Here is a 55,763-nt window from a genome sequence, read left to right as displayed (position 1 = left end):
ATATACTTCGCCAATTCAGGTCTAGACCTTTGTAACTCCCTAAATATTCTAAAGGAAATTCTATCTAATAAAGCCCGACCCTCACTCGTTAATACTCTACCCTTTCCTTCAACTCTAGTTACAAGCCCAGCAATCTCTAATTGTTGTAGAGCTTTACGTATAATGGAGCCTCCACTCTTCCTAAAGTGCTCTCTAATTACCCCTCTCCTCTCTCTCCCACCATAGGCAGTCCTCAATCTTGATAATCCAACTGGACCATGAATATAGAGTTTGCGTAGAAGAGAAGCACATCTAATATACCACCAATCTGGATCTTCAGGGGGTCGCTCCTTGTGGGGGCCTGTCTTAACGAAGAAAGCCCAGGGTGGAGGTTTAATTTGGGGATAATGTTCCTTCAAGTACCTTGCAATTTCAATTATTAATCTTTGAGGAGGAACACTATATGGTGTTGGCATTTTATATCCCAACCAAGAGTTTTAGTAATCTATTTCAGCGTTGAAAGTGAAGCTATCTCTTATAAAGTCTTCGCCTCCTATAAAGGATTACTGTCAATCCACGTACATCAAGTATCTTAGCGCCAAGTTTCTCAGCTAGAAGCTTAACAAAAACAGATCTATCACAATTCTCAACTGAGAGAGCACTCCTTAAAATTCTAATCTTAATGACTTCATTTTCTTCAAGTTGCCTATCAATTTCATTTAAAATATTTTCTGATAAACCACTTTTCCCAATATGAACATGAGGTTTACCATGCAGTACACGCTTAATTAACTCTTTCCTCCTAGACATTTAAGACAACTCCAATTTATTAGATAAAGGTAAATATAAGTAATATTCTTATCTCAGCTCTATTTAATTGGAATACGCTTCTGACTTTTACATTTAAGACATGTAATAACTATATGTGAAAAGCGGTTTTGACGTATTCTTACACGACAGTTGACTCCAGGCCAAAGAAAACTACCACACTTCCGACAAAAACGTCTACGCCATCTCTTTGGAATACGAACTTTACATCTCATTCCAATTCTCCTAGCTAAATCAACATATCTCTGAGCTAAATCAGGGTGAGAGAGAAACATTTTCTCAGCTAAGCTGAAGAGAATGTTAATTCTTTGAACTGCAAGATCCTTAATGTAACTCAAGACTGTGACCCAAAAATATCTTTTATAAAGCTAGATAAGAATTTTAAGGGGATGAAGTGATATTATGCTCACAATAATATTAGCTGAAGCAGCACTAGAAATAATACCTAAACAAATAATCAACCATCCATTAATAAGGAAACATGCGAAAAAGAGGGGTAAAAGGCCAAGTGAAATGCTACTAGATACATCCTACCATTATATAGCAATGAAAAAGCTAGATGAGAAATGGAAGAGAGGAAGACCGGACATCATCCATATAACACTATTACAAATACTTGGAAGTCCAGCAAATCTACAAGGCCACCTCAAAGTCTACATTCACACTAGAAACAATAAGGTAATATATGTTAATCCAGAAACACGACTGCCAAGAAACTATCTGAGATTCACAGGCCTAATAGAACAGTTATTCAAAACAGGGAAAGTTCCTCCAAAAGCTGAGAAAACTCTCCTAGAAATAAGGGAAATGACACTGGAAGAATTAATAGAGGAATTAAAGCCTACAAGGATAATTATTTTAACTTCAAAGGGAAAACCATCAACACCACAGAAAATTGCCGAAGAAATAGTAGTAGAAGAAAGACCAGTAATAATAATTGGAGGATTCCCACATGGAAACTTCAACAAAGAAACATTAAAGCTGTCAAATGAAAAATTAGCCATATATCCAAAACCATTAGAAACATGGACAGTGACATCATCAATAATTCATGCATATGAGGAAAAATTAGGATTATATGAAAAAGCATGGAAGGAAAAGAAGAATAACTTCAGTTTTTCCAGCCCACTACATCGGTTTTAACCTTAAGAGACCCTCTTGTCATCATCAGCAATATAGATTAAGTAAAGGTGAAATAAAAAGTTATCATATAACCTAATTATTCATCACTTAATGCAAACTCCACCGCCACCTCCACATGAATAGTTGTCGTATCAAATAAAGGTACATCTACATCTTCCTCCCTAATTAAGAATGGAAGCTCAGTACATCTTAGTATTGGAGGAATAATACCTGGGATGTAAGAGTAATTGCAAATTTCAATAAGTAAACCCTCTATTTTAACTAGTAGTGTTTCCCTACTCATGGTACTTTTAGTTAGTTTTCATTATTTTTAAACCTGTTAGCGAGGTTGCCTCTCAGTACGGGGTCACTCGCTTAACCCGTACCTCAAGGGGCTCAGTTGAAGCGGTAGGGACAAACGGTATGCTGAGGTTGTATGTATATTTAGTTCTAGCTTCACATTATTAGGGGTTCAGTAGATGTACGTATTGATGAACGTACATCCACCTTGGGGAGCATCAACCTCAGCTCCCTCTGGGTTCATGGGGAGCATATCATCGGTCTTGCCCCCTTTCAGGGTAACCCCGCTCCTTCTCAGGATTGGGAGGACTTCATCCTCCCAAACCTTCATCGAAGGAGGGAAACCCCACATCGTTGGGATATTTTATACCCCATTTTTTAAGCCAGTATTTAACAGTGGTTCTATGGACGCCTAGCTTTCCAGCTATAGTACAAAGCGACAAGTCTTGCTTTACATATTTAAGAAAGGTATCTTTATTTACAACACCTATTAAATATGGCTTCCTTACTATTTGCATTTTGGATAATATTTCAAGTAATCTCTTCTTCCTAGTTTCATTCTTCATGAATTTTAAGATTTTTGCTCCCAACCTTATTACATCTCTCTTTCTATAGATGGAAAGGACGTACTCCCTGCCATTCCTGTGAACAATAGGATGATAGCTGTACATAAGTAGTTTATATTGTAGCTTCTCTAACCAAACTTTATCTTTGTTACACAATCGTATTTCTCCTTCCCCTGTTCTAATGCGCCTTCTAAATCTTATGTTTCCATCTCCATCTATTGCTCCAGCAATATATGAATATAGCTCTTCCTCATTTTCAGGTATGTTCTCCTTTGAAAGTAATAAAAATTCAAAAGAAGGATGTAGTATTGCATATTTGTATCTCATTAGAAGTTTTGTCTTTTTATCTATTGTTTCCGTGGAGTTTACTTTAGTATATCTACTAAATGTTTCCTCAAATATACTTAAAATCTCTTGTCTGGTGCTTCCAACAATTACTTCTATCTGTCTTCCGAGCCTTCTTACAAAAATGTCTGTAGCACAAAGCCCCATCATATAAGCTCTTTCTATCCTATTTCTTGGTGCTTCCTGTTTCATAACCTTACTTTTACCCATGTTATACCACCTCTCTTAAGCGACTCATTCACGTACTTCCATGAATTTCTGGAAGGTTTCATATCACACATCCTTAGGTAGAGGTTTATAGATGCGTTAAGCTGTCTGTTAATGGTTAAACCACAATTACACTCCAAAACCTGCCCCTTTCGGTGCTTCATTTTTCCACCACATCTGGGGCAGGTTTTAGTTGAGTTACGAGGATTTAACAACTTAACATTAGCCTTGTAACTCATCAGAGCTACAATTTCTTTCCAATTCTGTTTAGAAATGACTCTGTTGTGAGTTTTTCTCTTAGTGAACATCCCTTGTTTTTCTAAGTCTTCAAAACCGTGTTCGTAATCCCTAAACTCTTCCGCAATCTTAGAGGTTAGTTTGTGCAGAAAATCTCTAACTCTGTTTCTGTATCTTTTGGAATACTTCTCCATTAGCTTTCTTGCAGTCTTTGGTTTTCTCTTTTCCAACTTCTGGATTTTTCTCCTTATGTTCTCGTAAGTTATGTGCAGAGTGTAGAGAGGTTTTAAATCTACTCTAATCCAACCCTCATCGCAAATTCCGTCCATGCTAAGCAGATTTAAATCCCAAGCAATCTTCTTTGAAGGATTTGACGGAGTATGAGGTTTTCTAAAAGTGATTATTAGCTCGTTTTCCTTCAGGATTAACTCTCCCAAATCGCAACCTTCTACCTTCTTCTTGAACCATACCTTCGTCAAATCGAACTCTAAATAGATTTCTCTCGGCTTAACTGTGACTCTAATCTTACCGTTTCTGTAAATGTATAGAGTCTCTTTAACCCTAACAAATTTCCTCTTAACTGTCGGTTTGCTTCTACTTCTCTTCCCTTTGAGGTAATTCCTTCTCCACGAGTTTAGGATTGAGTAAGCTGTTTTTATCGCCGAATCCACGTAATGTGAAGCGTAATCCCAATTTTGGAGTAAATAATTCCTTAAATTACGTTTAAACTCTTTAGACTTTGGAATTATCGGAATTAATCTTCTACCTTTCCTTCTCCATTCAATATTATCCCAAATGTAATCTATCGCTCCCTGTAAGAGATATCTATAGCTACTTAGAAAATCGCTCACATCGTAGTCGTGCTCAACCTTGTAGCTAACAATCCTGTATGAGTTTCTTAGCACCTTCCACCACCTTCCTATACTTGTGTGATCTCATTCCATAAAGCTTACCAGCAAAGTGAGATATTATCGTGATTAAATCTTCGATTAACTCCTCTTGTGGAGATTTTTCCTCCTTGTTTATCACAACTATTTCAGTCCCGTAACTCTTGAAGAAATCTTCAAGAATCTTGAGTCCAAACCTCGTTAATCTGTCTGGATACGCTATTATAACCTTGGAAACTTCTTTGTTCATAACCATCTTAAGTAACTTCTGAAAGTTTCTCCTGTTTTCTCTTAACCCAGAACCTACATCCTTGAGAATCTCTACATCCCATCCTCTCTCCTTAGCATAGTTTTTTATTAACTCAATCTGTCTCTCCAAGTCATCTTTCTGAGTGTGTGACGAAACCCTAGCGTAACCTATGATTCTCCTCTCTTCATGTATTCCTAGAATCCTCTTTATCTCACTCTCTGGAACTCTTCTCTTCCCTCCTACAGTCCTAACACACCTTATCTTACCTTCCCTATCCCATCTTTGAATCGTCTTTACATGAACTCCAAGCAGTTTTGAAGCCTCCTTCATCGTGTATAAACGTTCCATTATACTCACTAATACTCATAAATGCTCACCAAATATTTAACAGTTACACAAGGCAAATTTTTCCAGATTTCGAAAAATAATTTTAATGTAGCTTGAAGATATTGTTAATTAACTTTCTGAATGAATGGGTTGTGAGGGGGATTAAGGTGTCCCTCTTAAATATAATGAAAAAAGTTTTGGGGGGAAAGAGGACACTGCCTCCTAGACTATTATGTGTTTTAGCCTTAGCAATTATCTTCATCTTCTATTTATCCCCGAATTCATGGGTTGTACAGTCAATTGAAGCACACTTAGAAAAAAGAGTAAATGTTGAAGAGGTAAGTGCTCCTTACAGCATAAAGTTCCATTCAATTGAGTTCTATGGAGACTATAGCTATGACTTTCCATTGAGGGCTACATTGGCAGGCGATCCATTCAGCATAGATTTTCTTGAGGATTTCGACCAGGCAAAAATAATTTATACAATGAATCGTGCTATGGGATTAAAAAACATTCTCTACAGACCATTCTCAAGCTTAAGTGAAGATGTGGAATTTCTAAATTACTGGAATCTAACCAAGAAGGAAATTTCTCCAATGGATTTAAACGGGAAGTATTGGGTGGATCTACCATATACAATAGGGTATGAGGGAAGAGATGCTTGGCGTGCTTTCTTTATAAAGTTTATGAAGCTTCTCTTCGATACAGGTGTTGACGGTGTGGAATTTGATGGAGGAGTAGGCTGTTATAGTTGGGGTAGTTTTGATCCAGAAACTATACAAAAGTTCAATCAATATCTTGCTTCAAAATATACTTCAGAGGAGTTGGCAGATAAGTTTGGTATATTAGATATAAGTAGCTTTAACTTTACTCAGTTTCTCCGAGATCACGGCTATCATAAATATGAACAGTATACTGAAACTGGCCAAGTCATAGCCAATCCTGGAGATGCACCAGCAAAGGATCCAGATCCACATATAAGAGCTCTCTGGGAGGAGTGGGATAACTTTAAGAAGCTCATGCTCTTAGAGCTATATAGGATTTTATGGGAAAATGTTCAGCAGTGGGAACAAGAGGCTGGAAGGGAATTTTATATCTCCACGAGAATTGGGTTATGGCCCTTAGATCTTCCAGTTCTACCATTCGTCGATGGTGTCAATTGGGAGTATGTGTGGTTTAGTGCCCCTGCCTTTGGAGATAGACCTGACATTATCGGCTACCCCAATAGAACAGCAAGTACAGACTTTAGAGTACTCCAAAGTCTGGGGAAGAGATTTAATCCATGGATCACACCTGCAAGCTCTCTGGAGGCAACAGGATTCACAGCATGGTTCTCCTGTGGATGGAATATGACCAATGACCCAGAAGAGCAATACATAGCATTATCAGAAATAATAGTGTGCGGCGGCCTCCCAAGTGTGAAATTAAGTGATGAAGGACAAGCAATCAATATTACACATTGGAAGCAATTCATACAACTTGTTCAAGAGAATCCTCAGCTCTTCGGGCAATCCCAATTTGGTGAGATTGCTCTGATCTACTCTGCTGCAACAGCATTAAACTGGTATTATAAATTAAACTTTACAACACCTGTTCCTTTTGGACAAAGTAGGCCTCTCACTTATGATGGTTATGAGGGAACATACTACCTACTAGCAGATTCACATAGAGTCTTCGACATAATAGTATTTGGCGATAATGTATGGGTTAATATTACCCAACCCCTCTCCAAGCTCTTAAAATATAAAGCTGTAGTATTGCCAATGGCACTTTGCTTAACAGATGACCAAGTTAAATTACTTGAACAGTACTTGGAAAATGGAGGAACAATAATAGCACTTGGTGATGTAGGCATATATGATGAGTATGTAGAAAAAGTAGATCGAAGGTTTTCCAGCTACTTTGACGGAAAAGTTCATCAAGTCGGCTCAGGTTTAATAATTTCAATAAAGGATATTTCACCAATAGACTATTTGGCCTATAGAACAAAGTATGATCCAAGGGCAAATCCAATTTTAGAAAAGTTTAGAGAGATCATAGACACCTATGTGTCCAGGGATGTTAACACAAGTTTATCTTCAAGGGCTCATATATACAGATTCTTCAATTACAGAGAAAACGCCATGATCTTCCATATAATAAACTTCGCTTACGATTACAAACAAGATAAGGTTATTAGAGCTTACAATGTCAAATTCAACTTCACTCTTCCACCACAATTGGAGGGAAGAAAAGTTTCAATATGGCTCTATAGTGAAGATTTGCCCTATGGAGTGGAAATTCCATACAAACAAGTCGACAATATAATTTCAATAACAATACCTAAAGTTTCAATACTAACTAGTATAGAAGTAAGACCACACTTTAAAGTTCCTGAACCACTAGTGATCAATAATCCAACCACGTTGAGGGGAAACACATATACTTTCGATAGAAGCATAATAGTCAATTCCTCTCTCTTCATAATAAACTCAAATATTGAAATGAAGGGTGATGTAAAACCCATTAAGATAGAAGTCCTACCAGGAGGCTCACTAACAATTATAAATTCAACAATACGTAGAGTTTCAGGCTCATATTATATAGTAGCTAGGGAAGACTCATCAATTTTTATTAATGGATCAGATATTTCTGGCGCTGGTTTATTTGCCTCTCTAGAGAAAGGTGGAATTTGTATACAAACTGAAGGTGCAGTCATTCTCAACAGTAAAATACATGGCAATTATGATTATGGTCTACTACTATTTAAAGCCAATAATTCATTAATTGTCAACAATGAATTCTATGGAAACTCGTTAGGCGTATCAATTGTTGATTCATCCTACATTCAATTCTACAACAATATTGTGAAGAATAATTATGCAGGAATACTAATACGTTCCTCTCACGTGGAATTAGGTATAGCTGAAATAGTTAGAATGTATGAAAGTGGAATCCTACCACCACGAGGCCCTGTAAAACAAGTAATCTCCAGTTGCCACATTATTGACAATCAAATTGCAAACATAATAGTTTCAGGAACAAACTTTGTAACAATTAGAGATTCTGAATGCAGCGGAACCTCCACAATAAACATACTAGTTTACCGCTCCATAGCAAAAATATATAACTGCTCCATCCACTCAAGCTGGATAGGCATTTTATTATATGAAAGCCCAATAGTAACAATCACAAACAGTAAAATATACAGTAACTCTCACATTGGAGTAAAAATATACAAGTGCTGCTCAATGGGCATACTATACTGGCTACACTTAGAGCCAATTGCAGCATACTCAGATGAAGGAGATATAAGAATAATAGGAAACTACATTGAAGACAATGAATATGGCATACACATAGACTTTGAGGGAGGACCTCACGGATACTTCAACCGCCACATAAGAATATCAGACAACCAAATCTCACACAACCAAGTCGGCATATTCGTAAATAGAGCAGTTGGAGAAATAATACGAAACAACTTCATTGAAAATAAGAAGCAAGTTGACGGTGGTAAATTTGAGCCACTCCCAGAATTCTCACTAGACTATCCTAAACCCATTGGAAACTACTGGGACACATATAGTGGCCCCGGACCATATGAAGTTTTACCCGGCTACTATGACAATTATCCACTAAAAAACCCTATCAAAATTCCAGTAATAACCGACCATGAAGGACCAATAGTGAGAATAGAGAAAGCTAGAATAAGAATATTCAATGAAACCCATGTAACAATAAACTTCAATCTCCACGTTTCAGATGAACAGAGCTATCTCGGCGACAAGGAATTTCGAACACACTTTGGCTTCGTAAGTCTACTAAGCCCCAACATGAAGGAACGGGAATTCGGATGGATTGGCTTCACTGCACATGTATTAGGCCCAGAAGAACTCACAACTAAATACACCATATACAACTACACATTTGTCCAAGGATGGACAGCTGAAATGAAGCCAGTACCATTTCCAGAAGAATGGGTGGAAGATTCAATTCTAACAGCCTATGCAACTGACATCTGGGGCAACTGGAATAAAAATGATACAATACCTCCATACATCAAAATTGTACCTAGAAAACCAGAAACAGTAAGTTTAAACGAGCCAGTAATCCTTATAATCCTCGCAACTGACTGGAATAAAATATCAAAAGTTCGAGTAATCTACAAGATTGACAATTCAGAATGGTATAAAGCAAAAATAACATTTGATAAATCAACACATCTATATTATGCCTTTATACCTCCACTCAATAGAGAAGGTACAGTAACATATAGAATTTATGTGGAAGACATTTGTGGAAATAGTGCTAAAATTACAAGTGAAATTCAAGTTCTCCCTCTTCAGGAAACTGTTAGCACCATACACTTTTACATTAAAGATATGGAAGGAAACGTAATTCCCGAGGCCACTTTAATCTTTAATGGAGTAAAATATCAACATGGAGAAAAAATAAATGTTCAAGCAAGAACATATTCAATATCCATTGGAGAAATACCTAGTGGATACAAATTCATAAGCTGGAGTACATCAGGAAACATAAGCATAAAGGATCCAAGCTCTAGCTCAACAACAGTCACAGTTAGTGGTAGTGGAAGCATTACAATGAACTTAAAGAAAGTTATCATAATATCAAGCCTAATTGTTGAGCCAAGGGAAGTGAAAGCTGGAGAAAAAGTCACTATAACCGTTGAAGTTACAAACACCCTTGAAGACAGTTTCACTTACACTGTGAAATTACTATTGAATAAAAAACTTGAGGCAACTAAAAATGTCGAGCTTGCACCAAACGAGACGAAAACTATCACCTTTACCATTGTGAAGACTGAGCCTGGAATATATAATGTTGAAGTCAATGGACTTAGAAGCGAGTTTACAGTAAAAGGAAAACCTACACCACCCGTTATTGAAACATTCCTACCATATATCATTGCGGTATCTATCATTGCCATAGCAATACTGGCCTTCGCCTTTATTAAGAAAAAGTAAAGAAACATTATCCTCCTTTTTTCGAAATTTCTCATCAGCTAGAAAAGTACTTAGAGTTTAAAATTGGTGGACCGGGCGGGATTTGAACCCGCGACCCCCTGCGTGCAAGGCAGATGCTCTTCCAGGCTGAGCTACCGGCCCATACTCAATAACTCAGCCATTTAAAATAAAAATTTCTCTGCCATTATAATTTCTCTTCATGACGCTTATACACATTCTTAGATGGGTATTAATAAAGTCTATATACAATGTATAAGAGAGTTAGGATACAGGAAAAATTACAACAATATACAACTGATAAATAGCTATAGTTCATTATAATTAACTCAATGGCAGGTTTAATCCATGCAGCTAATCTTTAGAGAATATGAAAGTGGAGATGAGAAGGGAATAGTGGAATTACTAGTCAACGTCTTTAGGGAATATAAAGATATGCAATTTACAGTTAAAGACTGGTTAGTCCTCGAGAAGAAGGATGAAGGTTTCTCTAGAAAAAACGCCTTTGTAGCAGAGTATAATGAGAGAATAGTTGGCCATGTTCAAATAGTATATAGGCAACTCAGAGTTGGTAAAGCCTACATTACAACAGGCGGAATAGCCAATGTTGCAACACGCAAAGAATTTAGAGGAAGAGGAATAGCTACAAAGCTATTAAAACTCGCAATTGAAAGACTGAAGAAGAGAGATATACCATTATCCTCCCTCTTTACAAATTACAGGGGAGTAGCCCATAGGGTATATAGGAAGCTTGGTTTCACAGACACACAACTCCTAGCAAGATTCTATGGAAAAAGAATGGAGGCTGAAGAGACCATTAAGAAACTGGAAAGTGATGAGAAGATTGAAGTGGTTGAAGCTGAAGAGAAGGATGCTGAAAAAATACTTAAAATCTACATGAAATATACTGGGAAAATTTCAGCAAGCCATAAGAGAAGTAGAAGATATGTGATAGAGAAAATACTCAGAGGATACTATGAAACATTCACTTATGAACCAGCCTTCAAAATATACAGGGTATTGAGGAATAACGAGACAATAGGATACTTTACACTAGGAATAACTAATGAATACGTGAGAGTTAAGCCTAGAAGCCCACATATAGCAAACTTAATCGAAGTAGTAGCAACAAATAGAAACACCATAAAAACCGTTCTAAGAGAAGCCATAAAAAGAGCTCTAGAAAGGGGGGCAAAGGAATTAGTCCTTCCTATACAGCCGACAAAAAACATAATGAAAACCTTGAAGTCATTTAAAAAATTAATGGAGGGCGGAATATTCATGGACAAAATAATAAATCTAAAAACACTACTAGAACAATTAAAACCCGAACTGGAAGAAAATCTAAAGAGTAAAACGAAAATAAAAAAGAAAATAGGGATAGTAACGGAAAACCAACAAGCAACCCTAACAATAGAAGAAAGTCAAGTAAAAATAGAGGAGGATCAGCCTGAAACAGTTATAAAAACTACAAATGAAGAATTAATAAAGCTTATATACGGTGTCACCACACCTACAAAGTTTATCTTAAACTCAAAAATTAAAACACTAAAACCAAAACAGTTGAAAAGCACATTAGAAGCCATGTTTAAGGCAAAAACTCTACATGTATTTCAAGCAGACACGTGGTAGGTGGTGATTTAATTTGACTTCCCTCATGATTAAGAATGGTTTCATAGTAACCATGGATAAACATAATACATTCATACCTGATGGTGCAGTGTACATTGAGGGGTCAAAGATAATTGATATTGGAAAAACTAGAGAAATAGAAGAAGCATACGAGGCTGATGAAGTTATCAATGCATCAAATGGTGTTGTAATGCCTGGACTAATAAATTCACATGTCCACTTCAAAACAGTTCTTAGAAGAGGCTTTGGAGACAACTTATCCCTAGAGGAATGGCTAAGTCCATCAAGTCCAGGACCTCCCATCCACCTTGCAACAAGAGAAGAATTGGCAATAGCAATCAAACTTGTGTGTTTAGAGATGATAAAGGCTGGAATTACCTGCTATGCATCAGGTGCAGGATTTTTGGAAGAAAGATATGCAAGTGGACTTAGAGGATTACATGCACATTTAATCATAGATGAGATTGGAGATTATAGAGGTATTCTCCAGCAAATAGAGGAGAAATATTCAGATCGCTTTAAATTTGCACTTGGACCATGGTGGATTCCAAAAGTCCCTAAGGAAGTATTATTAGAAGTGAGGGAAATAGCTGAAAAACATAACTTGAAGATACATATGCATGTTGCAGAAACCAAATGGGAGATAAGGGAGGTTAAAAGGAATTATGGATATGATGGCTCCATTGAATATCTTCATCAATTAGGATTGCTGAATTCAAGGTTGATTGCAGCCCACTGTGTTCATGTTACACCTAAAGAAATTAAGTTGATGCATATTAATGGAGTTGGTGTAGCTCATTGCCCAACAAGCAATGCCAAGCTAGGGGATGGAATAGCACCCTTAAGTAGCTTTCTCAGGGCAAAAATAACTGTGGGTCTTGGAAGTGACAGTCCAGCCACCAACAACTGCATCGATATGTTTCAGGAGATGAAGTTTGCCTGCATTCTACAGAGAGCTAGGCAACGCAGCTCTAGGGTGGTTAAGGCTGAAGATGTCTTGAAAATGGCAACAATTGATGGGGCAAAATTGCTGGGTATGGAAAAGGAGGTTGGCTCAATTGAAATAGAGAAAAAAGCAGATATAATAATCATTAATCTACAAAAACCACACTTTTATCCTAAAACCAACATGATCTCACATTTAGTTTATTCAGCAAGAGCATCAGATGTGGATACATCCATTATTGATGGTAAAATAGTGATGAGGAAAAGAAAAGTATTAACTTTAGATGAGGCTGAAATACTGGAAAGAGTTCAGGAAGTGTATGAAAGTATAATGGAGAGGAGATAATAATTCTAGTTATCTATATATATTTTAGCTAGTGGAAGGAAGTAGGAAGCCTAAACTCTAAGAGACGTTGACTTAATGCTTTCTTCTATGTAATAGACGGCTAACACCCATGGCTAGAAGTAGTGATATGGGAATAAAGAGGGCTGTTAGAATCATGGCTGTCTCATGAGCTATTACCTCAAAAATTATTCTAGCCATTTCTGTTATGTATACAGCAACAATGAATAACTCTATTTTATGAAATATTTTCTGTAGATCGACTAGTCTGATTAACTGTTCTTTTGAGGCTTTTTGTTCCTCAAGAGCAATTTTCTGCTGTTGAAAACGAAGATAAACTCTAATTTCATCCATAACTGTCTCTAAATGTGCCTTAAGTTCAACACCCTTAACAATATTACTTTCAAAAGTTTTTAGAACTCTATCATAAACTTCAAAGTCTACATCGAAATTTCTCGGATAATCCTCAAAACTTTTCTCATTCAACCTCTTAAAAATACTCATCATCTTTGAAATAGTCAATTTAGCCTCAACATAATTCGCCCTCATAGTTGAAATCATAGTAGAAAAATTCAATATTTTCTCCATAATATAATTCAGCCAGAAAGCAAGAAGCTCCAACTCTATAGGTTCAGGTTTAATCAACCGCCACATAAACTCTTTAGTCTTACCCTTAACTTCCTCCTCCCTAGACTGGAAAGTAGCAAAAAGCTTCCTACAATCATCATAAAGCCTTGAGAGCTCAGCAGTATAAACTGCAATATACTTAACATAATCGATAATCTCTTTCAAATTCTTCTCAACAATTTTACTTGAAGAAGAAAGAGGAAAAACAAGATAGCATCTATCGAAAAGCTCTTCTCCAGGATCAAGAATTGAAAATAAACAACCCCTAATCACTCCGACACCCATTATAGGCCTAGACATAAAAGAAGAATATTTTTCAATTAAAGATAAAGCAGAATCTTCACTTTCAACTGGAAATATGAATACAGTAAAAGTCGAAAGAATATTTAAAGAAGAAATGTAAGGGAAAAATCCAGAAAAATCGAAGAAACTTAAAAAATCCTCCGAAAAACCATCAAACTCAAAAGTTGAAGTCAATAAAAGAAATTTATCTATCACATCAACCTTAAAGTAACATACAACATTATCAACATAAATCTTTAAAATATCATCTTTTTCCTCTAGAACTTCATACTTCTTCCTTAACTCCTCAGCAACCTTGGTAGTAAGAGGAGAATAGTCGTTTTCATCAAATCGACAAATATACATTCTAACTACTCTCAATTCTAAAGCTCCTTGATAAGTAAACTTATGGCACTATAGATTTAGACAAATATTAACTTTACCGCAAGGGTAATAGATTGTATCGTAAAGAAATGAATAGTTTAGGTAAACATAAATTTAGTGTAGAAACGATTTAGCGTAATTCCTAATGATGTTGAGAGAAGGATTTGAAGCCGCACCAATAACAATAATAATGCTAGCATATCTAACTAGAACGGGAAGGAAGTTGTGATTTCTGAAAATTCCGTTAAAGTAGTTAGAGGCATGTTAAAAGCATGTGAGGAAGAGTGTGGTTAAGCTTTAACATGAAGTGTGACAAATTAGAGCTAGGAAAGTCTAGCGGGAAGTGTTTAAACCTATTTGGTGTATTCCAGTATTTTATTTGAGCTTCGATTAGGTCAAGAATATACTGAAGATTGTAACATTTCTTAACTATTGTTAAAGATGGACCTATTAAAGCATTTATAACCGAGTTTCTACGCAGATAGTATATTTTTAATCATGATGAATTACGGTAAGAAGCTAAGTGAAATCAGAGTCTTCTTGTCTTCTCTGCTTGTATATAAAGGTTCGGAGGAGGTAATGCGACTAGAACCAGGTTAGCTGTGAGTTTTCTTGTTTTATTGCGTTAATGCAAAAATTTTATTTAAAGGTTTATGTGAGAGAGTTTAATTGCTGGAGGATTTAAGGTTGGGGGCTTCAAGTAAAGTAAGAGTTTGTTTTCCAGGTTTAAGTGCTGAGGATTTTCAGCACTCTGCTGATGTTAAGGCTTTGGAGGTCGTTAAGAAGGTTAAGGGGTTTGACTGGCTTACGAAGCAGGTAATGAAATTGGGGCTTGAAAGGATTATTCGTATGCAACTTCTCGCTGATAGTCTTAAGGTTTCTGATGAGCAATGCCCGAGCTTGTGGAAGGTGTATAAGGAGTGCTGTGAAGTTCTCGATATAGATCCTCCGCCTGACTTTTTCATTGAGCGTAATCCATGGCCAAATGCATACACTACTGGGTTTACTATGCCAGTTATTGTGATTTCAAGTGGGCTCTTGGAAGTACTTGATGAGAATGAACTTAGATTTGTTCTTGGACATGAGCTTGGACATTATAAATGTGGCCATGTCTTGTACATGACGATGGCTCAGTATTTATCCCAGATTCTCGCTATAATTGGTCAAATGACTTTAGGTATAGGACGCCTTCTAGGTACTGGTTTAGAGCTAGCCTTACTTGCTTGGAGTAGGAGAGCTGAGTTTAGCGCTGATAGAGCTGGACTTTTAGTTGCTCAGGATGATGATGCTTCAGTAAGAGCTTTAATGAAGCTTGCAGCGCCTGTTGAGAAGATATGGAAGGAAGTTAATGTTGAAGCCATATTACGACAGGCAGAGGAATTTGAGATGTTTTCTGAAGACAAGCTATCGAGGCTTTATAAAATATTCTATGGTGTTCAACGAACTCATCCATGGCTTATCCTGCGAACTAGGGAAGTTAAAAACTGGATACAATCTGACCAGTATAAGAGCATACTTAAATCCGGCATTCCTATTGGAAAAAGAGTGGAAAAGGGTAGAAGGATGCGTGTTAAATCATTAGAATTCTGCCCAGAGTGTGGTGTCAAAGTTGAGCCAAGTGACAGGTTTTGCTCTAACTGCGGCTATAAATTACATTAAAATTGCATGAAAACCTTCTATCCAATATTTTTACTATGATTAATCTTTTAAAATGGAGTAATGCTTTGAACTTACATTAATTATACTTTTGTCTCAGTCTTCGGTATTGACAAGCTAAATTACACTTAATTTTAGATATCAACTTCTATTGTTGTGTTATCACAAGGCTGAGATCGTGGATTCAAATCTCACCACTTAAATTTAATTAAATCTTTAAGCTATCGCCGTTCTCTGGTATTATTACTTCTAATTTAAATTTCTCAACTATTTCATCACTTAGCTTTTCCATGTCGTTTTCTTCTCCATGTACAAGTATAACTTTCGTATTTTTCCTCATTTTACCTATAATTTCTAGTAGTTCTTTTCGTCCACAGTGGGATGAAAAGTCGAACCATTCTACTTTTGCCTTTACTTTTTCTACTCTCTTTCCAAAGTTGAAGACTCCACTTTCTAGTAGGATGTGGCCTGGTGTACCTGGGATTTGGTAGGACACCATAAATACTGCATTTCTTTCATTTCTTGCAAGTTTTTTCATGTAGAATACTGCGTTTCCTCCCTTTAGCATTCCTGCTGGTGAAATTATTATTCCTGGCTTTTTGCATGCTTTTCTCCTATCTGACCATCCTGATACCCACTTTGCTTTTTCTAGTGCTCTAACTAATAGCTTGTAGTTTCTAAAGAATTTTGGGTGTCGAAGCATTATTCTACTGGCTTTTCTTGCCATACCGTCTAGTGTAACTGGATATTTTAGTTTATATGCTCCAATGACACATAATATTTCCTGTGATCTTCCAACTGAGAAGGCTGGGACTAGTACTATTCCTCCATTATCAACTATTTCGGTTATTGCTTTAATGAATTTTTTTTCTGTTTCTTTTCTCTCTGGATGGGTGATGGTTGCATATGTGGATTCAATTATTATTGCGTCTAGTTTTGGGAGCTTTTTTGTTGCTCCCTTTAGTAATCTTGTGTTTATCGTGTTTATGTCGCCTGTATAGAGTATTTTTTTATTGTTTACCTCTATTATTGTCATTAGGCTTCCAGGGATATGTCCTGCATTTAGAAACTTTATTTTAAATGGTCCTATTCGCATAGTGTCATTATAGTTTATGTACGTTATTGATTGCATCATACTTTTTAATTCTAAATGTTCGTATGGTAAGAAGTATCCTGATATATGTATGAAGTCCTGTATTAGTAGCTCAGTTATTTCTGCTGTTAGCTTTGTTGTCATTAGTTTTGGGTTTTCCGTAACGTAGAGTAATGGTAGTCCTCCTGAATGGTCTAAGTGGGCGTGGCTTAGAATTATTGCATCTAACTCTTTTGGTGCTACGTGTAGTGGAAATTCTGGTTCTCCATCACCAAACATTACTCCATAATCAAGCAGTATCTTTTTTTCTTCAGTCTTTAGCAGTATGGCTGACCTTCCTACTTCTCTTGCTCCGCCTAAAATGTCTATCTTAATTTTTGTCATTGCCAGTCCTCTTTTAATTTTTTGACTATAGTTTATTTTTTATTGGGGTTTATCAAAGTTGTGTAGTGTGGTGGGAATGGTGGTTAGGATAGTGCTTTTGGATGATGATTTGGATTTTACTGGAAATGTATTTATTACTGGTTTTCATGGTATAGGTTTGACTGGTTTCATTGCCATTAAGCATTTGATTTACGAGTTGAAGGCTGAGAGGGTAGGTTTTATTGAGACTTTAAATTTACCGCCAATTGTTTCAGCTAGTGATGTTGGTGTTTTTACTCCCTTTGAACTTTATAAGTATTCGTGCTATGTTTTTCTTTTAACTCAAGTTCTACCTGATTTAAAAGAGCAAAATAAATTTTCATTGAAGATTGCTAATTGGGTTGTTAAGTGTGGTTTTTCAGAGGCTATTTTAATTGGGGGTCTAAATAGGCAGTTTAAGAGAAGAGAGGATGATTTTTATCGCTTTATGATGACCTCTGCCTTTAAGGATAAATGGAAGGATCTTAATTTACCTGTTCTTGAACATGGATTATATGCATATGGTTTGCTTGCCTTAATGTTGTCGAGATTTGAGGTTAGAAATTTCCCTGCATTAGCTATTTTACCCTATGCAGATGCTTCTAGGCCTGATCCATTGGCTGCTGCTAAGGCTATTGAATTTCTAAATGACTTTTACGACTTGAATGTTGATATATCTAAGTTGGAGATGGATGCTCAAAGAATTGAGAAGGAAGTTCAATTACTTTTGAAGGAGTGGAGTGAACAGATGAAGGGTGAGCGTAAGCGTCTTTCATACATGTAGTTAGATATTACTTTCAAGTAGCTGTTGCATCTCAATATAACTTTCCTAGTATGTTAGTAAGTTTTTCATATTCATCTTTTCCTATTATGTGGAGTATGATCTTTCTTTCCCGACATAGTTGCCTTAATTTTTCTATGATTGTTTTTAATGTATCTTCTTTGTATATGAAGATGATGTTTCTGTATTTATTGTTGATAATGAGTTCTTTGATTGAGTTGAATATCATTTTTCTTTCTTCTTCATTTTTGCTTTCAACTGCTTCATATTGTGAGAGTGGATATACTTCGTCTAGTTCTAGTGGTATTATGCCGAAGGGTATGCAATAGACACATTCATGTATTTCGCTTATTTTTTCTTTGTTACAGCTTTTTTTAATGATTTTTATGATTTCTTTTACGTATTTACTTTTGCTGAATGGTTTCTCTTGTGGATCCGGTATTAATATAAGTGTCTTCTTATTTGGGAATCTGATATTTCTCTTAATTTTTGTCAGATGCCTTGATACTTCTGGGCGTATTAGGCCTTCACTTCCAGTGTAGAATAATCCTTTAATTTCTCCTTTTACTATTGGATCGAATTTTTCTAGATATCCTTTGTATTTCTCTAGTTTCTTAACGGCTTTATATAGCCGTGGATGTGCTTTAGCCTTTATTTCTATTAGCTCCCATAGTGATCCTTCATATATTGCTTGTTTTATTTCCTTCATTTCCTTTAATATTATTGTCAAGTTATGTTCGGCTATTAATTTTATTCTCTCTTTTCTCTCCATTTTTCTTAATTCTTCAACTTCAAGTTTTGAACATATATTGCAGTTGCATGGTAGGTATTTTAGTCTAGAGAATTTTATTGTTCTTGTGGGTGTTATGTATCGTTCATCCTTTGCATATAATGCATAGGATGCTGAATCGAAGGTATCGCATCCCATTGCCACTAATAGTGGCATTACTAGTGGATGTCCAGCACCGAATAGGTGGACTGGTTTTTCTAGTGGGAGTTCCATTTTAGCTGTAATTACAAGGTCGATTAATTCGTCAAATTGATATGCTTCCATAAATTGTGTTGGCCCTCCAATTCCGTAAATGTCAAAATTCATTTTGCTGATTTTTCTTGCACAAAATTTAACTAGCTCTCTATGTTGTCCTCCTTGTACTGGTCCAACCCATAGAATATCCTCTCTAGATTTAGCTTTCAAGCTTATTTCAGCATTTCTTAGAGTTTCATTTACTGTTTTTAGTGCATCTTGATAGGTTAGTTCCTTTGATGTTGGTATGTCAAGTATGACTGCTATATCGCTATTTAGTTTTTCTTGTATCTTAACTATTTCTTCTGCCTTTAGATCTATTGTTCCATATGTTAGTAGTTGGTATGCTCCTGAATCTGTCATTACAATTTTTTCAAAGTCTATTAGTTTGTGGACGTCATAGACTTCTTTTCCTTCTACTATTAATTTTTTCTTTATTATATATGCATTTGTTATAACTGCTTCTAGATTAAATTTATTTTTCATTTCTTTGACTGGTATAATGTTGTTCCAGGGGTTTATTACGGGAAGAAAAATTGGGGTTTCAAGTACTCCTTTCTTTGTTCTTAGTTTCCCTATTCTTCCTGCCAAATCTCTTTCTTTAATCTCAAATGTCATTACATTATTCACTGGCTTTCTTTTCTGATATAAATTGCTCATACACTCTTCTTACTCTTTCGGCTACTGGACCTGTTCCTTCAACAACTCCTTCTTCTGTTACTCGAATTTTATCCATGACAACTATGACACCTGCATCTTCATAGAGTTTAACCATATTTGGAAACATTTTTTCCAATCTTCTAGCAAGCCCCTTTAAGTCGAATGGCTCTTCTTGTCTTATGATTTCAGAGATGACGTCTCCCCTAATAAACACTCTTGCATAGACTGCTTTTTCTTCTTCACTTCTTGCGTCTGATAAGCATAGACTTAACGTAGAGGGATCATAACCCACTAAACGGCCACTATATGCTTTTCCATGTATTGTCTTTACACTAACCATTTTGTCTAGTAATGAAGCAAGTTCTCTTAAAAATCTAGAGCTTCCTGCACTAGTTAGACTACTCACCATACATTTTCCTCCAACTGAATTGGATTGGAACAGAATAATTTATTTGTTTTTTGTTTTATAGCCTCTTCTGGTTGAGAGATATGAGGCGTGCTGTGTCTTTTAGGGTTGAGAGTATAGAGAGAACTGAGATTTCAGGAGTACTCCTCATATCCCTTGTGGGTGTAGAGGAGCCGTTATCCTCCAAGTTGGAATTGCCAGAGCAATTAATATTTTCTAAAATAACTGAGGATGACATTATTAAGATGGTTTTGTCTAGTGATCCTCTCTCCCTCAACGATCTAGAGCAGTATGGTTTTCCTCTCATAATACTTAATGGCACAGTGTTTAAGAAAAGTAGGGAGAAAGGTGAAGTTAAATATTGGATTTCTTTTCATGGACTACAATTTAGACTAACTAGTATGGATGATTTTCTAGGTGATGTATCTGATATTTGGGTTGGACTTGTTAAATGAGTGTTGAGGTACATATACTTTCATTTATCTCTCCCTCTAGTATGTCTTTAATTGATTAATTTTACCTTATATTTATTAAAGAGTATTATTTGTTCTTTTAAATATATTTTCTTATAAAGAAAAATTTAATAGATATTTTTTATTTTTCTTCTTTGGGATCGTTTATGAAAGGTAATGGTAGTGAAAGATGTAGTGAATGTGGTGGAGTGTTAGTTATATCTGATTATGGTGAACTTGTATGTTCAAATTGTGGATTAATAGTAGATGTTGTTTATAAGCCTCCTTTATTTGAAATAGAACCTCTATCTGATTTTTCAGCCTCTTCTAAAGTTTATGTTAATCCTGATGGTAAGCCTATTAGAAGTGATGGTTTAGGTTCAATTATTCTGAGATGTAAGGGTCAATTTAAGGATAGTAGGGGTATGATTTTGAATTTTAAGAAGTTTTATAAGCTCAAGAGCATAAATGATCTTTGTTTAAAATTTGATTTAGATAAGACTAAGATCGGAGCTTTAAATGTTTTAGGTAGAGTTTGTTCTACTCTTCGTGTACCGAGATCCGTCTATGAGAGGGCATGTTATCTTTATATAAAGACTTTTAAGCTAAGTAGAGGTATTAGTTCAAGTTATTTGATAGCTGCTGCCTCTTTAATTATAGCAGCTAGAGAGCTAAATCATCCGTTAACTCTCAGTGAAGTTTCAGATGCATTTAGTAAGATAGGGCATCGAGTCATACTTCGCTCTCTATCTAAAACAATTTCATTGATACTGGGTAATTTAAAGCTTGAATATAAGATTCCTAGTCCCCAGAGCTATATTCCTAAGATTATAAGTAGGTTGAAATCTAACCATAGAGTTAAAAAACTACTTGATGACTATGAAGTTGATCATAGAAAGTATTTTCTTCTACTTGAAAGAGTTTCCTATAGGATTTTAGAATTTATTGATGAGCGTTTCAGGCTAGGTAAGAATCCATATCTCTTAGCTGTTTCAACAGTTTATGTTTCAGATAAAATTGTAACTGGTAGAATGGGTTTAAGACCTCTTCTTTCACAAAAATTATTATCAATTTATCTGGGGTCTACTGAGTATACTATTCGTCATCATTCGAAGAGAATAATGAGATTAATTAGAGGGTTAATTGAAGATTTAATATAGTTTTGTTATTTTCATATTGAGGGGGACTAACCTTACTATGTACTATGTCTCCATTTTTGAAATATAATGGCACCAGTGTTTCTATATTATTCAAGTGTCCTAGAAGATGTGAGGTCGTGAATTATGTTGGTTTTGAAAATTGCATTGCTTCTCACGTGTTAGTGATAGCTTCCTGTTTAAACTTTTCTAGTGTGAAAGGAGTTTTTAGTGCTTTTCTTGAAGATCAAAACATTGATATAAATTATATTATGTCTATGGCTAGATTAGTGAGTTTTCTTCGTATTAGGAATTTTAGATTTTTTGGTGAGCTATATGATGACTTGTCGAAGGAGGATGATGACTTCATATTTGATGTTTTCTCTAAATGTTTTTTATTGTCTTCTTCTGTAGGCTTAGTTTTTTATGATTTAAATGAGCTTTTCAAGTCTCTTAATGTTTTAATTAAGTGTAGGAGAATTAAAAGTTATAAGCTATTGAGGTCAGTTTTTAAGAAGTTGAAGTGTGAGTTAAATAAGATGTTTTCCGCTAAGGATCTTACTTTAACTAATTATGATGAAGGAATCTTTTATAGAAGAAATATTGGTTGTAGTGATGGTCTTTTTATTAATGAAGTTGTTGACTCGGATAATTCATGTGAGCCTCTCTATTTGGTGAAGCATAGTTTTCCTGGCTTTTCTTATATTCCTTCTATTTGGGCTGTAAGTACAATTTTAAGATTTAAGCGTAGTGGTAAGAGTCCTAGGAGAATTGGTCATGGTTATTTTTCTTCCTTATTTGATTATCGATTATCATTGGCTAAAAAGATTATTAGGAGGGTTTTTCCTGAATTTCCTTCTCATATTGCTGGTCAAATTGCTTTGTCAGCAACCTTTGATTCTCTCGGTTTCTATAAGTTGTATTTCTTCTTTCTTGATGATGATGTAGAGGAGTTGTTTGTTGATGCTCCTAACACTTTTCTATATCTTGATCACTCAAAATATGGTAGATGTAGAACTAATATCGTTTTGTCTAAACTTGATATTGAACGTATAATTACTCAGTTAAAGGCTGAAAGCGGGTTAAATTTGGATGTTTCTTCTCCTTCACTTAAAACTGACCTGGTTACTAGATTGTTTCATTTACGTGTATCTGTCGATATTCCTCCATTAACTGTTGATGGGCCTTCTCTAATTTTTAGACGTTTTAAATTTAAGCCTTTAACTATTATTGATTTGGTTAGGAATAGAACCATTACAAGTGAAGCTGCTGCCTATATTATTTTCTGTTTATTTAATAGGAGGAATATTCTCGTAATTGGTGAACCTGCTTCTGGTAAGACTACTTTTGTTAATGCATTAGACATGATTACTCCTCCTCATTGGAGGAAGATTTCAATTGAATCTGTAGTTGAGAGTGTAAGGCAATCTTTCTTAAGTAAACATCAAGTAAGATTTAGAGTTGACCCTATTGAACGTTCTCATTCTAGGAGGAGGAAGATTTATGAGGTAGAGAAACTTCTTCATAGGTCTCCTAGCTATGTTTCTCTTGGTGAAATATTGACTAGTGAGCATACTCGGGCGTTGTTTAATGCTTTAGCTTCAGGGTTACGTGGTTTTCAAACTTGTCATGCAAGTTCTCCAGAAGGGTTACTGGTGAGATGGGTTTTTCATCATAATATACCTGTTCCTTGTCTAGCTGATTTAGATTTGATAATACTCATGAAGCATGTTTTAGAATATAAGTTTAATAGACGTTATGTGTGTAGGATTAGTGAGCTTTTAGTAGGTAGGAATACTTTTAATTTAGATGGAGTTAAGGTTGTGGACGTTTTTAAGAGAGACTTCTTCTATGATGATTTAAAACTTTTAATTGACTTATATGAGTCGCCAGTAGTTTCTAAAATACGTAGGGAAAAAAGAATGAATAGAAGCGTTTTTTATAGTGAACTCTCTTTTTATAGGGGAATTATAGATTTTCTCTGTGGTTTTAGTTTTCTTTCTCCAAAAAGGGTAAGTGAAGTTTTTGCTAAGGCTTATGCTTTCGTTAGAACTGGATGCTTTGATATCGGGAGGTTTATGATTGAAGTTAATGTTTAGGGTATTTAGTCTCTTTAATTCTTCTTTGCCAGATAGTGTGGCTAACAAATTTTCTTCTGATGAACTTGAAAGGGCTATTCAATATTTTTCTTTAAGATATAATTTAGATTTAACTCTAAGAGGTATTATAGGTGCATCTATTTACTTGTCATTAATTTTTCTCTTGTTCTCATTGATTTTTATGATAAAATCATTGCATCTAAATATTTTTTCTTCATTTTTTATTTCGCTTTTTCTGTCTATTTCTTTATACTTTTATTTGTCAACTTATATTATTAGGAGATTTAAGTATGAGAAAAATCTGTTTGCAAAGTATTCCTTTTTTATTTTGGAAGAAATGTATTTAGCTTTAATTTCAACTAGATCACTTATTAAAGCTATAGCTTTCATTTGTAATGGTAATTATCCTAGAATTTCAAGGGATTTTAGGAATATTCTTTTCCAATGTTTTAATGGTTCATCTCCTCAGCATTTACTTAAAAGGTATGCTCTTTTTCAACCTTCATTGTCATTGAGAGAGGGATTGACTGCTATGGCTTCTTCTCCATGGATGAGTAGAAGGTTTGCCAGTATTATTTCAAATTTTTCTTCTTTTGAGGTTAGAAAATATTTTAAAGATTACTTGGTGAAGCTTGAATTATATTGTTTAATTATAATTGTACAAGGTTTACTTTTTCCTGTTTCAATGATCTTTTTATCATCATTATTTTTCAGTAACTCATTTCTCCTTATATTTGTTTTAGTTGCATTTCAACTTTTCATTTTAACTTTTATGTCATATTTTCTCATGAGGCAGCCTATACAGCCATTGGGGTGAACTTGCTTGGTTAGACTTAGATTTTCTAAAGTTTCTTTACCGTTATCTTTTCTAGTTTCACTTTCGCTGGCTATTTTTTCTAGTAGGTTTTTTCTTCTTCCCCATGAAGTATCAATTATGATCTTCTTTGTTTTACTGTTTATTTTTTCTCTTTCTTTCTCTTTTCTTTTAAGTCCCTTCAATCGTAATTGGAGATCATACTTGAATAGTGAGATTGTTGAGATTGAAAATTTTCTTTCAATTTTTTCATCTTATTTAAAGCTTGGTTTTAGTCCCGAGTTATCTCTAATTGCTACTTATAGGCGGTATAATGGTTTTCTAAAAAATTTAATTGGTGAGTTAGTTGAATCTTCAATTTATTCTGGTGTTAGTGCAAAGTCTTCTTTGCTAATTTTGGCTAGAATGGTTAAGAGTAGAGAGAGTAAACGTCTTCTCCAACTTTTTGCTCATATTATAAGTGGGGATTCAAGGATTTTTAGCAGTACTGCCCTTAAATTGCTGAAAAATTTGAAGAAAAATAGGATTTTAAAGTATCAAGTTGATTTGCTGTTTTCTAGGATGAAGCTTAGGGTTTCTTTGATTTCAGTTGTTTTCTCTGCTGTTTTAGCTATGATTGCAAGGCTATTTCCTATAATCTTTCTCTTTATGACTTCTTTGAGTGGTGGTTTTTCAACTTTAAATTTTCAAGCAGATCTTGATGAGACATGTGTTTTTATGGCTTTAGGTATATTGTCCTTCCTTAACACCTATTTTGTTTCAATAATTGTTTTTCATGATTATCCTCTAATTTTATCTCTTATTTCAATTGTCGTTTATGTTTTAGTTTACTTGTTTGCTCCAAGTTTAATGCGTGGGTCTTAAATAGATTTTTTCTCTTTATATGGCGGGTTAAGTTGAGAATTATAGATAAGTTTAAGTCCATCCTCACATGTTTAATTAAAAGTCGAAGGGCTTCTCCATTACTTGAAGAAGGTATGCTAATAGGTTTAGCTGTTATGACTCTTACCATAATCTTCTCTATGGTGGCTGGTGTATTAAGTGGAGTTCAAGAAGTAATTCAAAGGGTTGGTTTTGGAACTGAGGATTTTATGAATATGATTAGTGATTTATGGAATGAAATATTGGCTTTCCTAGGTTTTAGTGGTTGAAAATTTAGTTAGATATTGTTCTAGAATTCCTTCTCTTCTAATTTTTTCCATCCAATTTATTCTTCCGGGTTTATATTTATCTGCTTTTTCTATTGCTTCAATTATTTCCAAGACTACTTCTTCAATTTCCTTATTTGTTGTATCGATTTCTCTGACTTTGTTTTTGCCGTATGCTTCTATTGTTTTTATTAGGCATGCATCTAGTAGTTCGGCTTGAACATTTTCTAGAATTTTCTTTTTAGGCCATTTTCTTGACTCTAGCCTTTTCTCTAGTTTTCTTGGATCTAGCCTTAATACTATAGCGCATTTAACGTATTTTTTGGGTATGATTTCTGCATAGTGTCCCTCTATTATTAGGGGTTTTTCTGTTTTTTCAATTATTTCAGTTAGTCTTTTTACTAGTTGCTTTAAATTTGCAATTTTCGTTTTGCTTCTTTCATAATCTATTCTTTTGTATAGTTTTTCTTTTTCAACTAGTTTTGAGATATCTATGTGTATTCCATTTAACCTTTCAGCAAGCCTCTTTGAGATGGTGGTTTTTCCTGTCCCCGGTGTGCCATCAATGATTATCACCTTTTTCATTTTTTCTCCCATTTATTTATGAGTAGCTTCCTAATAATTTATTAGGGTTGGAGATGAGTAGGATTCGTGACATTTTAAATAGGATAATTTGGCATCCTGAGGAAGATATTTCAAAATATGAGATTATATTTGTACACAGAGGGGTTCCTGGAAATTTAAAGTGTATTCCTGCTTGGTGTATTACTAAGGTTAATCCTCAGAGTTTCGAGTATTCTTTGAGTGGTGAATCTGCACGGATACCTTTTCATCGTATAGTGGAGATAAGGAATGTAGAGTCTGGCGAGGTTGTTTGGAGGTCTAGGAGGCATGGTTCAACAACCATTTTCTCAGATGGTTAGTATTCCTGAAGCTGAAGAATTAATAGAATTAGCCTTTTCTAGGTGTCAGAAGATTTCTCCTTCAATTCCTTCAAGGGCTTCTTTACTTCTTAGGGTTAAGCGTGGAAGCGAGGTTAGGTTGAGGGTTTTTTGTGATGTTTTATGCTCTAGGCTTAATCGTTTTTACACTTCTACTCCCAAGTTTGATTCTTTACATCCATTTTATAAAGCTCTCTTAGAGTTGCTTGTTAGGGTTGAAGATTATGAGCGCGCTAGGAGGCGGTTGCTTACTTCTCAAAGGATAATTCGTAAATTGACTAGGGATTATATTAGGCGAATTAAATTGTCAAGTGATGTTGATGAGATTAGAAATATTAGGAGGGAGGCTTATGGTAGAATTGCATCTGTTATTAAGAGGTTAAGGAGGCATCTTAAGCTTTTAGAGTATGTTAGAAATGAGTTGCGTAATGTTCCTTCAATTAATCCAGATGAATTGATTCTTGTAGTTGCTGGTTATCCTAATGTAGGTAAGTCTACTTTTGTTGATAAAGTTTCATCGGCTAAGCCTAAGATAGCTGAGTATCCTTTTACAACTACTGAGATAAATGTTGGTCATTTGTTTTGGAATAATGTTAGAGTCCAAGTTATAGATACACCTGGTCTTCTTGATAGACCATTATCTGAAAGAAATAGAATTGAGCGCTTAGCTATTTCTGCTATTAGATATTTGGCAAATGTAATAATTTTCATTATTGATCCATCTGAAAGTAGTGGTTACACTTTGGATGAGCAGTTTTCCTTGTTTAATGATATTAGAAATGAATTTAGTGAGATTCCTATACTAGTGGTTTTAAATAAAATTGATATTTCTTCTAATGAGAATATTGATAGATGTGAGAAATTTTTTGGTAGGTCTCTTTTAAAGATGATTGCTAAGGATGGGGTTGGAACTGATCTTGTTTTGGAGGAAGCTTTAAAGATGGCTGGTATTGGTTAGTGTATGTACTTGTTTGTTAATCCAATTCCTGTAATGCAAATGTTTACATTGTCTTTTTCCTTTATGTTGAATTTTACCCCTAATATTTTTTCTATTATTTTTATGTTTGTTTTTGCATGTAGTGTTAGTTTTGAGACTTTTATTCGTGATGTTCCATCAGCTATAGCCATGTATGGAGGTAGCATATCACCAATATGGCTGTCAATTGGTGCATTACTGTCTATTTCTTTTATTAATTTTTGTGCTGCTTCTCTTCCCACTTCTTCAGCTCTTTTCCCTTTCTCTCCTAATGTGTCTGCTCCTATTATTGCCCCTTTATCACTTATTGCCCATAATACTATGCCGCTTCCTGGGCCTAGATGCTTATCTTTAGATGGCTCATACCATTCAGTTTTAATTTCAATGTTTGTATATCCTGCTCTCCTCAGAATTTCTATTGCAGCCTTTTTCTGTCTTTCAGCTACATGTCTTGGCAGTTTAACACAGTGTGATATTCCTTCAATTTTAATTATTTCTCCTCTCTCTGTCATGTTTATTGGCTTTAGTTTCTTTACTGGTTGAGTTGTAATTTTTACTATTCCTCCTCCTCTTGGATAGTGTCCTCTACGGATTACTTGAATTTCACTTTTATAGCCCATTTTTTCAAGGTATTTTATAAAGATGTTTTTCATGTAGTCTATTGGTGGACTCCATCGTACATCGGTTCCTCCAATTATTTTTAGCTGGGTTTCCCCTGGTGCGAAGGCTAGTACTGGTAGTATTGTTTGTAGGATGAGTGAAATACTGCCTGCTGTTCCTATATTAAATTCAAATTTACCTGCCTGGCATTGTTTTGGATTAAATGTTATTGACATTGAGTTTATATATAATCCTTGGACCTCCGCATTGGTTATTTTTGCTAGAATTTTAATGCCTGTTAGGTGTTGAGGTCTTAGCCCTGGATTTGATCGTTTTGCTCTTATATTGTAGACTTTTACTGGTTTCATACATAGTGCTGAGAGTGCTATTGCAGTTCGTAGTACTTGTCCCCCTCCTTCTCCTATTGATCCATCAATTTCTATAATTTTCTTCATTATTTCACCGCTTGTCAGGTTAAAACATAGTTAATTGTAGTGCTAAATATTTAAATGGATAAGATATTAATATTCTTTAATATTTTGTTCAGGGGGATGGTTTATGTATCGGTGGAATAGAGCTATGTATGTTGGAAAGTTTCAACCTTTTCATCTTGGTCATCTAAAATGTGTCAAGTATATTCTTTCTCAGGCTAGAGAGTTGATTATTGTGCTTGGAAGTTCCCAGTATAGTCATAGACTTGATAATCCATTTACTACTGGTGAACGTATTGAAATGATTAGATCTGCTTTAAGTGAGGCAAATATTCCTTGTGATCGATATTTAATAATTCCTATTCCTGATACTAATGGTGTGCATTCAGTATGGGTTGCCCAAGTCATTAGTTATGTTCCTAAATTTGATGTTGTATTTACTAATGAACCGTTAACGCGTAGACTCTTTATTGAGGCTGGTTTTAGGGTTGAGAGTATTCCCTTTTTTGATAGAGATGTTTTTTCTTCAACTGAGGTTAGGAGGAGAATGCTTGAGGATTTGGATTGGGAGAGTCTTGTTCCTAGAAGTGTTGCAGTTTTAATAAGGAATATAAAGGGTGTTGAGAGGTTAAAATCTCTTATCTTAAGTGATAAGATTAGAAGGTGACTATTATTTTTCCTCCTATTTTGGCATTGTAGTGTTTAGCTGCATTTCCTTGGTTTACTGCTATTTCTAGTAGGTCAAAGCTATCTATTATGGCTAGTGGATTTCCGATTTTAACTTTGCTATATGAATCTTTTAAGTCTAATTTTTCCTTTCTTCCTTGTATTTCTACGGTTATTTTACTATTTATTGAAATTGACATTTTCTGTAGGTCTTTGCTTGAAATATTTGTTATAATATTTCCGAAGTCGTCTATGTGAATTATTTCTCCAAATATTTTGTTTTTATGGATTTTTGGTCTGGGGAATGGTAATTTTATGTATTCTTCTATCTTGTCTCCTATTTCTTCTGGTTTTACTCCTTTCGCTATGTAGGCTGCAACTGGGGCGAATATGTCTCTTCCATGAAATGTATATGACACTTTTCCTAGTAGAAATTTACTCTTTTTTATTTCTAGGACTTTGAGGAGACCCTCCTTTTCTGCAGCTAGCATTAAGAGTCCATTGTCAGGTCCTATTAGTATGCTTCTTTTTGTGACTACTATTATTGGTTTTCTTTTTGATCCTACTCCTGGATCAATTACTCCTACATGGATCGTGTTTTCTGGGAAATAGTTAACTACTGAAGCCAGTATAAATGCTCCTTCTTTAACATTAAATTTTGATATATTATGAGTTATATCTATGATTTTTACATGTGGAGCAATGGTTAGTATCACTCCTTTCATTGCAGCAACATATGGATCTTTTTCTCCAAAATCTGTTAGTAGTGTGATTATATTGCTTTTCATTGCTGTTCAAAGATTTTTCATCATGGACATAAATTTGTTGCTCTATTTTAACGTTTGATGCTTAATGTGTCAGAGCTTTTAACTTTCGTCATCAATTTTAAGCGCTCAGCCAGCTCATCATCCACATGGTATTAGTCATTGCTTTATAATAAATTGTTTTTGTTTGTTGAGTTGGATGTTTCACTTAGAATTTCATTCCATGTTTCAATTATTGACATGGCTATTTTTTCATTTATTTTTTGTATTGCAAAGCCGGCGTGAATTAATATATAGTCTCCTGGTTTTAGTTTATCTTCAATTAGGGTTATCACTACTTCTCTTTTAATTCCTCCGAAATCTACCTTGGCAGTGTGTTTATTGACGCTTATAACTTTAGCCGGTACTGCAAGACACATTTCTATCATGAGATTTGTTAACAAAAATAATATTAACTTTTGTGTTTATTTTGATGCGTGTGTGGGTAGGGGATTGAAATGCCTCTGAGTAATGGTGACTTCATATTAATAGATTACGTAGCTAGAATAAAGGATACTGGTGAAATATTTGATTTAACGATAGAGGAGATAGCAAAAAAGGAGAATGTCTACAGAGATGACGTAGTGTATGAGCCGATGCTCGTAGTTATTGGTGAAAAATGGATTTTAGAGGGTTTGGAAGAAGAATTGATGAAGATGGAACCAGAGGAGAAGAAGACTATTGAGCTTCCTCCAGAGAAGGCTTTTGGTGCGAGGGATCCGTCTAAAGTTAAAGTAATTTCTGCTAGAGAGCTTTCTAGACGTGGAATAACTCCTAGGATAGGTGCTAGAGTGGAGATTAATGGAAGATTAGCTGTAATTAGAAGTGTTGGTGCTGGGAGAGTGGTTGTAGATTTTAATCATCCGCTAGCTGGAAAGACGTTGGTTTATGATGTTAAAATAGTGAAAAAGTTAACTAGTAATAAGGAGAAGATTCAAGCATTAATACATAGACGTATTCCTAGTGTTCCTGGAGATAAATTTGATGTTAGAATCCGTGGTAAAATTTTGACGGTAACTATTCCTGAGGAGGCCTTTTTTGTTGATGGTTTACAGTATGCTAAGAGAGGTATAGCCCATGATATTGAAAAGTTCTTTCCAAGGATTTCAACTGTACGATTTGTAGAAGAATACTCTTTTAAACGTGAAGAGGAAACTGTTGTTTCTAAGAAATAATTGGTTTAAGGCTGGTTTTTACAAGCTTTAATCCTATTGGGCAGTTAACTTCTTCCTTTATTTCTTTGATTTTTACTTTATCTTCCTCCTTTAACCCTATTGGTTGACATATTATTCTGTTTGGACAAGTCCTGTTACATTTTATTGGATGATATGTGATTATTACTCCGTTAATTGCTATGCGTTTTTCTATTGCTGCTTCTATGGTTGCTACTTTTACTTCAACGATAACTACTTTGTCTTCATGTAATAGGCATGGATGTTCCTTTCCTCTAATTTTTATTACTTCATAGACTCTTCCTACTTCTAGGTTGTCTATGCAGACTTTTTTTAGAGGGCATTTCAAGCATTCTTCTGTTGCTCCTTCATGTATGAATTTATAGCCTATTCTTGCCGAGGTTTTGCTTATGAGTGTTATTTTACTATTCGATGACTCCTGTAATTTCTGCAACTTTCTCAGCTGCCTCCCATGATAATCCTGACTCTCCTAAAATAGTATATCTTTCTGGCCTTATTTTATGTGCGATGGTTAAGGCTTTTATTATTTCGTAGTCTTTTACTCCAAGTTCCTTTGCATTTACTGGGGCTCCAATCATGCTCAATGTTTTCTTAATTTTTTTCCATTTTCCTCCATGAAGATACATCATCATTATTGTTCCTACACCACATTGTTCACCATGGAGGGCCGGTTTCTCAGCTATCATGTCGAGTGCATGGCTGAATAGGTGTTCAGAGCCGCTGCATGGTCTACTACTACCTGCTATACACATTGCAATTCCACAGCTAATTAATGCTTCAACAACTGTTCTCATACTTTCAGTTATTCTCTTTGATATATATTCGGCATGTTTTACCATTAAGTTGGCTGATAGTAGGGCGAGTGATGCAGCATATTCTCCATAATATTCTCCCCTCAGTTTATGTGCTAGTTTCCAATCTTTAACTGCGGTGAATTTTGCTATTATGTCTCCACATCCACTTGCCATTAATCTAAATGGCGCTTTAGTGATGACATTTATGTCTGCTATTATTGAAATTGGTGGTTTTGCTGGTATTGAGCTTGGTTTTCCATAACCTTTTACTGAGGCTCTTGGTGAGGCAATTCCATCGTGGGAGGCTGCAGTGGGGACGCTTATGAAGGGTTTATTTTCTTCATAGGATGCTAGTTTAGCTACATCTATTGACTTTCCTCCTCCAACTCCTATTACTGAATTAGCCTTTACTTCTTTTATTATTTCTCTAACTTTTTGCACTTCATCTATTGCTGCTTCCTTCACTATATGTATGTCGACATTGAATTTTTCATCTTCAAGTGACTCTATAACTTCTTTGCCAATTATTTTATAAACATGTGGTCCAATTACAACTACTATTTTTTCTCTTAAACGTAGTTTGGCACATATTTTTCCAATTAGCTTTAATGTTCCAACTCCCACTACTATATGTTGGGGGAGTACCATTTCATGGATTTTCAATTTAACACCAACCTAACATATGGTTGTTGTAATTTAAATTTTGAAAGTAACACTTAAATAGTAGTCGTTCTTCACTTTATCCGAATTTTAATAAGTTATTTTATAGTGGAGGTTTAGCATGGCTTACTTTAAAACTCTAGATGATAGAGTAGAACTAGATTCAAAAATATTACGTTCTGGCACTACTACTATAGGTGTTGTATGTAGTGATGGTGTAGTGCTAGGTGCTGATAGACGTGCCACTGCTGGACATATTATAGTGCATAAGAAGGTTAAGAAAATTTATAGGCTTGATGATCATTTAGCTGCTACAATGGCTGGTGTAGTTGCAGATGCACAGCAAATAATGGAGATTGCTAGCTCAAATATTAAAATATATAAGTATTCGACTGGTGTTCCTATGAAGGTGAAGTCTGCAGCTACTCTTTTATCGAATATTTTAGCCAGTGCAAGGTTATTTCCATTCATAGTTCAAGTTTTAATTGGAGGTGTTGATTCAACCGGCCCTAGACTATTTTCTCTAGACCCCTTTGGAACTTTAACTGAGGAGAAGTATGTTGCAACTGGTTCTGGTTCACCTTTAGCTTTAGGTGTGTTGGAGGATTCTCTTAAACCTGAAATTACTGTTCAAGAAGTCATCCCAATAGTCGTTAGGGCGATTAAAGCTGCAATGAAGCGTGATCCAGGAAGTGGGGAAGGCTTTGATTTGGCTGTGATTTCTCATGATGGATATAGGGAGATACCGTGTGAATCTTTTAAGTAAATATTCATTGTTAAGGGTGTATCTTAAATGATGCTTGATGATGTACTAGTGGGTATTAGAGAGGCTATACTGAAGACTGTTCCTATTTCAGCTAGGATAACTAGAATTGAATTTGAGGGTCCTGAAATTGCAATTTACTCAGCTAATCCTAGAGTTTTAATTGAAGATGACTCTATAATTAAGAAGATTGCTAAGGTTATTAAGAAGAGGATTATTGTTAGAAGTGACCCTAAAATACGTTTACCTAGGGAGAAGGCTGAGGAGATCATTAAATCTCTTATTCCAAGCGATATTAATGTAGGTAGAATTGACTTTGATGAAGAATTTGGTGAAACTATAATTGAAGTAGATAAGCCTGGAGTTTTAATTACTAAGTTTGGAGAGGTTTTGAAGCAAATAATGATTTCAACTAAGTGGCGTCCTAGAATTTTTAGGATTCCTCCTAAAAGATCGATTACTATTGATTGGATTAACAAGTTAGTGCTTGATGCATCTTCCGTGAGAAAGAAGATGCTTAGAGCAATTGGAAGTAGAATTCATAGACCAACAATTCTGAAGACTGGTGAGGTTAGAATAACTTGTTTAGGTGGTTTTAGAGAAGTTGGACGTTCAGCTATTCTTGTTGAAACCTCTGAGAGTTGTGTGTTGTTGGATTGTGGTGTTAAGACTGGTGTTACATATTCGATAAATGAGTTTCCACGTTTAGATGTGTCTGAGTTTGATATTGAGAGGCTTGACGCTGTTGTAATTTCTCATGCACATTTAGATCACTGTGGATTTCTTCCATTTCTATTTAAGTATGGATATGAAGGGCCTGTTTATTGTACTAGGCCGACTAGGGATTTGATGGCTTTACTTCAGATAGATTATTTGGAGGTTGCTGCTAAGGAGGGTAGTTTAACACCATATAGTATGAGGGATGTACGGGAAGCTCTTATTCACACTATACCTCTTGATTATGGTGAGGTTACTGATATTGCACCTGATATTAGGTTGACTTTTCATAATTCCGGCCACATTCTTGGTTCATCAATGGTTCATCTTCATATTGGTGAAGGGATTCATAATCTAGTTTATACAAGTGACTTTAAGTTTGGTAAGACTAGGCTTTTAGAACCTGCAACCTATGTTTTTCCTAGAGTTGAAACTTTAATTATAGAGAGCACTTATGGTGCTCCAACTGATGTTCTTCCCCAGAGAATTGATGCTGAACATCAGTTGATAGAGATTATTAGTCAGACAATTAGTCGAAACGGGAGGGTTTTGATTCCTGTGTTATCTGTGGGTCGTGCACAAGAGATAATGTTGGTTTTAAATGAAGCTTTTAAAATGAAGTATCTTCCTGAAATTCCAGTTTATATTGAGGGTATGGTTCAAGAGGCAACTGCTATTCATATGGCTTATCCAGAAAACTTATCTAGAAGTCTTAGGGATAAAATGCTTCATGAGGGTGAGAATCCATTCAATAATGAGTTGTTTAAACTTGTTTCTCCAAGAACTGAGAGGGAGGAGATTGTTGAGGGAGACCCCTGCATTATAATTGCAACTTCTGGTATGCTTACTGGTGGACCTGCATTAGAGTACTTTAAGCTTATGGCTCCAGATCCAAGGAATACGGTTGTGTTTGTTGCATATCAAATTGCAGGGACTTTAGGTCGTAGAGTTGTAAGTGGTGTAAAGCAGATTCCAGTAGTTAATCGATATGGTAGAAGTGAAATTATTCAAGTGAATTTAAGGGTACATTCAATACAAGGTTTCTCTGGTCATAGTGATAGGAGACAGTTACTTGGTTTTATGAAGAGGATTACCCCTAAGCCTGATAAGGTTATAATTTGCCATGGAGAGGAAGCTAAATCTATTAATTTAGCTGAAACATTTCGTCAGTTATTTAAGGTTAACACCTATGTACCTTATAACTTGGAGACTATTCGCTTAAAGTAGACTGTGTTCTTGTAGGAATTTCCAGATTTTATCTCCAACATGGTGGATGTTTCTTACAACTTTCCCCTTCTGCATTTTCTTCATTTTATTCGAGTTAACTAGTGTCAAGCCTATGGCTAGGGCTTTATAGTGTTTTTCATCTACTATTGAGACTATCTCTTTCTCATTAAATTCTCCTTTTACTTCAATGATTCCTGGAGCCATTACATCTGCGCCATTAACTATGTGGGGTATAGCTCCCATATCTACTATTATTCTCGGTAGGTCTTCATTACATATTTGTAGGGCGTTTATGGATGGTATGATTGTCTTGTCTTCTAGTTCTAGAATTATTGGTTTATTGTTTATTAGGTATATTTTGTGATTTAAATTTGTAACTATTATTTCTATATTGTTTTTCTCTAATTGGTCTTTAATTTTATCAAATAGTTTTGGATAATTCCTTTTAATCATTTCTATAATTCTTCTTGCTTCTCTTGTTCTTAAGAAGTGTCTATGCTTTATACGCATATTCTCTTTACCTCTCTTTCGGTAAACTTAATATTAACCGTTACTTTTAAATTATAGAGTTAAAACTAAGCATGACAAGTGATGTGTTGGTGATATGGATGGCAGAAGCTACTACCTCTGAGCTACTTTTTAAGTCTCTTGGTGGATTAGTTTTAGTTAAACTTAAAGGTGGTAGAGTTTTTAGAGGTATCTTAAAGAGTTTTGATCAACATTTAAACTTGGTTTTAGAGGATGCTGAGGAATTGTTAAATAGTGGTGAGTCTAGAAAACTTGGAACACTTATAATTCGTGGTGATAATGTGGTTCTAATATCCCCAACGACTCCTTAAATTTGAGGTGAAATTTATGACTAAGGGTACACCTTCCTTTGGTAAGAGGAGTAAAAGGAAAACCCATATCAGATGTAGGAGATGTGGAAGACATTCTTATCATGTAAGGAAGAAGTATTGTGCAGCATGTGGCTTTGGAAGATCTAGACGTATTAGACGTTATACCTGGGCTAATAAGAAGGTTAATCGTGTTAGAGTTAGGTAGAAGATAAAATAGCTATATTTTTCCGAGACAATAGGCTTATGCTATGTTTGGTGGACCGGGCGGGATTTGAACCCGCGGCCTCCCGCATGCCAAGCGGGCGCTCTTCCAGTCTGAGCTACCGGCCCACAAGTTCATGTTTCACTTTCAGATTTAAATTTTGCTTGTCTCTCTTATTACTGTTTGCTGGATTTACCTATTTGCTATCTTCCAGCTAGCTTTAAAAATTCTTTACTTGTTAGGCTTGAACAATTAACATTACTTCGTTTTAGAGTGGATTTGAGTAGATAGATGAAGTATAGGCTTCTTTATGTTTTTGATTTGGAGCCCCGGGCGGGATTTGAACCCGCGACCAACGGCTTACAAGGCCGCCGCTCTGCCGCTGAGCTACCGGGGCTTCTGGAGTATAATTATTCAAGTGAACTTTTATTTTTTAGGTTGTAGAATGTTGTTGAGATATTTTTTGCAATGATGTTTGCTACTCTTATGGGTTCTGGTGTTCTTCCCCAGATAGTATTTTCTTTTAATATTTTTTCTGCTTCTTCTTTGGTTATTCCAATTGTTTCGATATAGATTGGATTCTTGTTTGATTTTAGGTATACTTCATGTATGCCCTTGGATTTTTCTAGTACCTTTACTATTTTTTCCCATCTTATTTTCCAGTCTCTGAAGTGTTTTATGAGTGCTGATAATATTGATTGATTGTTGGGTTTTTCTTTGCTTATTATGATTATTGGTATTTTTGTTTTCTTCCATATCTCTACTGCGTCTATTATATTGAATCCTGCATAGGAGATTCCGCTTAACAGTATAATGTCTATGGGTTTTGTTTTTGAGATTATTTGTAGAGTTTTTTCTGTTACGTCTAGTCCGTCTACTTCAATTGATTTACATCTTATTGCTTCTATCCTATTTTTCTTCATTTTTACTCCGACTAGAAGTGCCTTTTCTCCTTTTCTTGGTTTTCTTGATGGTAGTTTTCCATCTTCTATAGCTAGTATGAATTTCATTTTCTACCTCAATATTTTACTTAGAAATTCATCTTCAAGTAATCCTTCCTTTAAACTTTTCTCGCTTATGCTTAGTTTAACTATTTTTGTTCTTCCATATCTTCCTTTACTTATTACTTTTGCATTTATAATTCCAAGCATGTCTAGTTCGTTTATTAAGTCGCTTACTCTTCTTTGAGTTAGTTCGTCTAGTCTTAGTTTGTTGCATATTGATTTATACATACTGTATACTTCTCCTGTTGTTGCTTTTGTTTTCCCTTTTTTATTTAGCATGTAGATTGATAGTACTACTACTTTTGAGTGTAGGGGTAGTGTTTTTAGTACTTCAACTACTCTGTCTCTCTCTATTTTTCTATGTGCTTTTCTTACATGATTTATTGTTACTTTGTTCATTCCTTCTCTTTCTGCTATTTCTCCTGATATTCTCAGTAGGTCTAATGCTCTTCGTGCATCTCCATGTTCCTTGGCTGCTAGTGCTGCACATAGCTTTATTACTCCTTCTTCAAGTACTCCTGGTTTGAAGGCATCTCTTGCACGCATTTTTAATATGTCTTCTAGTTCTGGTGCTGTATAGGGTGGAAAGACTAGTTCTTCTTCTCCTAGTGTGCTACGAACTCTTGGGCTTAGATATTCTGTGAATTTTAGGTCGTTGGTTATGCCAATTATACATATTTTTGTTTTCTTTAATTCAGTATGTATTCTCGTTAACTTGTATAATATGTCGTCGCCGCTTTTCTTTATTAATGCATCTATTTCGTCTAGTACTACTATTATTATTCCTTGTATTTTTTCTGCTCCTTCTCTAAATCTTTTAAATACTTCTGCTGTTGCTAGTCCTGTAAAGGGTACATCTACATTTATTTCCTCGCATAGTCTAGCTAGTACCCTATAATTTGTATCTTCATGTCTACAGTTTATGTAGATTGTCGTTAAGTTTAGTTCTTTTTTCCTCCTCTTCTTTATTGCTTTCAAAACATGTCTTGTTACTGCTGTTTTACCTGTTCCGGTTAATCCGTAAAGGAATATGTTTGATGGTCTTTCACCTTGAAGAGCTGGTGCTAAGATTTTAGCAAGAGCTAATATTTGATTTTCTCTATGTGGAAGTTCATCTGGAATATAGTCTGGTCGTAGTAGTTCTCTATTCTTGAATATTTTCGATCTTAATATTCTATCAAATAATTCGTCTAGTGATTTTGACAATTAAGCCACCGTCAAATAATTGCATTGGAAGAAATGGTATATAACCTTTCCTGCAATTGAATTAGATTAGAATTTATTTGTTAAAACCAATATTTTAATTGAGAGAGATGGCGTTTAGAAAGGGTTATCGTGCTGAAATGGAGTTGGTGATGAGGCTTAGGGAGAATGGATTTTATGCTGTTAGATTGCCTATCAGTGGGGGTAGAGGTTTTCCATGTGATGTTTTAGCAGCTAAAGGTGAAGACAGAAGAGCATATCAAGTTAAAGAGACAAAGGACGACAGAATATATTTAAATAAAAGTGAAATTGAAGACTTACTTAAGTTTAGCAGGGCCTTTGGTTTTAAGGCTTATGTTGCAGTTAAATGGAAGAGGAAGAGAAGGAAAAAGTGGACGATAATTCGTGCTGATAAATTAACTACACTAAAGATAGAGTATGGCTGACTTATCATTTATTGTTATTGCTCCTTTTTCTCCTCCTGTTTTTCAAGTATGTTTTTAGATATTTTCTCTATTAACTTTAATATCTCAACTTTAACTGCCCTATCATCTGTAACTTTTTCATAAACTTTCAATGCCATGACGATAAGGTCAAATTCCTTCCTGTCAAGAGTGAGATAGACAACTTCTTCACTCAATTCTGAGCCTCCACTAGTATATTACTAAAGAATGATTTAAACCCATAACTTTTTCGATAAAACAATTGTTAGAATTTCTATTGACGGAGCATCAAATTGTCATTACAAAATTAGAAAACGATTTCCTCTCAAAATTTACATGGGTAAAAGGTGTTTCTTAAAGGTGGAAAATGTATAGCTTTAAGCAATTCTACCATGTCTATCTCTTTCCTCTAATCTCTCTTAGAAAGTTTTCTTCGAAGGCTTCAACTATCAATAATTTCGCTCCATCTCTCATAATTTCCCAACATTTCCTAAATTGTTTCTCAATATCTGAGGATTTTTCACAATGTTTCCAAGGGTCATGAAAAGAACTACATGATCAACCTTCTCTCTAATATTCATGTTTAAGGCATCCATCTTGTAAAACTTGCAGTTTTCAACTCCAATTAACCTTGAGATCTCCTCGGCTTCCCATGCCTCAATGAGATCAATTTCTAAGATCTCAACTTCGGGATATTTAAGTTCATTTTGTATTGAAAACCATTAGTCGCCGCAACCTGCATCTAACACTCTGTCGCCTGGTTTTAGTTCAAGCATTTCTGATACAGCTATCCTAAATCCATTCATCCACGTATATTCCCAAGCCTTATCAGCTACATAAATAGCAAACTTTGTGTTTTCTAGTTTTTCCTTATGCTTCTTCCAATAGCTTGAATTATTTCCACATCTCATAGTATAGCCACTTTATTGACATTTAAAATTTTCCAGTATATTTACTTTCTCAGCTTCTCCCAATAATACACGCAGAATCACAATGCGACAGGAGTGAACTTTAAATATTTTCTTAACTTGTTATGGGTTGGGGAATGGGAATGGGAGAAAAAGTAAAAATAGATGAAAGATGGAGAATAGTAATTCCATCTAAATTTAGGAAAGGATTAAAACCAAAAGATGAATTAATTGTAGAGAAAAGAGGGTCTGAAATAATTCTTAGAAGAGCTTCAAAGGAGGATATCTTGAAAAAGTTCAGGGAAGTAAGGCTTCTCGTTGATGAGGAATTTAGAACTCTTGGGGCTGAAGCTGGTAAGCACAGATATGGGGCAGTAACATAATGTGATACTTTCGGAACGTTTACATGCTTTTGTTGCATTTCCTCAATCCTCTTAACGCTATTATATATGCTGATGCTGTATGTATATCTAGACCTAGATCTTGAGTTATTATCCTAGCACTCACTGATGAATATGCTGGATTAACTCTGATCAAGACACCACCGACTTTAGGTACTAACACCTCCATCTGCTGAATGAGCTTCCTCAAAGCCATTTTGGATATCTTCCTTTTAGTTGACCTAGTACCTTTGGGTTTAGGTTTAGATAAATTCTCAATAACATAATGCTTCACTCCATGTTCTCTAGCATATTTCACTAGTTTAGATGTTGCCTCTTGCCTTATAGTTCTAGCTTTCTCCTCCGGAAAACCATGTGATGTTGTCTCTGGGAAATATTCATTCCTGATGTCCCTAATAATTCCCCTTTGGTCTATGATTACCATACATATTCTATCTGGGTTGAAGTCGAAACCTGCAATATAACTGATGACTTTAGCTTTGCTCCCCTTCTTCATATACCTAGTGTACAGTTCAAGTGGGATGTTTATGTGTAGCTTAAACACACCATTTACTAGATGAACGCCAGCACTATATGGTGTGTTAGTGTTGACCAACTCCTCTACTATTGGAATGTGTTTCTTGCTAAACCTAACGTTGCACGTAATCCATCTATGCCTTCCACTAGCCGATGGAATCTTTATTTTAACTATATCTGTTGAAACAAACTTTATATTCCTATTACCTCCCTCATCCCTACTCCCTACCGAGAATAGCTGTGGTTTCTTCAATTTAAGGTATGGTTGCTCTCTGTACACTCTAGCTCTTTTGTATGCAGAGTATGAATACCACTTATTGTTCATTATCCTAGATGTGATCAATTTAACTATATCATTTTCCTTAAGACCCTTCATCATTAGTGAGTGAGCATATTCTACAGCATCCTTGAAATTCCTCATGGTATAGAGTAGGAGTGCCTTATCTTCTAAAGAATCAAACAGTAGTTTCCCTTTTATCGTAGCTCTTACCTTCTCCTCCACTTCTCAACCACCATCCTTTGTCTCTCCTCATCATAGTAGACAATGAGCTTATCACCTTCCTTCAAACCCATCTTCTCAGCAATCTCCTTCGGTATGGTCATCCTCATCTTAGGGAGAACCCTATATACACCTATTAGCTCCATAGTATCCCCAAAAACACTTATATACCCCTTAGTATATAAACTTAGTGGAAATACGACTCCGATGAAGAGGGCGAGGAGGATGAGCCTACATGAATCCACTTTCGATGAAGGGAGTGGGGAACCAGTGCGGACAGTAGTGCCCTCAGAGACCCCCCGCTCCCGTAGTCGGGGGTGGAGGATGAACACCCGTGATGAAGACTCCGCTACAAAAGAAACGAATATAACAAAAGTAGCGGAGAAACAGAACGGTTATAAGGAGTGAGAATAATAGACGCAGACATTCTTTCCTATGCCTTAATAGACAATCACATAGCAAATTCCTATACAAAACCCATAGTTGAAAGGGGAATCAAAGGCGAAATGGAATTATACGTGACAACTACAACACTCCTAGAAACATACAACACCCTATACTGGCACTATAAAATAAAGCCTAGAATAAATGTGGCGCGAAAAATATGGCTAGTAGCAGAAGGATTAAAGCTTATACCACCCTCAAATAGGGGATTTAGAATAAGTGTTGATGAGAATATTCCGCTTGGAGACGCTTTACTCTTAGCCACCGCCCTAGAAAACAAGCTTCCTATAATCATATCAAACGACAAACATATCAGGAAACTAGCTAAAAAATATGGATTAATATATGAAAACCCAATACCCCTAAAAACAAGATCACAAATAATATAAAACCTAATCAGAAGCCTAGTAGACTTTTATTTCTTCAATATCAATATGTTCATCAGACACTTATGCTGATGAGTTGTATTCAAATAATGTTAATAATTTACTGGTCATCGGTGCTACTAGCCCTCAAGCTTTAGATTTTATAAGTCAAGCGTCTATGAAGATTGATAATTTGAGTATTGCTGGTTTAAGTTGGTATTTGGATGCTAGAAACCTCAAAATTTATTGTGATGATGGTAAAGTTAGTCTTTCTAATGAATACCTTAGATGTAACTGTCAGTCCTGTAGGTTTATGTCATCCAGCAGGTTACTTGAAGATGAAAAGCTTAGGGCTAAGCATAACTTGAATTATTTGTTAATGAAGCTTAATGATGAACAATTACCTTCATATGAATTATATGATTTAATCATTGAGGATGACGATGTAGTGGTTATTGTATCTGATATTCATATTTGGACTCCGCAGTCATTACTGGAGGATTTAGTAAGCTTCTTAGAAAACGAGAGGCCTAGCCACCTAGTATTGTTGGGTGATGTTTTTGATTTTAGATGGGAAATTCCTTCACTTCATAACCTTGTGACCTTTTTCGGTTCAATTAAAATAGTTAAACCATACATCTTCATGGTTAAGGGCTGTAGTGATTGTGAAGATAGCAATCTAGTAAGAGTGCTAAATAAGTTATCTCTAAAGAACATGGCTTATCCAATGATATATAAGCTGTCTGAGAATGGGAGAGAGCTTCTTCTAAAAGAGAATATACTTGATTTAATTCGGCTATACGGAGCTACGAGGGATGAGTTAACCATAAAGAAGCAAGATGGAGAAATTGTTCATTTAATACATGGACATAAATTAGTTGAAAATCCAAAGGAGAATCTTGAGATAATCAAGCAATTAATGAAGGATTATAAATCGAGAATAGAAGCAGACTGGTTAATTATAGGTCATACTCATAGAGCTTTCATAGATTATGAAGAGGGATTAGCGTCACCTGGACGTTGGCAGATTCCTCCACCACATTTAAAAGGAGTTGTAAAACTTCATGACGTTAAACGCTTCATAGTAATTGATGGTCAGGGAAATATAACTCTAAAACCGTGATGAGTGATGGGGCAATATAAACTATCGCAAAGAAGAGTGATGGACATAATCAGACAGAAGGAGAGACTTGAAGAATTAGAAGCAAAAATAATGAAAGAACTAAAAAATAAACAAGAAATAAGTATTGAAGAGATAAGAGAGAAACTAAAGATATCAAGACAGATATCCAACATAAAACTAACTAAAATTGTTAGAAGATTAAAACCCAACATTAAAATAAAAGACAAATACTATCACTGGTATGATGAGCCGCCAACAGCAAAACTGAAAATAAAAACACATCTACTAAGAATATTATTTGATGAACTTATCAAATTACATAAAGCAGAAAACTATTATGACTTAATGGTTAAAAAGCTAAGTCTACCAAAAGACCTAGCCAAAAGATATGTTAGATGGCTAAAAGAGCCAACAAGAACATTAGAAGTTCAAGCACTACAAAAATTTTGCCAAACACTTAGAGTAAATCTAAACAAACTAGAAGAACTAGAAATCTTAATAAGAAAATTCCCAATAAACCTAAACTCAAAAGCATTAATCAAACTAAAAACCCACATACTAAACGAAGGAACAATAAGAGAAAGAGGAAAAGCACACCACGAAGTAAAATACATAAACAAAGACCCAGTACTCCATCAATACTTCAGAAACCTAGTGAAACAAATAGGAGGAATATGCCACCAACCACCCAAATGGTCAAGAGACTCATACGTAACCTACGCGGATAAAACAACAGCAAGAGCACTAAACAAAGCAGGTATACCATATGGAAGAAAAACAATTACAAATCCATCAATAGACCTCAAAATACTATCCAATCCAGAACTACGCAAATACCATTTCCAAGCAACACTAACAGAAGAAGGAAGCAGCAGCCTATACATAGACAAGAAAGGAAGACTAGTAATGACAATATCGTGGGGGAGATCAATAGACATAACGGATAAACTATCGCCAGAAAATGTTGTTAGGATAAAAAGTCTAATACCACCTAAAAAGAGTGTTATACCAATAGGGAAAATTAATGATCCAGCTTTAAAAAGAATAATACGCAATAATCCACCAAAACTATTAGAACAAGAAGTCCGTATATTAAATATAGTTCATAAAGATGAGTTAAGTAAACCATTCACTTTAAAACCCACATCTATAAGGCTGAGCAAAAAAGAAAGAATAACGGTTGCTTGGAGATGCACTACAAGTAGAGCTGAAGCAATAGAGCTATTATACAGAGAATATGGAATGTTACCTGGAACATGGCATACAATTAGACTCCAAAAACATTATGAACTTTATGTAAAATTTCGAGGTAGAGCACTTTCAGAGCGAGAAATTGAAACAATAAGGAATATAATGAAACAATATCCGCCTGAAATACCTAAAAGCTGGATTAAGGAAGAGATGGAAGAGCTCTTTAAATAATAATTATTAAAATATACAGGGTGGGCAATTATGATGAATAAGGAAGAAATCAAAAAACTAATAGACGAGGTCTTTAATCACTATGATAAAGACTTTTTAACGGAACATGAATTCATAAGCTACTTTCAAAATAAAGGGTTAAATGAAAATGAAATAGAAAACCTTTGGTCAACTGCAGAAAAATACGACTTAATAGACATCTCAATCCTTCCAATATCAAAACCAGAAAAACCACTAGAAATAACCAAAAGAATCCTCATCTTCGAGAAGAAACAAAGACTAAGAAAAATAGCATAATTCTTCAAGAATGAAATAAATTATTTCTTCTTACTGGTGATTTCTTATACATGAATAAAGAGGTCAAGGTAGCTTCTAAGTAAAATTCACCAACAAAATAAAGGGACAAATTGAAGAAAATGAAATTAAAAAATCAAAGAAGTCTTTTTTACGTACAACTTTCCTCACCACTCTTCTCATAACATCACTGATTGCATCCTTTACTTCCTTTCTTAGTAGCTCCTCTACTTCTAATAGATACATTAACCACTTTATGTATGAATGAGAAATCGTAAAGCTTTTTAAATTATTATGAACATGTTTAAAAACCAGATTATCTTAAGGAGTAAGCTACTAATCCTTATGTAGAGACATTGATGTTATACAACAGCCTCCACCATCTTACACTTCACAAATATCTCTCCTAGCATGTAATAAAAGCATATGTATAATAAATTATGCAAAATCGAAACCTTTTTATAACAGAGAGAATATCCCCTCCCCTGGGAGGGGATATAGTGAGTGTACATAAGAAACACGAGGATGTAATCAAGCAGTTAGCTCGAATTGAAGGACATGTGCGTGGAGTAAAACGGATGGTGGAAGAGGAAAGAGGCTGCCCAGAGATTCTTCTTCAGCTTGCTGCAATTCGTGCTGCGTTAAACAAAACTGCCCGAATGATCCTTGAAGACCATATAGAAACTTGTATTTTAAAGGCAATAAAGGAAGGTGTTGGTGAAAGTGCTATAGCTGAATTAAAAGAAGCTATTGCCAGATTTCTGTAATGTGATGAAAGTTCTAAGAATAGTGTAATTGAGGGAGAAATTGATGAAACTTCAAAGAATTTTTATCCTCTTCCTCGCCTTAATTATGAGTGCTGTAAGTTGGATTAGTCTTAACCTCAGCTTACTTCCAAAGCATATAACTGATGGATTAGCCCTAGTTGCAGCAATCATTATTGGCTTTCCTATTATTTTGGATGCATTTAAAGCAATTCTCTCTAAAAATTTTAATGTTGATTTCCTCGTAAGTATGGCCATTGTTGCCTCGATCCTTATTAAGGAGTATATAGCTGCTGCAATTGTTGCCATCATGTTAACTGGAGGTGAAATGCTCGAAGACTATATTTCAGGAAAAACTGTAACAGCCATCGAAAAATTAATTGAAGACACTCCCAAGAAGGCGAGAGTGCGTCGAAAGGGAAAGGAAATCGAAATTCCCGTTGAAGAGATACGTCTAGGAGACATTGTGATTGTAAAACCTGGAGAGAAAATACCAGTAGATGGTGTGGTTATAAGTGGAGTTGCAACAGTTAATCAAGCATCAATAACTGGTGAATCGATACCTGTAGAGAAAACTAAAGGTGACGAGGTTTTTAGCAACACCATCGTAGAGCTAGGTGCTTTAGAAATTAAAGTAACTAGGACCGGAGAAAATACAACCTTTGCTCGCATTATTAAACTTGTTAGGGAAGCTCAAGCCCGTAAAGCACCTCTTGAGAGAGTAGTTGATCGCTATGCACGATGGTTCACACCAATAATCCTAACACTAGCGATTTTGGTCTTCTTTGTAACTAGAGATGTAGTCAGAGCGATCTCAATTCTTGTTATTGCATGTCCGTGCGCCTTAACTATAGCTACTCCCACAGCTGTGATTGCAAGTATTGGAAATGCTGCTAAGAAAGGTATTTTAATAAGAGGAGGAGCCATTCTCGAAAAGACTGCCAAAGTCGATATGGTAGTTATGGACAAGACGGGAACACTAACAACCGGTGACCCTGAAGTTGTCACTATAAAAGGAGTTAATGGAAAAACAGAAAAGGAAGTCCTTCTTCTCGCGGCTATTGCAGAAAGGTATTCTGAACATCCATTAGCTAAAGCTGTGCTGAAAAAGGCAAATGAGTTAGGTATAAAGGTTGAAGATCCAGCCGAGTTTCACGTCATCCTTGGTCAAGGCGTGATAGCTAAGCATAACAGCCATGAAATTATAGTTGGAAATAGGAAGCTTTTGGAAAATAATGGAATTAAAATCGACAAAGCCATGGAGGATTACTTAAAAGCATTAGAGAAAGAAGGAAAAACAGCTCTTTTAATTGCTAAAGATCGAGAACTTGTTGGGATTATAGGTGTAGCTGATACATTGAGAGAAAATATTCCTGAAGCTATAGAAAAAATGAGAGAAAATGGCATTAAGAAAATTGTCATGCTTACAGGTGACACTTTACAAATTGCTCAGGGCATAGCAAAACAGGCAGGTATAAACGAAGTCAAGGCGGAATTACTTCCAGAAGACAAGGTTACCTATATTAAAAAGTTTCAAGCCACATATACAGTGGCTATGATTGGTGACGGGATTAACGACGCACCTGCACTGGCTGCAGCTGATATTGGAATAGCTATGGGTGCTGCTGGAACAGACATAGCTATAGAAACCGCTGGCATCATCTTGACAACAGACGAGATAGGAAAGGTTTCAGAGGCCATCCGCTTAAGTAAACGAACGTTAAGTGTGATAAAACAGAATATTCTTTTTGCTCTTGTAGTCAATATTCTGGGAATTGCTCTTTCAACGTTAGGAATAGTGAATCCAATCTTGGCAGCAATAGTTCATGAAAGCAATGCTTTATTGGTGGTTCTAAACTCAGTTCGCTTAATTAGAACAAAGTAACTGAATGATTTTTATCTTAGATAACTCTAAGATCGATGCCGAATATTTATGCGTTTGAGAAGTAATGAATTAGAAGAAACAAGACTATGAATGTGACTTACGTAGATTTGGTGTGGGGGTTGGGTTCAAACCTCGGTTTAAATCCTTGTTTTTCATGACCTTAGAGATGAACGCATATGCATTTAGCTTCGAACAAAGTTGTAAAAGGGCTTCAAGAGTTCAATGTCTTCGACTACGTCGTCAACGAGTTTACTACTATGAACGATTTCTTCTTCATAATGGTGTGGAAAGTATAATCTGAGTGCAGCTAATTTCAGTGATTTTAGGTATTTCAGTACGAAGTCCACTGATAAAACGTTCATATACTCACTTTGGAAAGTGCAAACATCTTCTCCTACAAATAGTCTTGACACGTGTGTCGATATTCTCTTCCAAACGGTTAAGGCTGCCCCTTCAATGGGGTTTAGAACGGTCAAAAACTTCTTTTTTCGTTTGCTAATGTTTTCTGTGACCCTTGCGCTGGTTTCTTCCCCTCTGCAATTACTCCTATTCGGAACTGATCACCATATATAGTCATATTAAAATGAGTACATTGAACCTTATTTTATCCTCTGAAAGGAACTCTCAAAATCCAGTTTTGCCAATGTCACGGTATTTCAGCTTATTTCTTAAATGATTGGGCAGTTTCTCATATACTTCATCTAATAACATTCTGAGTTTTCTTCTGACTATCATATGGTAACTAGTATCCTCTTCTGGCGTTCTCTGGAAATCGGGAAGATTTAAGGAAAAAGAGAATGCTGAAAGCTGGAAGGCACATGGTGCGGGGGGTGGGATTTGAACCCACGAAGGCCTTCGCCACGGGATTTTAGGCTTATCCAACCCGTGTTGGTCTTGGCCCCGTTTTCGGGTTGGATCTTAAGTCCCGCGCCTTTGTCCTGGCTCGGCAACCCCCGCTTCTAGTTTATTTTTGTTTTGGAGGGGATTTATTTTTGTTTTGTTGTGTTTGTGGTTAATCTTTTTATATTTGGTTTGGCGGGCCCGGAGGGATTTTCGGTTTTCTTTCGAACCCTCGACCACTGGCTCCGAAGGCCAGCGCTCTTTCCAGCTGAGCTACGGGCCCATTTTGTGTTGAGTTAAATTTTTATTTATATTTGTGTTGGTTAGATTTCCCCTATTTTTTCGTCTTCGTCTAGTACTAGTCTCATGGTGTCTGGGTCTGGTGGCATTTGGTCTAGGAATTGTTCTGCTGCTCTTCTCGGGTCTTTACTTCTTATTATATATCTTCCTACTACTATTATGTCTGCTCCGCTTTCAAGTGCTTTTCTGGCTGTTTGTGGTGTTATTCCTCCTGCTACTCCTACTAGGCATTTGAATTTTTCTTTTATCGCCATTATGTTTCCCCACTGGGTTTGCCATGGTTTCCCTGCTTCTGCTGCTGCTCTTTCTGCGTCTACGTTTCTGTGTAGTAGGACTATGTCTGGTTTATAGTATAGTTTTTCTAGTTTTTCTTCTGGGTTTATTACTTCCATCATGTCTAAGATTGAGTATATTCCCTGTTTTTGTGCTTCTAGTATTGCTTTTTCTATGGTTGCCTTTGATGATACCCCTAGTATGCATACTGCGTCTGCTGTTGCATCTGCTGCTTCTTTTACTTCTATTCTTCCTACATCCATTGTTTTTAGGTCTGCTATTATGAATGCTTCTGGTCTTATTTCTCTTATTTTTTCTATGACTTTTACTCCATGTGCTTTTATTAGTGGTGTTCCTGCCTCTAGTATTAATCTTTCTCTTTTTGGTAGTTGTTTTACTATTTCTAGTATTTTATCTATTTTATCTATGTCTAGTGCTACTTGTAGGTATGGTGGATTCCATAGTCTCTGTACTTTGAATCCCATTATTGGATGTGTTGCTCTATCCTTCTCTCTTAGTATTTTGCTTATGCTTGGATATCTCTTTAATGCTCTTCTTATAGCTAGTTTTGTTGCCCCATAGTTGAATTGGTATATCTTCCTGTAGTTTTTTGCTTTTGGATGAATGAAGACGGATGCTATTATTATCCATTCTTCACATTTTTCTATTGGAATTATTCCTTCTTCAACTGCATCTGCAACTGCCTTTGCCACTGCTGTTTGGGCTGGACCAAATATTTTGTTTGCATCTTCTAGATTTCTAATTGTTACTTTAGGTATTACTATTGTGCTTGGTTTTACTGGTAGGTTTGGCCTTATTACTGCTAATAGTGGTGTATGGCCTGCTGAGAGTTGTGATAATGCATTTGCGAAGGCTATTCCAGCTGGACCTGATTTACTGCCTATTATTAAGTCTACATGTGCTACTTCTGCCCCTGAGCCTATTAATGCTTCTCCAACATAGAATTCAAAATTATTTTTTTTCTTCAATTATATCCCCAACATCAGTTATAGCTTGATGGTGTATTAAATAATTATCTAAGATTTATAGTTGATGTTGAGTTGGTCCCGCCGGCCGGATTTGAACCGGCGACCCCCCGGTTTCTACGGCTGACGCATGTTCATTCAGGGCTTGATGCCCAGTTACATGCGCGCAGGGCTACAGCCGGGTGCTCTACCACTAAGCTACGGCGGGTCTATCGTCTTTAATTATACTTTTATGCTTTAAATTTTTCTCGTTTCAATAAGTATTGTTAGAGTAAAATTATTTTATTTTTCTCTAATATATGTCGATGGTGATGGGTGGATGAGCTTAAATGTATTCTTTGAGGCTAAAAGTATTGCTGTTATTGGTGCTTCTAGGGAGCCTGGTAAGATTGGACATGAAATTTTGAGGAGTCTTATTGATAGTGGCTTTGGGGGGGAGATTTATCCTGTTAATCCAAAGTACTCTGAAATTCTAGGCTTGAAGTGTTTTGATAGTGTTCTCAGTATTCCTGGTGATGTTGAGTTGGCTGTTATTGCAATTCCAGCTAGAATTATCCCTAAAGTTGTTGAGCAGTGTGGTTTGAAGGGTGTTAAGGGTGTAGTTGTTATTTCTGGTGGTTTTAGTGAGTCTGGTGGTTTAGGTGTTAAACTTCAAAGTGAACTTGTTTCAGTTGCTAGGCGGTATGGTATTAGAGTTATTGGTCCAAATTGTATTGGTATTTTCAATCCATATACACGTATAGACACTTTCTTCCAATCTTATGAGCGTATGCTTCGTCCTTCTAAGGGTAATGTTGCATTTTTAACTCAGAGTGGAACTTATGGATGTACTATTTTAGAGTGGATGGCTATGGATGGTATTGGTTTAAGTAAATTTGTTAGTTATGGGAATATGTGTGATGTTGATGAGGCTGAATTGCTAAGTTTTCTTGGTGGTGATGATAAAACTAGAGTTATAGCTTTCTATATGGAGAGTGTTAAGAGTGGTAGGAGATTTATTGATGTGGCTGCTAGAGTTTCAAAGTTTAAGCCAGTAATTGTTTTGAAGGCTGGTAGAACTGAGATTGGTTGTAGGGCTGTTATGTCTCATACGGGTAATCTTGCTGGTAGATATGAGGTTGTTAGAGCTGCCTTTAGGAAGGCTGGTATAATTCAAGTTCAAGATGTTGAAGAACTATTTGATACCATTAAAATTTTTTCTTTTTGCCCTCCACTTAGAGGTGATGGGTTGGCTATGGTTACTAATGGTGCTGGGCCTTGTGTTATGGCTTCAGATATTGCAAGTGAATTGGGTGTTAAGCTCTCTCAGTATAGTAGTAAGACGAGGGAGAAATTGAGGGAAAGTCTTCCTTCTTATGCTTTAATTGGTAATCCAGTTGATTTGACGGGTAGTGCTACTTTGAAGGATTATATGACGGCTAGTAGAATTTTACTTGAAGATTCAAATGTAAATATTTTGGCTCTCTTCTTCGTCTTTCAAGACACTCCACTCGAGGATGAAGTGGTATATGAGATTCCTAAGTTGAGGGAGTATGGTAAACCTATAGTTGCATTGGCTTCTGGGGGTCCATATTCTATTAGGCAAGCTAGAAAACTTCAGCAGAGAGGCATTCCAGTGTTTTCTACTCCTGAGAGGTTGATTCGTGCAGTTAAAAACTTCATGACTTATTACTTGAAATTCAAGTAGAATTCTAGGGAAATTATTTAAGTTGAAATAAATGTATTCTGCCTATAGAGAATTGGAGGGATGATGGGTGGATTCAACAATAATCGCGGCCCTTTCAGCTATTATATCCATCCTATTTGCAATTTTCCTTCAATTATATGTGAATAAACAGGAAGAAGGTACTTCTAAGATGAAGGAGGTTGCAGAGGCTATTAGGGAGGGTGCAGAAGCATATTTGAAGAGACAGTATAAGACTTTAGCTTTCTTCGTAGTGGTTGTGGCAGTGTTATTGGCAATTTCACTTAATCCTCATATTGGATTGACTTATATTATTGGTGCTATTTGTTCAGGTTTAGCAGGCTTTCTAGGTATGAGTGCTGCACTGAAGGCTAATGTTAGAACAGCTAATGCTGCTAGGTCTGGTTTGGATAGGGCTTTTAAAATAGCTTTTAGTGGTGGAGCTGTGATGGGTCTTGCAGTTGTAGGATTAGCTCTGCTTGGAATAAGCATATTATATCACGTCTATCAAAATCTTGATATAGTGTTGGGATTTAGTTTTGGTGCAAGTGCAGTGGCATTGTTTGCTAAGGCTGGTGGTGGAATATTTACTAAGACTGCTGATATTGGCGCTGACTTAGTAGGTAAGGTTGAAATTGGAATTCCAGAGGATGATCCTAGAAATCCAGCTGTAATTGCTGATAATGTTGGTGATAATGTTGGTGATGTTGCTGGGATGGGTGCTGATCTATATGACTCATATGTTGGAAGTGTTGTTGCAGCAATGATTTTGGGGGCTGCATATTATGGTCAGCCTGGAATTATGCTTCCACTATTGTTTGCTGCTGCTGGAATTATTGCATCTGTACTTGGAGCAATTTTTGTAAGATTTGTTAGGGTTAGAAATCCTGGTTTAGCATTGAATTTAGGGACTTTTGTTACATGTATTATTTTCGGAGTATTTGCATATTTTGCTACGATATACTTGAATTTCAGTGTAAATATTTTCTATGCAACTATGGTTGGATTGATTGCTGGAGTAATTATTGGAGTTACAACTGATTATTACACTGCTATTGATCGAAAGCCAGTTTTAAAGATTGCTGAGATGTCTAAGACTGGGGCGGCATTAAACATTTTAACTGGGTTTTCCTATGGTTTGTTGAGCATTGCTCCTCCACTCCTTGGAATTTGTGCTGCAACTATTGCTGCATGGCATTTAGCTGGGCTTTATGGTATTGGTGTAGCTGCACTTGGAATGCTTTCTATAACTGGTATGATAGTTTCTGCTGATGCATATGGACCAATAGTTGATAATGCTAAGGGTATTGCTGAACAAGCACATTTAGGTGACCATGTAATTGAGATTACTGATGTTCTTGATGCTGTGGGGAATACTGCTAAGGCTGTGACTAAGGGATTTGCCATTGGAGCTGCCGCATTAACTGTTTTAGCATTATTTTCTGCATATGCTGAGCTAGTTGACCTTAAAATGTTAGATTTAATGGATCCATATGTAGTGGTTGGCTTATTTCTAGGTGCATTAATGCCCCCGCTATTTTCTGCATTGACTATCCTTGGTGTTGGAAAGAATGCTTTTAGAATGATTGAAGAAATTAGACGTCAATTTAGAGAGATTCCAGGACTTTTAGAGGGAACTGCTAAGCCTGATTATGCTCGATGTGTTGATATTGCAACTAAAGGTGCATTGGCGGAATTATTGCCACCAGGAATACTTTCAATTGTAACTCCATTACTTGTAGGCTTTATTTTAGGAAAAGATGCACTTGGAGGTTTCTTGGCTGGAAGTATTGTTACTGGAGTTATATTAGCAATATTGATGGCTAATGCTGGTGGAGCCTGGGATAATGCTAAGAAATATATTGAGGCTGGACATTTTGGTGGTTCAGGTTCAGATGCACATAAGGCTGCTGTTGTTGGCGATACTGTTGGTGATCCATTTAAGGATACTGCTGGCCCATCATTAAACACGCTTATAACAGTGATGTCACTTGTAGCTTCAGTGTGTGCACCATTGATTGTTAAGTATGCCTTATTTGGATGGTAAGTATTGGTAAACTTTATTTTTATTTAACTTTAATTTTAATGTGGGAAGATATGTCGGATAGGTCTGAAGAAAATCTATTTAGATTAGGCTTAATATTATTACTCTTTGGTGGTTTTATTTTGTTATCTTCAAATTTAATTGAATTGAGATTGTGGCAAACCTTCACCTTTATGCTTGGCTTAATTTGCTTAATTTTAGGTTTAATAGTTGGTTTATTATCGATTCTTCCCCGTAAGGAGGCTAAGATAAGTGGCGGGCCCGGCGGGATTTGAACCCGCGACCAACGGGTTAAGAGCCCGCTGCTCTACCTGGCTGAGCTACGGGCCCAAACTCTAATGGATATTAGACTGACTGGTTTATAATTTTTTGCTATCAGTAGGTTATGTTGCTTTAAGGCTGAGCTTAACTGTTATATTAATTTGTATTTAATTATTTTTGGTGGTTTAGATGTTTTGGAAATTAGAGGAGTTGACTTGGGAGGAGGCTGGAAGAGTTCTCAAGGAGGCTGACTTTGTAATTCTTCCTACTGGAAGTCTAGAGCAGCATGGAAAGCATTTACCATTAAATGTTGATGGAATAAGAGCTAATTGTCTCGTTGATGAAGTTTTGAGAATGAGTGATAAGTATAAGTTGAAATTGGTTAAACTTCCTGTTTTGATTTATGGGTGCTCTGAGCATCACATGAATTTTCCAGGTACTATTACAATTAAACCTGAAAACTATATCTCCATAGTTTATGATATTGGAGTTAGTTTGCATAGACATGGTGTGAAAAGATTTGTTATAATGAATTTCCATGGAGGCAATCTTGCCCCGTTAAATGTTGCAGTTCAGAAGATTAGAGTTGATACTGGAATGAAAACTTATCTTTTACATTGGACTTCCTTTGCTAGAGACATTATTAATGCATGGACTGAGCCTGGATGGGGTCATGCATGTGAACATGAAACTAGCATAATACTACTATATAGACCTGAATTGGTTAGGAGGGATAGGATTATAAAGCCTGTCACTAAGCCTAGACCGCCAATTTCAAGTTTTAGATATTTTGATGAAATCACTAATACTGGTGGAATTGGAGATCCAACCAGGTCTTCAGCTGAATTTGCAAAGAAGCTGGTTGAGGAGGTTACTGATAGAATTCTTAAGGCCTTGAAGGAGACTTTAGAGATAGACTAGTTTCTTTCTTCCTCTTCAATTTATTTAAAATAGAAGTATGCAGTAGCTTACCTCACTATCTTTTCCAAATGTCTAGTGGTGGTTTTACTTCAAGTGGTATTGGTGGCTTATACTTTCTTCCTCTCAACCTCTCCTTATGCTCCTTTTTAGCCTTCTTTATTATTTCTGGTTTTGTTAGAAGGTCTAGTGCTGTTGCAGCCATCACCTTTGCTGCGAAGATTAACGATTTATGTCCTAGCCCTGATGCTGACTGGGCTACATTTTGCCATGAATGTCCAGGGGTGCCTAAAACCCATGCTGCAGTACTAAATTCAACTGTAGGCGTGATCCAGCTTACATCTGCTACATCTGTTGAGCCATGGCTTACTTCTCCTTCACCCCATGGATCTGGAATCTCATCATCAATAAGCTTGTCAACTAATCTTTCCCATCCAGGCCGCTTAGACTTCTGTAGCTGTCTAATCTTCTGTTC

At 35.8% G+C, this 55,763-nt stretch carries 60 protein-coding genes, 7 tRNA genes and 1 pseudogene (1 of these 68 running past the window's edge); 31 read left to right on the top strand and 37 right to left on the bottom strand.

Translation table 11 applies throughout. The annotated features are described in order from the left end of the window. The 3 genes in view from ACW8TM_RS03765 to ACW8TM_RS03755 are tightly spaced (at most 59 nt apart) and all read right to left on the bottom strand, a layout consistent with a single transcriptional unit that may run on beyond the window. Window positions 1-455, bottom strand: the 5' portion of a protein-coding gene (locus tag ACW8TM_RS03765) for a 30S ribosomal protein S19e (RefSeq protein ID WP_491531941.1). Its footprint begins 16 nt before the window's first position; 455 of the gene's 471 nt are visible here — the first part of the coding sequence; its start codon is at window positions 453-455; its stop codon lies off the left edge, out of view. A gap of 52 nt (window positions 456-507) precedes the next feature. Beyond that, window positions 508-789: a YhbY family RNA-binding protein gene (locus tag ACW8TM_RS03760; protein ID WP_491531940.1), complete on the bottom strand. Its 282-nt coding sequence runs from the start codon at window positions 787-789 to the stop codon at window positions 508-510. A gap of 59 nt (window positions 790-848) precedes the next feature. Further along, window positions 849-1,145: a ribonuclease P protein component 4 gene (locus ACW8TM_RS03755; RefSeq protein WP_491531939.1), complete on the bottom strand. Its 297-nt coding sequence runs from the start codon at window positions 1,143-1,145 to the stop codon at window positions 849-851. 64 nt (window positions 1,146-1,209) lie between these two features. Between ACW8TM_RS03755 and ACW8TM_RS03750 the strand changes: the two genes are divergently transcribed. Continuing rightward, complete coding sequence (locus tag ACW8TM_RS03750; RefSeq protein ID WP_491531938.1) at window positions 1,210-1,950, top strand: 16S rRNA methyltransferase; 741 nt, start codon at window positions 1,210-1,212, stop codon at window positions 1,948-1,950. Between the two features lie 76 nt (window positions 1,951-2,026). Here ACW8TM_RS03750 and ACW8TM_RS03745 read toward each other — a convergent pair whose 3' ends face one another. From ACW8TM_RS03745 to ACW8TM_RS03725, 5 genes are all read right to left on the bottom strand, one after another. Then, window positions 2,027-2,233, bottom strand: coding sequence for a hypothetical protein (locus tag ACW8TM_RS03745; protein ID WP_491531937.1), 207 nt, complete (start codon window positions 2,231-2,233; stop codon window positions 2,027-2,029). A 168-nt stretch (window positions 2,234-2,401) separates the two neighbouring features. Beyond that, window positions 2,402-2,560 carry a hypothetical protein gene (locus ACW8TM_RS03740; RefSeq protein ID WP_491531936.1) on the bottom strand — a complete coding sequence of 53 codons (159 nt, stop codon included), beginning with the start codon at window positions 2,558-2,560 and terminating at the stop codon, window positions 2,402-2,404. Further along, window positions 2,541-3,350, bottom strand: coding sequence for a hypothetical protein (locus tag ACW8TM_RS03735; protein ID WP_491531935.1), 810 nt, complete (start codon window positions 3,348-3,350; stop codon window positions 2,541-2,543). Before ACW8TM_RS03735 ends, ACW8TM_RS03740 begins: the two co-directional genes overlap by 20 nt. Beyond that, complete coding sequence (locus ACW8TM_RS03730) at window positions 3,329-4,489, bottom strand: RNA-guided endonuclease InsQ/TnpB family protein (RefSeq protein WP_491531934.1); 1,161 nt, start codon at window positions 4,487-4,489, stop codon at window positions 3,329-3,331. Before ACW8TM_RS03730 ends, ACW8TM_RS03735 begins: the two co-directional genes overlap by 22 nt. Continuing rightward, window positions 4,461-5,069: an IS607 family transposase gene (locus tag ACW8TM_RS03725; protein WP_491531933.1), complete on the bottom strand. Its 609-nt coding sequence runs from the start codon at window positions 5,067-5,069 to the stop codon at window positions 4,461-4,463. Before ACW8TM_RS03725 ends, ACW8TM_RS03730 begins: the two co-directional genes overlap by 29 nt. Window positions 5,070-5,215: 146 nt before the next feature. Here ACW8TM_RS03725 and ACW8TM_RS03720 point away from each other — a divergent pair, with 146 nt between their 5' ends. After that, window positions 5,216-10,018: a right-handed parallel beta-helix repeat-containing protein gene (locus ACW8TM_RS03720; protein ID WP_491531932.1), complete on the top strand. Its 4,803-nt coding sequence runs from the start codon at window positions 5,216-5,218 to the stop codon at window positions 10,016-10,018. A 64-nt stretch (window positions 10,019-10,082) separates the two neighbouring features. Here ACW8TM_RS03720 and ACW8TM_RS03715 read toward each other — a convergent pair. Continuing rightward, window positions 10,083-10,159 (bottom strand) — tRNA-Ala (locus ACW8TM_RS03715). A gap of 204 nt (window positions 10,160-10,363) precedes the next feature. On the opposite strand from ACW8TM_RS03715, the gene ACW8TM_RS03710 reads away from it, so the two are divergent. Next, window positions 10,364-11,647: a GNAT family N-acetyltransferase gene (locus ACW8TM_RS03710; protein ID WP_491531931.1), complete on the top strand. Its 1,284-nt coding sequence runs from the start codon at window positions 10,364-10,366 to the stop codon at window positions 11,645-11,647. Between the two features lie 13 nt (window positions 11,648-11,660). Continuing rightward, window positions 11,661-12,938, top strand: a complete 1,278-nt coding sequence (locus ACW8TM_RS03705; RefSeq protein WP_491531930.1) for an amidohydrolase family protein — start codon at window positions 11,661-11,663, stop codon at window positions 12,936-12,938. Window positions 12,939-13,010: 72 nt separating this feature from the next. On the opposite strand, the gene ACW8TM_RS03700 is transcribed toward ACW8TM_RS03705, so the two are convergent. Further along, complete coding sequence (locus tag ACW8TM_RS03700; RefSeq protein WP_491531929.1) at window positions 13,011-14,225, bottom strand: hypothetical protein; 1,215 nt, start codon at window positions 14,223-14,225, stop codon at window positions 13,011-13,013. Between the two features lie 672 nt (window positions 14,226-14,897). On the opposite strand from ACW8TM_RS03700, the gene ACW8TM_RS03695 reads away from it, so the two are divergent. Continuing rightward, on the top strand, window positions 14,898-15,887 hold the full coding sequence (locus ACW8TM_RS03695; RefSeq protein ID WP_491531928.1) for a M48 family metallopeptidase: 990 nt from the start codon (window positions 14,898-14,900) through the stop codon (window positions 15,885-15,887). Between the two features lie 205 nt (window positions 15,888-16,092). On the opposite strand, the gene ACW8TM_RS03690 is transcribed toward ACW8TM_RS03695, so the two are convergent. Next, window positions 16,093-17,361 carry an MBL fold metallo-hydrolase gene (locus ACW8TM_RS03690; protein ID WP_491531927.1) on the bottom strand — a complete coding sequence of 423 codons (1,269 nt, stop codon included), beginning with the start codon at window positions 17,359-17,361 and terminating at the stop codon, window positions 16,093-16,095. A 79-nt stretch (window positions 17,362-17,440) separates the two neighbouring features. Here ACW8TM_RS03690 and ACW8TM_RS03685 point away from each other — a divergent pair, with 79 nt between their 5' ends. After that, entirely contained in the window at window positions 17,441-18,163 is a 723-nt protein-coding gene (locus ACW8TM_RS03685; RefSeq protein WP_491531926.1) for a proteasome assembly chaperone family protein, read from the top strand. A 31-nt stretch (window positions 18,164-18,194) separates the two neighbouring features. Here the strand turns inward: ACW8TM_RS03685 and tgtA are convergent, their stop codons facing one another. Together tgtA and ACW8TM_RS03675 are read right to left on the bottom strand one after the other, a co-directional pair. Continuing rightward, a complete protein-coding gene (gene tgtA / locus ACW8TM_RS03680) occupies window positions 18,195-19,802 on the bottom strand; it encodes a tRNA guanosine(15) transglycosylase TgtA (protein WP_491531925.1) in 1,608 nt (535 codons plus the stop codon). Window positions 19,803-19,806: 4 nt separating this feature from the next. Then, the gene (locus tag ACW8TM_RS03675) at window positions 19,807-20,253 is read right to left on the bottom strand and encodes an Lsm family RNA-binding protein (RefSeq protein ID WP_491531924.1); all 447 of its coding nucleotides are present in this window, start codon (window positions 20,251-20,253) and stop codon (window positions 19,807-19,809) included. Window positions 20,254-20,333: 80 nt separating this feature from the next. Here ACW8TM_RS03675 and ACW8TM_RS03670 point away from each other — a divergent pair, with 80 nt between their 5' ends. The 3 genes from ACW8TM_RS03670 (at window position 20,334) to ACW8TM_RS03660 (ending at window position 23,937) form a co-directional block, all read left to right on the top strand. Further along, window positions 20,334-20,705 (top strand): hypothetical protein, encoded by a 372-nt coding sequence (locus tag ACW8TM_RS03670; protein WP_491531923.1) that lies wholly within the window; start codon window positions 20,334-20,336, stop codon window positions 20,703-20,705. A 164-nt stretch (window positions 20,706-20,869) separates the two neighbouring features. After that, window positions 20,870-21,862 (top strand): transcription initiation factor IIB family protein, encoded by a 993-nt coding sequence (locus ACW8TM_RS03665; protein WP_491531922.1) that lies wholly within the window; start codon window positions 20,870-20,872, stop codon window positions 21,860-21,862. A 116-nt stretch (window positions 21,863-21,978) separates the two neighbouring features. Further along, window positions 21,979-23,937, top strand: a complete 1,959-nt coding sequence (locus ACW8TM_RS03660) for an ATPase, T2SS/T4P/T4SS family (protein ID WP_491531921.1) — start codon at window positions 21,979-21,981, stop codon at window positions 23,935-23,937. A 750-nt stretch (window positions 23,938-24,687) separates the two neighbouring features. Here ACW8TM_RS03660 and ACW8TM_RS03655 read toward each other — a convergent pair. Further along, on the bottom strand, window positions 24,688-24,936 hold the full coding sequence (locus tag ACW8TM_RS03655; RefSeq protein ID WP_491531920.1) for a hypothetical protein: 249 nt from the start codon (window positions 24,934-24,936) through the stop codon (window positions 24,688-24,690). A 19-nt stretch (window positions 24,937-24,955) separates the two neighbouring features. On the opposite strand from ACW8TM_RS03655, the gene ACW8TM_RS03650 reads away from it, so the two are divergent. Beyond that, the gene (locus tag ACW8TM_RS03650) at window positions 24,956-25,615 is read left to right on the top strand and encodes a hypothetical protein (RefSeq protein ID WP_491531919.1); all 660 of its coding nucleotides are present in this window, start codon (window positions 24,956-24,958) and stop codon (window positions 25,613-25,615) included. A gap of 32 nt (window positions 25,616-25,647) precedes the next feature. Next, entirely contained in the window at window positions 25,648-25,902 is a 255-nt protein-coding gene (locus tag ACW8TM_RS03645) for a hypothetical protein (protein WP_491531918.1), read from the top strand. Here ACW8TM_RS03645 and ACW8TM_RS03640 read toward each other — a convergent pair. Continuing rightward, the gene (locus tag ACW8TM_RS03640) at window positions 25,885-26,484 is read right to left on the bottom strand and encodes an adenylate kinase family protein (RefSeq protein ID WP_491531917.1); all 600 of its coding nucleotides are present in this window, start codon (window positions 26,482-26,484) and stop codon (window positions 25,885-25,887) included. The genes ACW8TM_RS03645 and ACW8TM_RS03640 overlap by 18 nt on opposite strands. 53 nt (window positions 26,485-26,537) lie before the next feature. Between ACW8TM_RS03640 and ACW8TM_RS03635 the strand changes: the two genes are divergently transcribed. Both ACW8TM_RS03635 and ACW8TM_RS03630 read left to right on the top strand, forming a co-directional pair. Then, the gene (locus ACW8TM_RS03635) at window positions 26,538-26,822 is read left to right on the top strand and encodes a DUF504 domain-containing protein (RefSeq protein WP_491531916.1); all 285 of its coding nucleotides are present in this window, start codon (window positions 26,538-26,540) and stop codon (window positions 26,820-26,822) included. Continuing rightward, window positions 26,791-27,798 carry an NOG1 family protein gene (locus ACW8TM_RS03630; protein WP_491531915.1) on the top strand — a complete coding sequence of 336 codons (1,008 nt, stop codon included), beginning with the start codon at window positions 26,791-26,793 and terminating at the stop codon, window positions 27,796-27,798. The genes ACW8TM_RS03635 and ACW8TM_RS03630 overlap by 32 nt, the downstream gene beginning before the upstream one ends. Here ACW8TM_RS03630 and rtcA read toward each other — a convergent pair. After that, window positions 27,795-28,871, bottom strand: a complete 1,077-nt coding sequence (rtcA, locus tag ACW8TM_RS03625; protein WP_491531914.1) for an RNA 3'-terminal phosphate cyclase — start codon at window positions 28,869-28,871, stop codon at window positions 27,795-27,797. The genes ACW8TM_RS03630 and rtcA overlap by 4 nt on opposite strands. 103 nt (window positions 28,872-28,974) lie before the next feature. Between rtcA and ACW8TM_RS03620 the strand changes: the two genes are divergently transcribed. Continuing rightward, the gene (locus ACW8TM_RS03620) at window positions 28,975-29,514 is read left to right on the top strand and encodes a nicotinamide-nucleotide adenylyltransferase (protein WP_491531913.1); all 540 of its coding nucleotides are present in this window, start codon (window positions 28,975-28,977) and stop codon (window positions 29,512-29,514) included. On the opposite strand, the gene ACW8TM_RS03615 is transcribed toward ACW8TM_RS03620, so the two are convergent. Then, on the bottom strand, window positions 29,504-30,301 hold the full coding sequence (locus ACW8TM_RS03615) for an SAM hydrolase/SAM-dependent halogenase family protein (RefSeq protein WP_491531912.1): 798 nt from the start codon (window positions 30,299-30,301) through the stop codon (window positions 29,504-29,506). The genes ACW8TM_RS03620 and ACW8TM_RS03615 overlap by 11 nt on opposite strands. A 143-nt stretch (window positions 30,302-30,444) precedes the next feature. Further along, window positions 30,445-30,696: a HypC/HybG/HupF family hydrogenase formation chaperone gene (locus ACW8TM_RS03610; RefSeq protein ID WP_491531911.1), complete on the bottom strand. Its 252-nt coding sequence runs from the start codon at window positions 30,694-30,696 to the stop codon at window positions 30,445-30,447. Between the two features lie 78 nt (window positions 30,697-30,774). Between ACW8TM_RS03610 and ACW8TM_RS03605 the strand changes: the two genes are divergently transcribed. Continuing rightward, window positions 30,775-31,491 carry a peptidylprolyl isomerase gene (locus ACW8TM_RS03605; RefSeq protein ID WP_491531910.1) on the top strand — a complete coding sequence of 239 codons (717 nt, stop codon included), beginning with the start codon at window positions 30,775-30,777 and terminating at the stop codon, window positions 31,489-31,491. Here ACW8TM_RS03605 and ACW8TM_RS03600 read toward each other — a convergent pair. Both ACW8TM_RS03600 and ACW8TM_RS03595 read right to left on the bottom strand, forming a co-directional pair. Then, window positions 31,481-31,942 (bottom strand): UPF0179 family protein, encoded by a 462-nt coding sequence (locus ACW8TM_RS03600; RefSeq protein WP_491531909.1) that lies wholly within the window; start codon window positions 31,940-31,942, stop codon window positions 31,481-31,483. The genes ACW8TM_RS03605 and ACW8TM_RS03600 overlap by 11 nt on opposite strands. After that, a complete protein-coding gene (locus ACW8TM_RS03595; RefSeq protein ID WP_491532000.1) occupies window positions 31,914-32,960 on the bottom strand; it encodes an NAD(P)-dependent glycerol-1-phosphate dehydrogenase in 1,047 nt (348 codons plus the stop codon). The genes ACW8TM_RS03600 and ACW8TM_RS03595 overlap by 29 nt, the downstream gene beginning before the upstream one ends. A 124-nt stretch (window positions 32,961-33,084) precedes the next feature. On the opposite strand from ACW8TM_RS03595, the gene psmB reads away from it, so the two are divergent. Both psmB and ACW8TM_RS03585 read left to right on the top strand, forming a co-directional pair. Continuing rightward, window positions 33,085-33,729 (top strand): archaeal proteasome endopeptidase complex subunit beta, encoded by a 645-nt coding sequence (psmB, locus tag ACW8TM_RS03590; protein ID WP_491531908.1) that lies wholly within the window; start codon window positions 33,085-33,087, stop codon window positions 33,727-33,729. 27 nt (window positions 33,730-33,756) lie between these two features. Next, entirely contained in the window at window positions 33,757-35,670 is a 1,914-nt protein-coding gene (locus ACW8TM_RS03585) for a beta-CASP ribonuclease aCPSF1 (protein ID WP_491531907.1), read from the top strand. On the opposite strand, the gene ACW8TM_RS03580 is transcribed toward ACW8TM_RS03585, so the two are convergent. Continuing rightward, window positions 35,662-36,180, bottom strand: a complete 519-nt coding sequence (locus ACW8TM_RS03580; protein WP_491531906.1) for a DUF1947 domain-containing protein — start codon at window positions 36,178-36,180, stop codon at window positions 35,662-35,664. The two genes, ACW8TM_RS03585 and ACW8TM_RS03580, sit on opposite strands and share 9 nt — an antisense overlap. A 98-nt stretch (window positions 36,181-36,278) precedes the next feature. On the opposite strand from ACW8TM_RS03580, the gene ACW8TM_RS03575 reads away from it, so the two are divergent. Both ACW8TM_RS03575 and ACW8TM_RS03570 read left to right on the top strand, forming a co-directional pair. Beyond that, on the top strand, window positions 36,279-36,509 hold the full coding sequence (locus ACW8TM_RS03575) for an LSM domain-containing protein (RefSeq protein WP_491531905.1): 231 nt from the start codon (window positions 36,279-36,281) through the stop codon (window positions 36,507-36,509). Window positions 36,510-36,525: 16 nt separating this feature from the next. Continuing rightward, window positions 36,526-36,714 (top strand): 50S ribosomal protein L37e, encoded by a 189-nt coding sequence (locus ACW8TM_RS03570; protein ID WP_491531904.1) that lies wholly within the window; start codon window positions 36,526-36,528, stop codon window positions 36,712-36,714. Window positions 36,715-36,762: 48 nt separating this feature from the next. Here ACW8TM_RS03570 and ACW8TM_RS03565 read toward each other — a convergent pair. From ACW8TM_RS03565 to ACW8TM_RS03550, 4 genes are all read right to left on the bottom strand, one after another. Beyond that, window positions 36,763-36,839 (bottom strand) — tRNA-Ala (locus tag ACW8TM_RS03565). Between the two features lie 194 nt (window positions 36,840-37,033). Then, a tRNA-Thr gene (locus ACW8TM_RS03560) sits at window positions 37,034-37,108 on the bottom strand. Between the two features lie 13 nt (window positions 37,109-37,121). Further along, window positions 37,122-37,721, bottom strand: coding sequence for an endonuclease dU (locus ACW8TM_RS03555; protein ID WP_491531903.1), 600 nt, complete (start codon window positions 37,719-37,721; stop codon window positions 37,122-37,124). A gap of 3 nt (window positions 37,722-37,724) precedes the next feature. Beyond that, on the bottom strand, window positions 37,725-38,921 hold the full coding sequence (locus ACW8TM_RS03550) for an ORC1-type DNA replication protein (RefSeq protein WP_491531902.1): 1,197 nt from the start codon (window positions 38,919-38,921) through the stop codon (window positions 37,725-37,727). A gap of 107 nt (window positions 38,922-39,028) precedes the next feature. Between ACW8TM_RS03550 and hjc the strand changes: the two genes are divergently transcribed. After that, window positions 39,029-39,364, top strand: coding sequence for a Holliday junction resolvase Hjc (hjc, locus tag ACW8TM_RS03545; RefSeq protein ID WP_491531901.1), 336 nt, complete (start codon window positions 39,029-39,031; stop codon window positions 39,362-39,364). 14 nt (window positions 39,365-39,378) lie between these two features. Here the strand turns inward: hjc and ACW8TM_RS03540 are convergent, their stop codons facing one another. Further along, window positions 39,379-39,558, bottom strand: coding sequence for a hypothetical protein (locus ACW8TM_RS03540; protein ID WP_491531900.1), 180 nt, complete (start codon window positions 39,556-39,558; stop codon window positions 39,379-39,381). Window positions 39,559-40,083: 525 nt separating this feature from the next. Continuing rightward, window positions 40,084-40,272: a hypothetical protein gene (locus tag ACW8TM_RS03535; protein ID WP_491531899.1), complete on the bottom strand. Its 189-nt coding sequence runs from the start codon at window positions 40,270-40,272 to the stop codon at window positions 40,084-40,086. 140 nt (window positions 40,273-40,412) lie between these two features. Between ACW8TM_RS03535 and ACW8TM_RS03530 the strand changes: the two genes are divergently transcribed. Beyond that, the gene (locus ACW8TM_RS03530; RefSeq protein WP_491531898.1) at window positions 40,413-40,652 is read left to right on the top strand and encodes an AbrB/MazE/SpoVT family DNA-binding domain-containing protein; all 240 of its coding nucleotides are present in this window, start codon (window positions 40,413-40,415) and stop codon (window positions 40,650-40,652) included. A 19-nt stretch (window positions 40,653-40,671) separates the two neighbouring features. Here ACW8TM_RS03530 and ACW8TM_RS03525 read toward each other — a convergent pair whose 3' ends face one another. Together ACW8TM_RS03525 and ACW8TM_RS03520 are read right to left on the bottom strand one after the other, a co-directional pair. Then, window positions 40,672-41,688, bottom strand: coding sequence for an IS200/IS605 family accessory protein TnpB-related protein (locus ACW8TM_RS03525; protein WP_491531897.1), 1,017 nt, complete (start codon window positions 41,686-41,688; stop codon window positions 40,672-40,674). Continuing rightward, on the bottom strand, window positions 41,673-41,831 hold the full coding sequence (locus ACW8TM_RS03520; RefSeq protein WP_491531896.1) for an AbrB/MazE/SpoVT family DNA-binding domain-containing protein: 159 nt from the start codon (window positions 41,829-41,831) through the stop codon (window positions 41,673-41,675). Before ACW8TM_RS03520 ends, ACW8TM_RS03525 begins: the two co-directional genes overlap by 16 nt. Window positions 41,832-42,089: 258 nt before the next feature. Here ACW8TM_RS03520 and ACW8TM_RS03515 point away from each other — a divergent pair, with 258 nt between their 5' ends. From ACW8TM_RS03515 to ACW8TM_RS03500, 4 genes are all read left to right on the top strand, one after another. Continuing rightward, on the top strand, window positions 42,090-42,518 hold the full coding sequence (locus ACW8TM_RS03515) for a type II toxin-antitoxin system VapC family toxin (RefSeq protein ID WP_491531895.1): 429 nt from the start codon (window positions 42,090-42,092) through the stop codon (window positions 42,516-42,518). 73 nt (window positions 42,519-42,591) lie between these two features. Further along, entirely contained in the window at window positions 42,592-43,617 is a 1,026-nt protein-coding gene (locus ACW8TM_RS03510) for a metallophosphoesterase family protein (RefSeq protein ID WP_491531894.1), read from the top strand. Between the two features lie 6 nt (window positions 43,618-43,623). After that, the gene (locus ACW8TM_RS03505; RefSeq protein WP_491531893.1) at window positions 43,624-45,039 is read left to right on the top strand and encodes a hypothetical protein; all 1,416 of its coding nucleotides are present in this window, start codon (window positions 43,624-43,626) and stop codon (window positions 45,037-45,039) included. A 30-nt stretch (window positions 45,040-45,069) separates the two neighbouring features. Continuing rightward, window positions 45,070-45,336, top strand: coding sequence for a hypothetical protein (locus tag ACW8TM_RS03500; protein WP_491531892.1), 267 nt, complete (start codon window positions 45,070-45,072; stop codon window positions 45,334-45,336). 75 nt (window positions 45,337-45,411) lie between these two features. Here ACW8TM_RS03500 and ACW8TM_RS03495 read toward each other — a convergent pair whose 3' ends face one another. Next, a complete protein-coding gene (locus ACW8TM_RS03495; RefSeq protein ID WP_491531891.1) occupies window positions 45,412-45,579 on the bottom strand; it encodes a hypothetical protein in 168 nt (55 codons plus the stop codon). Between the two features lie 254 nt (window positions 45,580-45,833). Here ACW8TM_RS03495 and ACW8TM_RS03490 point away from each other — a divergent pair, with 254 nt between their 5' ends. Further along, window positions 45,834-46,100 carry a metal-sensing transcriptional repressor gene (locus tag ACW8TM_RS03490; RefSeq protein WP_491531890.1) on the top strand — a complete coding sequence of 89 codons (267 nt, stop codon included), beginning with the start codon at window positions 45,834-45,836 and terminating at the stop codon, window positions 46,098-46,100. 43 nt (window positions 46,101-46,143) lie between these two features. Continuing rightward, window positions 46,144-47,982, top strand: a complete 1,839-nt coding sequence (locus ACW8TM_RS03485) for a heavy metal translocating P-type ATPase (RefSeq protein ID WP_491531889.1) — start codon at window positions 46,144-46,146, stop codon at window positions 47,980-47,982. Between the two features lie 182 nt (window positions 47,983-48,164). Here the strand turns inward: ACW8TM_RS03485 and ACW8TM_RS03480 are convergent, their stop codons facing one another. The 5 genes from ACW8TM_RS03480 to ACW8TM_RS03460 all read right to left on the bottom strand — a co-directional run bounded on the left by ACW8TM_RS03480 (window position 48,165) and on the right by ACW8TM_RS03460 (window position 50,589). After that, complete coding sequence (locus ACW8TM_RS03480) at window positions 48,165-48,458, bottom strand: hypothetical protein (RefSeq protein ID WP_491531888.1); 294 nt, start codon at window positions 48,456-48,458, stop codon at window positions 48,165-48,167. A 343-nt stretch (window positions 48,459-48,801) separates the two neighbouring features. Further along, window positions 48,802-48,939, bottom strand: a tRNA-Leu gene (locus ACW8TM_RS03475). 76 nt (window positions 48,940-49,015) lie between these two features. Next, window positions 49,016-49,105 (bottom strand) — tRNA-Arg (locus ACW8TM_RS03470). Between the two features lie 40 nt (window positions 49,106-49,145). Beyond that, window positions 49,146-50,384 carry a bifunctional 5,6,7,8-tetrahydromethanopterin hydro-lyase/3-hexulose-6-phosphate synthase gene (locus ACW8TM_RS03465; protein WP_491531887.1) on the bottom strand — a complete coding sequence of 413 codons (1,239 nt, stop codon included), beginning with the start codon at window positions 50,382-50,384 and terminating at the stop codon, window positions 49,146-49,148. 73 nt (window positions 50,385-50,457) lie between these two features. Then, window positions 50,458-50,589, bottom strand: a tRNA-Tyr gene (locus ACW8TM_RS03460). Between the two features lie 111 nt (window positions 50,590-50,700). Here ACW8TM_RS03460 and ACW8TM_RS03455 point away from each other — a divergent pair. From ACW8TM_RS03455 to ACW8TM_RS03445, 3 genes are all read left to right on the top strand, one after another. After that, entirely contained in the window at window positions 50,701-52,068 is a 1,368-nt protein-coding gene (locus ACW8TM_RS03455; protein WP_491531886.1) for an acetate--CoA ligase family protein, read from the top strand. Window positions 52,069-52,135: 67 nt separating this feature from the next. Next, on the top strand, window positions 52,136-54,112 hold the full coding sequence (locus ACW8TM_RS03450; RefSeq protein ID WP_491531885.1) for a sodium-translocating pyrophosphatase: 1,977 nt from the start codon (window positions 52,136-52,138) through the stop codon (window positions 54,110-54,112). Window positions 54,113-54,162: 50 nt separating this feature from the next. Beyond that, entirely contained in the window at window positions 54,163-54,384 is a 222-nt protein-coding gene (locus ACW8TM_RS03445; RefSeq protein ID WP_491531884.1) for a hypothetical protein, read from the top strand. On the opposite strand, the gene ACW8TM_RS03440 is transcribed toward ACW8TM_RS03445, so the two are convergent. Beyond that, window positions 54,363-54,439, bottom strand: a tRNA-Lys gene (locus ACW8TM_RS03440). The two genes, ACW8TM_RS03445 and ACW8TM_RS03440, sit on opposite strands and share 22 nt — an antisense overlap. A gap of 120 nt (window positions 54,440-54,559) precedes the next feature. Between ACW8TM_RS03440 and ACW8TM_RS03435 the strand changes: the two genes are divergently transcribed. Further along, window positions 54,560-55,291, top strand: coding sequence for a creatininase family protein (locus tag ACW8TM_RS03435; RefSeq protein ID WP_491531883.1), 732 nt, complete (start codon window positions 54,560-54,562; stop codon window positions 55,289-55,291). Window positions 55,292-55,346: 55 nt separating this feature from the next. Here ACW8TM_RS03435 and ACW8TM_RS03430 read toward each other — a convergent pair. After that, window positions 55,347-55,763 (bottom strand): annotated as a pseudogene (locus ACW8TM_RS03430) (amidohydrolase); the annotation flags it as partial.

Source organism: Candidatus Culexmicrobium sp., from assembly GCF_058356305.1.
Note: the sequence above shows the minus strand (reverse complement) of the source record. Positions and strands in the feature narration are given on the sequence as shown.

Excerpts from the sequence above, each read along its gene's own strand:
- ACW8TM_RS03760 (WP_491531940.1), bottom strand. The coding sequence starts at position 789 with ATGTCTAGGAGGAAAGAGTTAATTAAGCGTGTACTGCATGGTAAACCT.
- ACW8TM_RS03750 (WP_491531938.1), top strand. The coding sequence starts at position 1,210 with ATGCTCACAATAATATTAGCTGAAGCAGCACTAGAAATAATACCTAAA.
- ACW8TM_RS03745 (WP_491531937.1), bottom strand. The coding sequence starts at position 2,233 with ATGAGTAGGGAAACACTACTAGTTAAAATAGAGGGTTTACTTATTGAA.
- ACW8TM_RS03740 (WP_491531936.1), bottom strand. The coding sequence starts at position 2,560 with ATGAAGGTTTGGGAGGATGAAGTCCTCCCAATCCTGAGAAGGAGCGGG.
- ACW8TM_RS03735 (WP_491531935.1), bottom strand. The coding sequence starts at position 3,350 with ATGGGTAAAAGTAAGGTTATGAAACAGGAAGCACCAAGAAATAGGATA.
- ACW8TM_RS03725 (WP_491531933.1), bottom strand. The coding sequence starts at position 5,069 with ATGGAACGTTTATACACGATGAAGGAGGCTTCAAAACTGCTTGGAGTT.
- ACW8TM_RS03710 (WP_491531931.1), top strand. The coding sequence starts at position 10,364 with ATGCAGCTAATCTTTAGAGAATATGAAAGTGGAGATGAGAAGGGAATA.
- ACW8TM_RS03690 (WP_491531927.1), bottom strand. The coding sequence starts at position 17,361 with ATGACAAAAATTAAGATAGACATTTTAGGCGGAGCAAGAGAAGTAGGA.
- tgtA (WP_491531925.1), bottom strand. The coding sequence starts at position 19,802 with ATGACATTTGAGATTAAAGAAAGAGATTTGGCAGGAAGAATAGGGAAA.
- ACW8TM_RS03675 (WP_491531924.1), bottom strand. The coding sequence starts at position 20,253 with ATGGTGAGTAGTCTAACTAGTGCAGGAAGCTCTAGATTTTTAAGAGAA.
- ACW8TM_RS03670 (WP_491531923.1), top strand. The coding sequence starts at position 20,334 with ATGAGGCGTGCTGTGTCTTTTAGGGTTGAGAGTATAGAGAGAACTGAG.
- ACW8TM_RS03665 (WP_491531922.1), top strand. The coding sequence starts at position 20,870 with ATGAAAGGTAATGGTAGTGAAAGATGTAGTGAATGTGGTGGAGTGTTA.
- ACW8TM_RS03640 (WP_491531917.1), bottom strand. The coding sequence starts at position 26,484 with ATGAAAAAGGTGATAATCATTGATGGCACACCGGGGACAGGAAAAACC.
- ACW8TM_RS03635 (WP_491531916.1), top strand. The coding sequence starts at position 26,538 with ATGAGTAGGATTCGTGACATTTTAAATAGGATAATTTGGCATCCTGAG.
- ACW8TM_RS03630 (WP_491531915.1), top strand. The coding sequence starts at position 26,791 with ATGGTTCAACAACCATTTTCTCAGATGGTTAGTATTCCTGAAGCTGAA.
- rtcA (WP_491531914.1), bottom strand. The coding sequence starts at position 28,871 with ATGAAGAAAATTATAGAAATTGATGGATCAATAGGAGAAGGAGGGGGA.
- ACW8TM_RS03620 (WP_491531913.1), top strand. The coding sequence starts at position 28,975 with ATGTATCGGTGGAATAGAGCTATGTATGTTGGAAAGTTTCAACCTTTT.
- ACW8TM_RS03615 (WP_491531912.1), bottom strand. The coding sequence starts at position 30,301 with ATGAAAAGCAATATAATCACACTACTAACAGATTTTGGAGAAAAAGAT.
- ACW8TM_RS03610 (WP_491531911.1), bottom strand. The coding sequence starts at position 30,696 with ATGTGTCTTGCAGTACCGGCTAAAGTTATAAGCGTCAATAAACACACT.
- ACW8TM_RS03605 (WP_491531910.1), top strand. The coding sequence starts at position 30,775 with ATGCCTCTGAGTAATGGTGACTTCATATTAATAGATTACGTAGCTAGA.
- psmB (WP_491531908.1), top strand. The coding sequence starts at position 33,085 with ATGGCTTACTTTAAAACTCTAGATGATAGAGTAGAACTAGATTCAAAA.
- ACW8TM_RS03585 (WP_491531907.1), top strand. The coding sequence starts at position 33,757 with ATGATGCTTGATGATGTACTAGTGGGTATTAGAGAGGCTATACTGAAG.
- ACW8TM_RS03580 (WP_491531906.1), bottom strand. The coding sequence starts at position 36,180 with ATGCGTATAAAGCATAGACACTTCTTAAGAACAAGAGAAGCAAGAAGA.
- ACW8TM_RS03575 (WP_491531905.1), top strand. The coding sequence starts at position 36,279 with ATGGCAGAAGCTACTACCTCTGAGCTACTTTTTAAGTCTCTTGGTGGA.
- ACW8TM_RS03570 (WP_491531904.1), top strand. The coding sequence starts at position 36,526 with ATGACTAAGGGTACACCTTCCTTTGGTAAGAGGAGTAAAAGGAAAACC.
- ACW8TM_RS03555 (WP_491531903.1), bottom strand. The coding sequence starts at position 37,721 with ATGAAATTCATACTAGCTATAGAAGATGGAAAACTACCATCAAGAAAA.
- hjc (WP_491531901.1), top strand. The coding sequence starts at position 39,029 with ATGGCGTTTAGAAAGGGTTATCGTGCTGAAATGGAGTTGGTGATGAGG.
- ACW8TM_RS03535 (WP_491531899.1), bottom strand. The coding sequence starts at position 40,272 with ATGAGATGTGGAAATAATTCAAGCTATTGGAAGAAGCATAAGGAAAAA.
- ACW8TM_RS03530 (WP_491531898.1), top strand. The coding sequence starts at position 40,413 with ATGGGAGAAAAAGTAAAAATAGATGAAAGATGGAGAATAGTAATTCCA.
- ACW8TM_RS03520 (WP_491531896.1), bottom strand. The coding sequence starts at position 41,831 with ATGGAGCTAATAGGTGTATATAGGGTTCTCCCTAAGATGAGGATGACC.
- ACW8TM_RS03505 (WP_491531893.1), top strand. The coding sequence starts at position 43,624 with ATGGGGCAATATAAACTATCGCAAAGAAGAGTGATGGACATAATCAGA.
- ACW8TM_RS03500 (WP_491531892.1), top strand. The coding sequence starts at position 45,070 with ATGATGAATAAGGAAGAAATCAAAAAACTAATAGACGAGGTCTTTAAT.
- ACW8TM_RS03495 (WP_491531891.1), bottom strand. The coding sequence starts at position 45,579 with ATGTATCTATTAGAAGTAGAGGAGCTACTAAGAAAGGAAGTAAAGGAT.
- ACW8TM_RS03485 (WP_491531889.1), top strand. The coding sequence starts at position 46,144 with ATGAAACTTCAAAGAATTTTTATCCTCTTCCTCGCCTTAATTATGAGT.
- ACW8TM_RS03455 (WP_491531886.1), top strand. The coding sequence starts at position 50,701 with ATGAGCTTAAATGTATTCTTTGAGGCTAAAAGTATTGCTGTTATTGGT.
- ACW8TM_RS03445 (WP_491531884.1), top strand. The coding sequence starts at position 54,163 with ATGTCGGATAGGTCTGAAGAAAATCTATTTAGATTAGGCTTAATATTA.
- ACW8TM_RS03435 (WP_491531883.1), top strand. The coding sequence starts at position 54,560 with ATGTTTTGGAAATTAGAGGAGTTGACTTGGGAGGAGGCTGGAAGAGTT.